The sequence below is a fragment of the Mycobacterium tilburgii genome (assembly GCF_902168065.1).
GTDB classification, from domain to species: Bacteria; Actinomycetota; Actinomycetes; order Mycobacteriales; family Mycobacteriaceae; genus Mycobacterium; species Mycobacterium tilburgii.
The window spans coordinates 1-56,408 of the sequence record NZ_LR655700.1 but is presented as its reverse complement, the minus strand read 5'-3'; the positions used below and the strand labels follow the sequence as shown (position 1 = coordinate 56,408).

Here is a 56,408-nt window from a genome sequence, read left to right as displayed (position 1 = left end):
GCACTTGTCGCAAATCGGCTTCACGCTGGGGTTGACCTTCACGGCGTTTCGATCCTGTTCTTGTCTGTTGATTAGTTACTTGTACCGGTACACAATGCGGCCCCGGGACAGGTCGTAGGGAGAAAGCTCCACGACCACCCGGTCCTCGGGCAGGATGCGGATGTAGTGCTGCCGCATCTTGCCGCTGATGTGGGCAAGCACCTTGTGACCGTTCTCCAGCTCAATGCGGAACATCGCATTGGGCAGGGGCTCAACCACCCGGCCCTCGACCTCGATGGCGCCGTCCTTCTTGGCCATAACTACGCGTCAAATCCTCGTCATTTTGGTTTCGTTCGTCTGCGCCAACAACGGCGCAGCATTCACACCGACTTTCCGAACGTGAGCCGGTGACAGGAAATTCCTCGGGAACGGTCACACAAAAGCCAGCGCGGATGGCACACCGTGGGTCCATGGTACCCGTTTTGACGGCATCACCAAAATCCGCGATCACGGCCCTGAACAGCGGCCATCTCAACTCTCCACACTACGCCTGACAAGCGCATACTGAAGCGCGATGACAAGTCCCCTGGATGCTGCCGCGCTTTCACGCAAACCCGTGATATTGACCTCGACGACGATCCGGCGGTTTCTCGAGCGGTCGCCCGCGATTTGCGCCGCAAATACGGCGAGGAGCATCGCATCGTCCGCGCGGAATCGGGTCCCGAAGCCCTGGACGTCCTCAAGCAGCTCAAGCTGCGCGGCGAGACGGTTGCAACGCTGATCGCCTGCTACCGGATGCCACAGATGACCGGCATCGAGTTCGAGTCGTAGAAGAGCCGTACCGCATGACCACCACCCCATGCCGGACCGAGGAACTGCGCACACTGTTTCTGTTCGAGGCCCTCACCGACGACAAGCTCGCGGTGCTGTGCGCCAACGGGCACATCCAAGACTATCAGCCCGGCCCGATCTGCGTCGAAAGCGAAACGGCGACCTGATTCTACGTGTTGCTGGAGGGCGAGCTAATGGTGTCCAAGCTCTCCGGCGGCCAAGGACATCGAAACCAACCGCACCTCGCAGCGTGGCGTGTACTGCGGCGCCTGGCGGGCGTTCATCGGCGGAACCAGAAGACCTACGACGCGTCGGTTTACGTGGCCAAGCCGTCGCGGTTCTTCGTCATGGACGCGCCCGTTTTCGCGCAGTTCATGAAGGACCAGTTCCCGATGGCGGTGCACCTGCTCGACGGGATCGCGGTCGGCACCGACCGGCCCCGGCGTAACATTAGTAATTAGGAAAAGCTGCTGGCGCTGGGCCGGCTGTTGGCCGGGTTGACCCACCAACTCAACAACCCCTCCGTGGCGATCTCGCGGGCCGCGTCGGACCTGTGCGAACGCGTCGCCAACATGCGGCACAAACTGGGGATGCTGACGGAACGGTCAGCCCGGAGGCGCTGAGCGTGTTGGTGCGGTTGCAGGAACGGGTGGCCTAGCAGGTCGCCAAGACCGCGGGACAGCATTTGAGCGCGCTCGAGACCTCGGACCGTGAGACGCCGTCGCCGACTGGCTGGAGGACCGCGGCATCCAGGGCGGATGGGACATCGCGCCGACCTTCGTCGAGGGTGGCATCGATACCGATGCGCTGGAACGAATTTCGGCGGTCACCGAGGAGCTCGCGTCGACCTCGCTGGAGCAGGCCATTCGATGGATCAACTCCACCATCGAAAGCGAACTGCCTACGGCAGGCTTGAGCAGATCGTCAAACGCCTCACTGAGCACCTGGACGCCGGCGCCGATCACGTGGCGATCCAGGTGCTGGGCGGCACCGACGACGAGACGTTATTGCCGGCCCTGCGCGAGCTGGCCGGACCGCCAGGGCTGACCCCCGCCGGTTGGAGCCAAGCCCTCGGTTAGGGTTTGACCATGCGGCTGCTGGTCACCGGTGGCGCCGGTTTCATCGGCGCGAATTTCGTGCACAGCACCGTGCGGGAACGTCCCGACGTTTCCGTGACGGTGCTAGACGCGTTGACCTACGCGGGGCGGCGCGAGTCGCTGGCCGACGTCGACCACGCCATCACGCTGGTCGAGGGCGACATCACCGACGCCGAGCTGGTGTCCCGGCTGGTCGCCGAGACCGACGCCGTGATGCACTTCGCCGCCGAGAGCCACGTCGACAACGCGCTGGACAATCCCGAGCCGTTCCTGCACACCAATGTGGTCGGGACCTACACCATCCTGGAGGCGGTGCGCCGCCAACAGGTGCGTCTGCACCACATCTCGACCGACGAGGTCTACGGCGACCTGGAGCTCGACGACCCGCAACGGTTCACCGAGTCGACGCCGTACAACCCGTCCAGCCCGTACTCGGCGACCAAGGCCGCTGCCGACATGCTGGTCCGGGCCTGGGTGCGGTCGTACGGCGTGCGCGCGACCCTGTCCAGTTGCTCGAACAACTACGGACCGTATCAGCACATCGAGAAGTTCATCCCGCGGCAGATCACCAATGTGCTCACCGGACGCCGGTGCAAGCTGTACGGCACCGGTGCCAACGTCCGCGACTGGATCCATGTCGACGACCACAACAGTGCGGTCTGGCAAATCCTGGACAAGGGCCAGATCGGCCAGACCTACCTCATCTCGGCCGAGAGTGAACGCGACAACATGACCGTACTGCGCACGCTGCTCGGGCTCATGGGTCACGATCCCGACGACTTCGACCACGTCACCGACCGCGTCGGCCACGACCTGCGCTACGCGATCGACCCCTCCCTGTTGTATGACGAATTGCACTGGGCGCCAAAGCACACCAATTTAGAGGAGGGGTTGAGCGAAACCATCGACTGGTATCGCGCCAACGAAGCCTGGTGGCGCCCGCTGAAAGACGCGGCCGAAGCTCGCTACGAACAACGGGGGCAATGAGATGGACGTCCGCGAACTCAAAGTTCCCGGCGCCTGGGAACTGACGCCGAAGATTCACGGCGATTCCCGCGGCATGTTTTTCGAATGGCTCACCGACCACGGGTTCCGCGATTTTGCCGGGCACCCGCTGAACGTGCAACAGGCCAATTGCTCGGTGTCGGCGGCCGGGGTGGTACGGGGTCTGCACTTCGCCCAGCTGCCGCCGAGCCAGGCCAAATACGTGACCTGCGTTCGGGGCGCGGTGTTCGACGTCGTGGTCGACATCCGGGTCGGGTCGCGGACGTTCGGGCAATGGGACTGCGTCCTGCTCGACGAGAAGGACCGCCGCACGATCTACCTCTCCGAGGGCCTGGGGCACGGTTTTCTTGCGCTGCAGGACGACTCGACGGTCATGTACTTGTGCTCGGCCGAATACAACCCGCGACGCGAGCACACCATCTGTGCCACGGATCCTGCGCTGGACATCGACTGGCCGCTGGTCGACGGCGCCGCCCCGAGTTTGTCCGACCGCGACGCCGCCGCTCCCAGCCTCGACGAGGTGCGCGCGGCCGGGCTGCTACCGACCTGGGAAGAGACACTGAAGTTCGTCGCGCAGCTACGCGAACAAGGTTGACCACGCACCGTCGTTTCAAAATTCCGCCTCTGACCGGCGTTTGGCTGACGTTACGATTGCCGACAACGCGGGGGACGACGACGGGTGGACCCATGAAAGCGCAGAATCTCGCGCGGGCATTCGATCCCCCGATGTAATGCGCAGAACGTCTGGCGCCTGATTCTGGCAACGGGCGTGATTCTGGCGCACTCGTGGCCTCTCACCGGCCGCAAGCTTGTTCCTCCGTTCGACCAGCTGATCACCCAGGTCTGGGTGGACGGGTTCTTCGTGATTTCCGGATTCCTGATCACCGGCAGCTGGGTCCACAACCCGCGGCTGCGCGAATACGCCGCCGCGCGGGCCCTGCGCATCTTTCCGGGGTTATGGGTCTGCCTGCTCGTCGTGGCGTTCGTGATCGCTCCGATCGGGGTGGCGATCCAGGGCGACCCGGTCGCGGCGATCTGGCTGTCCCTGGCGCCGGTCAAATACGTGCTGAACAACGGCTTGCTGAACTTCTGCCATGTCGGAATCGCGGGCACACCGACCGGAGTTCCGTGGCCGGGTGTGTGGGACGGCCAGTTGTGGACCCTGGCCTTCGAAGTGATCTGCTATGTCGCCGTCGCGGTTGCCGGTCTGGCCGGGCTCAAACGCCGCTGGCCCGCCCCACTGGTGTTCGTCGTCGCGGTCGCGGCGTCGGCCCTGCTCTCCTATCCGGTATTCGCGGTCGAGACCATCCCACAGCTGGTAGCCCGCTTCGCTGTCGTGTTCGCTCGTCATTTGCGGTCTCGGCTTCCTGCCCCCAGTTCCGTTCACCATCGTCGCGGCCCTGTGCACGGTGCCGCTGGCCGCCCCTGAGCTGGTTTGTGGTCGAGAAGCGTGCGCTGTCGCTCAAATCACGCTTCAAGCACAAGTCGCCCGCCAACGCCGATGGCAAGCTGAAAACGCAATGTCATTGATCCCGCCGCCGAACATCGGACGGAGGGATCGCGGGAACCACGTAGTACGTTTGCCGCGGACCTCATTCGGCGCGGGCTGCCTTCGGTTGCGCGCCAATCACCATGGTCAGCGGTGCGGGCGGACTCAACAGACACAGATATGGGCTCATGAAGCTAGGGCAGGTGTTCGACCCCCGAAACAATGCACTGAATCTGTTTCGGCAGGGGCTGGCAGCCGAGGTCATGGTGTTTCATTCCTGGCCGGTCACCGGCCGCACCCCACCCGATCTGCTGCTGCAGCTTCTCTTCTCAGTCGGCGTGGACGGATTTTTCGCGATCTCGGGATTCCTGATCACCGCCAGCTGGGTCAATGATCCTAAACTCCGCGATTTTCTGACCGCGCGGGCGCTGCGCATTCTGCCCGGCTTCTACATTTGCCTGATCGTCACCGCGTTCGTGTTCGCGCCGGTCAATCTGGCGCTCAACGGAGGTTCGGCGGTCAAACTATTGACGTCATTCGCGCCGATCGAGTACGTCCTGAAAAACAGTGCTGTGGCCTATCTCCACCACAATGTAGGCGAAACACCGGTCGGGGTCCCATTCGCCGACGGCGGCTGGAACGCGTCGCTGTGGTCACTGATCTGGGAATTGCTATGCTACCTCGCCGTCGCGGGCATCGGCGTGGCCGGGCTGGCCAATCGGCGTTGGGTATCACCGATGATCTTGGCGGCCGCCGTGATTGGGGCGCTGTTCGTGCCGCCGCTGACCTTTCCCGGTGTGTGGACCATCCCGCAACTCGCGGTGCGGTCGGCCATGATGTTCGCGGCCGGCGCCGTGATGTATCAGTGGCGGGACGCCATTCCGGCTCGTTGGTCACTCGTCGCAGTGAGTGTGGTCATCGTCGTCGTCGCGGCCGCGCTGCTGCCGGATTACCGGGTGGTGGCCGCGCTGCCCCTGGCCTACACCGTCATCGTTGCCGCGGCGATGATTCACGACCAGCGGTTGCGATTGCGCACCGACTTGTCGTATGGCGTCTACATTTACGCGTTCCCGATGCAGCAGTTGCTGGCAAGTTGCGGGCTCGCGACGTTGCCGCTGTTCGCGTTTGCCGGTCTTTCGGCGGCGGCCGTGGTGCCGCTCGCCGCGTTCAGCTGGTTCCTGATAGAGAAGCCCGCTCAGTCGCTGAAGTCTCGGCTCAAACGAAAGTGGGGCGCCGCCGAGCTCTCCAAATCCCAGCGCGCCCGGTGATCGTCGGCGCTGTTGCGCGCGGAGATAGCCGCGGTGCGCTCCGCGATACGCGCCGGGGCCCAACCACGCCTACAATCGAAATTCGTGGGGGTGCTGAAGCGTCGGCTGATGGCGCAGAGCCAGGGTCTGCCCCGCACGTCCCAGCAGTTCTTGCGTCGCGGATCAACGCCCGGGTCAGTGTTGACGCCGGACGCGGTCTTTGCTGTGTAGCCCCGGAACCACGCTAAACGCGTGGCGGCTGTTATTGGCGGCCGAAGTGATCCTGTGGCATTCGTTTCCCATCACGGATCACACGGCGTGTCGGCCAAACCCGTTTTAGTTTCTCTTTTCGACCGGGGTCGACGGGTTCTTCGCGCTATCCGGGTTTCTGATCACCTCGAGTTGGCTCGGCAATCCCAACCTGCGTGACTATCTTGTCGTTCGGGCGTCGCGGATCCTGCCCGGGCTGTGGGTGTGTCTGGTGGTGACCGCGTTCGTCCTCGCCCCGCTCGGCGTGGCGATACAGGGTGGCGCTGCGTCGAGGCTGCTGTTGTCCAGCGCACCATTCGAATACGTGGTGAAGAACAGCACGCTGCTGTCGGCGCTGGCACTGGATATCGATGGAACACCCCGCGGGGTTCTGGAGCACGGGGTGTGGAATGGACCGGATGGACCCTGGTGTGGGAAGTGCTGTGCTACCTGGCGGCTGCCGGGCTGGGCCTGGCCGAACTGGCGAATCGCCGCTGGCTTCCGGTCGGGGTCCTGGCCCTCGGCATCATCGCGGCGATTCTGCTGCCGCCGCTGAGCTACCCCGGGCCGTGGACCAACACGCAGCTCGCGATTCGCTTCGCGATCATTTTTTCGGCCGGCGCGGCGATGTATCTGTGGCGCGACGTCATTCCCGCCCGGTGGTCGCTGGTGGCGCTGAGCGTGCTCGCCGTTGCGGCGTCGAGCCTGCTGTCCGACTATCGGTTGGTCGGCGCCCTGCCGCTGGCCTACGCCATCATCGTTTCGAGCTTGCTGCTCCAGCACGAACGATTGCGGTTGCGCACCGATTTGTCTTACGGCACCTAATATTTACGCATTCCCGGTCCAGCAGTTGCTGGTCATCTGCAGGCTGGCCGCGCTGAACCCCATGTTGTTCTTCGTCCTCTCGACCTTCGCCACCCTGCCGCTGGCCGCGCTGAGCTGGTTCCTGAGCGAAAAGCCCGTGCGACCACTGAGATTCCGGCTCAAACGGAAGGTCGAGCGGAAGCCTGTCGGCGCCGAACTCGCTACACCGGCAGGAACTGAAGCAGCACTGCGGGCCTGATCACCGATTATAAGACGCGCGCGCAAAAAGTCCATGAATGCGATTAACTAAAACGGCATTACGCGGGGAATGCGGACGGCGGGGTGACGGCGCATGAAGCTCAGGCAGGTATTCGATCCGCGTAGCAACGCGCTGAATGCGTTGCGGCTGGCGATGGCTGCCGAGGTGATCCTGTGGCACTCGTTCGCCCTCACCGGCGTCCTGCCGCCATCGGGTCCGGTGCGGCAATTGCTGTTCGGGCTGGGTGTCGACGGCTTCTTCAGCGATCTCGGGTTTCCTCATCACCGCGAGTTGGCTCAACAACCCGCTGGTGCCTGACTATGTAGTCGTAGTCGCGCGCGCTGCGCATCCTGCCCGGCCTCTACGTCTGCCTGGTGGTAAACCGCTTTTGTCATCGCGCCGATCGACGTGACGATGCAGGGCGGATCGGGCGCGAAGCTACTGCTGTCCAGCGCGACCTTCGAATACGTCCTGGGCAACAGTGCCGTGGCGCTGCTGAAGTTCGATGTCGGTGGAACACCGGCCGGGATCCCCTACCCGGGTGTCTGGAACGGCTCACTGTGGACGCTGATCTATCGCTGATCTACGAGGTGCTGTGCTATGCCGCTGTTGTCGTGCTCGGTCTGGTGGGGTTGGGTCGGCGCCGGTGGACGTCGGTGGTGATGTTGGCACTGGCGGTGTGTCTCGCTGCATCTCTACCGCCCATAACGTTTCCCGGGACGTGGAGCAACGCGCAGTGCATCGCGCGTTTCACCATCATGTTCGCCACGGGTGCCGTCATGGATCAGTGGAAGGACGCGATTCCCGCGCGATGGTCGTTCGTCGCGGCGAGCGTCGTGATCGTCGCCGCGTCGAGCCTGCTGCCAGACTACCGCCTGATCGGCGCGCTGCCGTTGGCGTACGCCCTCATCGTCTCCGGTGCCCTCATTAACAACGAGTACCTGAGGCTGCCTACCGATTTGTATTATGGCACATACATTTACGCGTTACCGATCCAGCAACTGCTGATCATCAGCGGTCTCGGACATCTGAATCCGCTCGTGTTCGCGATCATTGCGACGGCGGCGAGGTTGCCGCTGGCCGCGCTGAGCTGGTTCCTGATCGAAAGGCCCGCGCAGTCGCTGAAGGTTCGGCTCGAGCAGCGCTGGGGCGGCTCCGAGCTCGCCGCGAGCCCCGCCTGATGCCGGCGCAGACGCCGTACAACCCCAGAGCAATACCGTCTCAGAGCTTCGGCGCCCACGCTGATCGCCGCGTACGGTGCAGGATCCCAACCACTCTCAGCGAAGCCGAACAAGCTGCCGTCCGCGACAGCACGAAGGCGATCAGCGATCCGCCGGCCGTGGCCCCCGCCGCCAAGCGCAACCACCAAGGACCGCCCAGCAGGATTAGCAGCGCCAGCGCGAACGAGACACTGGCCTGAAGCAGGAAGGCTATACCGATCACCGGAATATGGTGGTACCCGTGGACGTAGAGGTAGGCATGGCTGGCGGAGCTGCCCAGCAGCGACACGGCATATCCGACTCTGATTTTCATTGCAGCCGCAGCTCTTTGAGAGCCAACACGGTGTCACCCCTGGTGTAGCTGACCTCGCGGATGCCCAGCACGTCGCGCAACTTGCCGGCCGGCAACGTGAGGGGTTTGGGCGCCAGGCCGTCGCCGGGACGCGGCAGCGGTTAGGCGGTCGTGGTTACGCTGTGGAACGACACGTTGCCTTCCGTTTTGGAAAACAGTTGGTGCACAGCCCGGCCAACCCGTACGCCTTGGAGAACGTCCGGACCACCACGTTCGGGAAACGCGGTATCAGCGTCGCAATATCGATCCAATGATCGGGCGCGGCGAACTCGATGTAGGCCTCGTCGAGCAGCACCACGGTATCACGCGGCACCCGCCGCAGAAACCGCAAGAGGTGCGACACCGGTTCCAGGGTCCCGGTGGGGTTGTGCGGTCGGCACACCACCACACAAGCGGTCGCGGCCGCATCGGCGAGCCGGTTGAAGTCGTTGTGGCCCCCTTGTCGATCAGCACGGCCACCGCCTTCAGCCGGCCATCCGCTCGATGATGGGATAACCGTCGAAGGTCGGTGTCGACCATGACCATCGTGTCACCCGGAGCGGTCAGCGCCTGCAGAACTTGCAGCACCACTCCCGTGGCACTCGCGCCGAGCACCACCTGGCCGGCGGGCACCCCGATGCGGCTCGCGATCACGCCGCGCAGCCGTTCCGGCAGGAACTCCGGATAACGGTTAACCGCGTCGTCGACGCGTACCAGCACCGATCGCACCGCGGGCAGCGGCGGGAAAGGATTCTCGTTCAGCGACAGCGCAAGTGGATCGGTCGCATGGGGAAACACGCCGTCCGCCTCGGTGGCAACCGCACTCAGCATGGGCCGCATCACCCGCGGCCGTCCCACCCCACCGCCGCGACGCCGGCGAAATCACCGGCATGGGCGCACCCGGGCCATCAGCACCACGTCACCGGCGTTGAGTTGGCCGCCAGAGATCGCGCGGTCGAGGTTGATTGGGATGCCGGCGCCGAACAGGTTCTCGCATTCGTCGAACATGTCGCGGTGACGCTCGGCGGGCACCTCGAGTGCATCACGCCAGTGCCGCAGGAACGCCCGGTTCGGCTGGTTGGTGACCAACAGGTCGATGTCCTTGGCGGGCAAACCGATCCGGTCACAAACCGCGTACGCCATCTCGGGAACTTGCCGGTTGCCCCGGGCCAGCACCTTGGTGATCTTGCTTTCGGTGAAGCCGATGCTTCCCTCACCAGGGCCGGTCTGCCACCACTTCCGGAGCGGGTCGAAGGACAGCGTCATCTCTCCGGCGTGTTCGCCGTAGGTGCGGCACTCGACGTCGAGGATCGGCGATTGATCACTCACCGTGACCAGCCCGACCGCGGCGCCGTCGCCGGGCACCGCCGACTGCGCCTTGCCGCGAATCGTCGGCTGATCGAAGAATTGGCCGGCCGCGTTCTTCGCGATCGCGATCAGCGCGGTGTGTCTCTCCCCCGATGCCAGTAGCTTCCGAGCGACGTTGAGCGCCAACACAAACGCGGCGCAACCGCCGTTGTTGAGATTGGGCACCCACGACGGCCATAAGCCGCGAGCCGGTGCGCGATGCCACCACCCTGCCCGTAAAACGCCATGTCCGGCACCTGGGTGTGGGTGATCAGCACATCGGCGCCCTCGACGACGTCGTGCCCGTGCCGTTCGATCAGGCCTTGCACCGCCTGCTCGATCATGTCGATGGAGCTTTCCTCCGGTCCGACGTGATGGCGGAACTTCGTCGCCCGGAACACGACGTTGTCCCGGAGGTCGTCGGTTTCGGCGAATTGGGCATAGTAGTCCGCGGGGAATCGGCGGCCCGGGCAGATAGGTGGAGACGTCGATCAGGCCGACGCTTGATGTGCCCATGGTGTGCTCATTTTCATCCAGTCGGGGGTGACCGAGAGGCCATTGCGGTGGAGGTACTCGGCGATTGCCTTGAGGTTCTTCATCTCCAACAGATGTCCGGCTCAAAACATGTCCCAGAAGTCTCCGACCGCTGCGGCGGCGCGGTTTCCGGGTACGGGTTCTCGTCGTAGAACGGGTGGTGACAATTCGTCCACAGCACAACCGAACCCGGCTTGTTCAGCACCACCTGCGCGTCAATGACACGCATCAGATAGATCATCCACGGGTGCTTGCCCTGATCCCATGCGCAGTGATAGTCGACGGTGCGGGCCACCGGATTGGCGACGGTGCGGGTGTAGATCCGGTCTCCGAGTCGAGTCGGTCGTACGCCAGCCACAAACCCGGCTCGTCGGTCGGGGTGAACCCTCTCAGGCTGTAGGTCCACTCCTCGAGGCTGCGGGTGTCGGACAGATACTCGTAAAGCTCATCCGGGGGCAGTCGATGTAATAGTTGACGGTGCAGTACTCCCCGAAAACCTGATCGTGCGGGTACACCAAACGCATCATGTCCATGACCAGCGGTGTGGTCTTCTTCCGCGGTGAGGTTTCGATTCGGGTGACCCCGTCGATGACGCCGGGTATATCTTCAAGCGCTGGCAGGACATTGTGGCATCTCTCCTTAATGGTCGAAAGCTGTTACGTGGCACTGGATTCTGTCTTCTTGGTGAGAAAGGGCGCGAACGGTGGGGAGCTCGTCGGCGGCACACTCGACACTGATCACCGCCGGTCCGTCGATCTCGAGGGCCGTGCGCACGGCGGTGGCGAGCCCGGCGCGGCGTTGTTGTTGAACAGCACGAACGTCACCCGGCAGCCGGTACTGCACTGCGGTGTGCACCTCCATGCCGTGCATGAAAAATGCGCCGTCGCGGGCGATCACGACGGTGCGCCCGTCCGATCGGCTGGTGTTGGCCCGACCGAAGGTCATCCCGATGCCGGCACCGAAGCTGTAGCCCATGCCACCCATTCCCAACGCGACGGTAAACCTACCGTCGCGCCGCGGTGACAAGCAGTGCACGGCGGACGCACCGGTGTTGCACGCGTCGACACGATGTCGGCGCCGTCGGGCAGTCCATCGTGTCGAGCACCGCCATCGCGTCGGTAGCGCACGCCGGTGCCGACATATGACGGTGGTGTCAGCTCGGAGCGTCGTACGACATCGGGGAACCATTACGCCCGTTAGCCGTCCGCTCCCGGACAGCGGCTGGGTCAGCATCCGCAACGTGGCACGTAAGTCCTCGGTGTGCACATGCGGGCAGGGAATGTACGGGCGGGCCGAACCGATGGAGACGGTGTGCACGGCCGCCAGCGCCTCGTCCAGACCGGCCTGGGCGGTGACCGGCAGCCGGGTGCCGATCACCAGGCATACGGCGCTGGCGGCGACCGCCTCAGCGACACCCGGATGGCCCATGACACCGGTCACCCCGAACGCGGACAAACGGACGAATCCCAGTGTGCCCGAATCATCTTTGGCGTCGGGCACGGTTGCGACCCGGGCAAGCAGCACCGCGCGCAGCTGCTCGAGCTCTCTACGGGCGTCGTCGCGGGCCACCTGTTCGCCCGCGATGATCGTGATCGGACCGTCGGCCTCGCGCAGCACAGGCACGACCGGATGCGGGTTTCCGATCGGTCGCGGTCGGTGGCCGGCACCGCCGGCATGGCCTCCATGATGACGGGTTCCTGCTGAATATCCTTGGTTAACGACAACAACACTGCCGGTACTCCACTGTGCGCCGCCGCGACGGCCGGGACAACGCCGCGCCGATATCAGCCGGCCGCAGCACTCGCTCGGGATACACCGATACCGCCGCGAACACCGCCTCGGCATCCAACGAGCCGTTGTGACCGCTGGTGTCTCGAAAGCTGCCGCGACCGTCCAGCGTGGTCGGTGTCTGGCCGACCAGCGCCAGCACCGGGACTCGGCTGGTCAGCGACTCCCCAAGGGCCGCTACAAGATTCAGTGCACCGCCGCCCAACGTCGCGGCAACCACACCCAGACCGGCCCCGCTGCGGCTGTACCCGTCGGCCATGGTGGCGGCCGAGAATTCGTGCTTGCCAGTACCGCAGTCACACCGTTGTGAGAATGTGCAGAGTCGTAAAGATCTTCGATATTGGCGCCGTCCACTCCCAAGATGTGGTCTGCGCCGATCGACGCGAGACACTCGACGATGTGGTCGACAGCCCGGTACTTCCAAGGTATCTGCTCACCTAGAGTTCGATTGAGACGATACCTTTGACACGAGTCAGGTGACCGGGTGGTTCACCTGCCGGGCTTACAGCGAGCGTTCCAGCAGAACCTGACCTCTGTCGGCGGCCACCACCTGCACGGCAGCGATCTGCTCGATCGGCGTCGAAATGCTCGCGGCGGGCGTCGCGGTATGGCCGGGCTCGGCCACCCAGGTCGCCAACCGCGTCTTGCTGCCGTCGCGACCCACCAACAACCATCGTCAGTGTGTCGTGGTGCGCGTACGGCGAAGCCAGGCAGACGCACTTCAAATTGATCGCGGTCCCCCAGTGCTGGCTGGACAACTGCACCGTCGACGCCAGCATGGTGGTCCCCCACCTGCACCATCTCCGATGATGCGGCCACGGGCTGGGTGGCCGTCGGGGACGAGGAATGTGGCTAGACGCCCTGAACGCCCAAGAACACACCGGCCGCCAGCACGGCGGCCGCGGCCGGACGAGGCCGCCCAGGTGACTCCTAGTTCCTGCAGAGTGAGCCGCAAAGCCCGCACGACGTAGTGTTAAGTTGGGACTTCACAGTTCCCTCGGCTATTTCGAGGTCTGCAGCAATCTGCGCGGTGGTCCATCCGCGGTAGCTAGGACCGCTCGATGACGGCCCGGTGTTCCGCGGACAATTGCGTCATCGCTTCCGCGATCAGCAGACGGTCCAGCGCCGCGTTGACCTCGTCGGGCGTCGCTTGTTCCGGGGCTACCTCTTCGTCAAGCGAGCCGACGACATTACGATAGCGCGCGCTGCGCCGGTCGTCGGTGATCATGTTCCGGGCCACGGTGAACAACCAGGCACGTACCGACCGCTCGGTGTCGCCAACGACTTCCGGGTGCTGCCATGCCCGCAGCAACGTTTCCTGGACGACGTCCTCGGCATGACTTCGATCGCCGGTCAACCGCAGCGCGTAGCGCCACAAGACGGCTGCGTGCGCGTCGTAGAGCGCCTTCATCAATACAGCCTCCTCCGACGCTCGCGAAGTGCTCACACCCCGAGCCACTCGATCACCTCCTGCCCATAGGACACGAGTTGAGTAGGCGTTTTTAGTTCGAAGCCTAACGCATCGTGAGGATGCGGGGGCCGTCCTCGGTGACCGCAACGGTGTGCTCCCAGTGCGCAGCGCGGGATCCGTCGGTGGTGGTGACGGTCCAGTCGTCGTCGAGCACCTTCGTTTTGCCTGTTCCCAGGGTCAGCATCGGCTCGATGGCAAGCACCGATCCGACGGCCAGCAGCGGTCCGCGGCCCGGTGATCCCTCGTTGGGCAGGAACGGGTCCATGTGCATCTGCCGGCCGATGCCGTGCCCGCCGTAGCCTTCGACGATCCCGAAACTGCGACCGTGCCGAGCCTCGGCCACCCGGGTACCCGTCTCGATGGCGTGCGAGACATCGGTCAACCGGTTGCCGGGGATCATCGCCGCGATCCCGGCCTGCAGCGACTCCCGGGTCGCCGCGGACAGCGCCTCATCGACCGGGTCAAGGGCGCCGACGCCGAAGGTGATGGCCGCATCACCGTGCCAGCCGTCCAGGATCGCACCGCAGTCGATGGACACCAGGTCACCGGGGCCCAGGATTTCGGCCGCGGAGGGTATGCCGTGCACCACCCGGTCGTTCACGGACGCGCAGATAGACGCCGGGTAGCCGTGATAGCCCAGGAACGACGGCGTCGCGCCGGCCTCCCGGATGACCGACTCGGCGATTTGGTCCAGTCCCAGGGTGGAGCTGCCGGTCACGGCGGCGGCCTGCACCGCCTGCAGGGCCGCGGCGACCACGGCGCCCGCCGCGGCCATCGCGGCGAGTTCGCCGGCGCTGCGCTGCGGCACCACCTTGCGGCTCCGCAACCGCGCCAGCGGGTTCATCGCTACTTGCCCAGCGCCCGCAGCGCGCGGGCGAATACCTCGTCCACCGCACCGATGGAGTCGACGGTCTTCAGCTCGTCGCGGTAGTACTCGAGCAGCGGGGCGGTCTCGTCGCGGTAGACCTTCATCCGGTTGAGGATCACTTCGTCAGTGTCGTCGGCGCGGCCGCGGCCCTTGAGCCGTTGCAGCAGCTCGTCTTCGGAGACCCGGAACTCCAGCACCGCGTCGATGTCGGTGCCGCGGCGGCCCAGCATGTCATGTAGCGCCTTGGCCTGCTCGATCGAGCGCGGATACCCGTCCAGGATGAAACCGTTTGCGACGTCCGGCTCGTCCAGCCGGTCGTCGACGAGCTGATTGGTCAGCTCGGACGGCACCAGGTTGCCGGCGTCCAGGTACCGCTTGGCCTCCAGGCCCAGTTTGGTGCCCTGCCAGATGTTCTTGCGAAACAGGTCCCCCGTGGAGATCTGCGGGATCCCGAGCTTCTCGCTGAGCTTTTCGGACTGCGTGCCCTTGCCGGCCCCCGGCGGCCCCAGCAAAACGACTCTCACTTAAGGAACCCTTCGTAGTTGCGCTGCATGAGCTGACTCTCGATCTGTTTGACCGTATCCAACCCGACACCGATCATGATCAGGACTGCCGTGCCGCCGAATGGCAGGTTCTGTACCGCCCCGGCATTGCCGATTTGCATGAACAGGTTTGGCAGCACCGCGATCGCCCCAAGGTAGATCGAGCCCGGCAGCGTAATCCTGCTCAGCACATAACGCAGGTAGTCGGCGGTGGTCTTACCGGGCCGGATGCCCGGGATGAAACCCCCGAACTTCTTCATTTCGTCAGCGCGCTCATCGGGATTGAAGGTAATCGATACGTAGAAATACGTGAAGAAGATGATCAGGCCGAAGTAGATGCCGATGTAGACCGGGTCACTCGGGTCGGACAGGTAGGTGCCGACGAACTTGTCCCACCAGCTGTTGCCCACACCACCGCTGCCACTGCGGATCAACTGCGTGATCAGGTGCGGAATATAGATCAGGGACGAGGCGAAGATGACCGGGATGACGCCGGCCTGGTTGACCTTGAGCGGCAGATAGGTGGAGGTGCCGCCGTACATGCGCCGGCCCACCATGCGCTTGGCGTACTGCACCGGGATCCGGCGCTGGCCCTGCTCGACGAACACCACGCCGACGATGATGATCAGCGCGGCCGCACAGATGGCGGCGAAGATCATGCCGCCGCGGCTGTCCAGGATGGTCTTGCCTTCCGCCGGGATGCGCGCGGCGATACCCACGAAGATCAGCAGAGACATGCCGTTGCCGATGCCGCGCTCGGTGATCAGCTCACCCATCCACATCACCAGCGCCGCCCCGCTGGTCATCACCAGCACGATGAGGACCAGGGTGAAGATGCTCTGATCGGCGATGATGTCCAGCGAGCAGCCCTGCAGCAGGCCGCCGTTGGCCGCCAGCGCGACGATGCTGGTGGCCTGCAAGATGGCCAGCGCGATCGCCAGGTACCGCGTGTACTGCGTCATCTTGGCTTGGCCGGATTGGCCTTCCTTGCGCAACTCCTCGAATCGAGGGATGACCACGGTGAGCAACTGCACGATGATGCTGGCGGTAATGTAGGGCATCACGCCCACCGCGAACACCGTGAGCTTGAGCAGCGCGCCGCCGGAAAACAGGTTGATCAGCGAATAGATCTGCCCGGCTTCGCCGCCGCTGGCTTCTTTGATGCACTGCTGGACGTTTGGAAAGTTCACCCCGGGCGACGGAAGTGCGGCGCCCACGCGATACAGCACGACGATGCCGAGCGTGAAAAGGATCTTCCGTCTCAAGTCGACTGTTCGCAGCGACGAGATGAAAGCCGAAAGCACTCTAATCCTCCTGCGCGGCCGGGTGTCATCCTGCAGTACACGCGCTCAACACCCGCAGGCCAAGACGTACGGCGTCACGCGTCAAATCATGTACGAGACTAACAGCTGGTGGGACCAGATCCTTAAATGGGCAGCCCGGGAGGACCCCCTAAAGGGTCGTAAAAATTCAGAAAGCCAACGGGCTCGATTTCTTCCGCCGCGTGGTCGACGGCGAGCTCACCGCGGACACGCTCGAGGGCGGCGACGGAGACCTACAGCTCGAGTCGGACTCGATCGCGGTCCGCACCCGCTTTTTCGACTTTATCGACGACTTCTTCGTCAACACCGCCCGCGACGGGATCCGCCAGGCCGTGATCGTGGCGGCCGGCCTCGACGCGCGCGCCTACCGGCTGTACTCGCCGACCGGCAGCGTGGTGTACGAGGTAGACCAACCGCAGGTCATCGCGTTCAAGACCGCCACCATGGCGAGCCTGGGCGCCGCGCCGGCCGCCGAACGGCGCACCGTCAGCGTCGACCTGCGCGACGACTGGGCCGGTGGCACTGCGCAGCAGCGGATTAGACGTGAGCCAACCGACGTCGTGGAGTGCCGAGGGGCTGCTCATGTACCTGCCGCCCGAGGCGCAGGATCGGCTGTTCGACAACATCACCGCGTTGTCCGCCTCCGGCAGCCGGATCGGCACAGGATACGTCCCCGACATTCGCGACCGGGTGCGCAAGCGGGGCCGCGAGCTCAGTGAACGCTGGCGCCGCATGGGGCTGGACCTGAACTGGTCGGAACTCGTCTACGCCGGCGAACGCAATGACGTGGTGGCCTACCTCAACGAGCGGGGCTGGCAAACCACGGTACGCACGACGCCGGAGATGTACGGGGAATTCGACCGGGTGCTGTCGTCGATGATGCTGCATCACATCAGCGACGACGCGAAGCCGGCGAGCGGCGTCCGAGATATTTCGGGTCCTGCGTCCGGGTGGCCGTCTGCACCTGGTCGTCATCGGCGGCGAACCCGACACCGGCGGCTTGCTGGCACGGCTCATCCGGCACAACCACCACGTGGCCAGCAATCTGGGTGACGGAATCCTTCGATTGCTACGCTCGACAGGGTTCGACTGCACCGAACTCGCCACTACACGGCAACCAATCGTCGGCCCACTCGCCTACTATCAGGCCACCCGAACGGCCTGACGCTGGTCGATCGTGACCTTGATGGCGCCGCTGTCCGCCTGGCTGGCGATCGCGAGGAAGGCCTCACCGCCACCCATCCAGCTTGAAGGTATGTCAGCATGGTACGCAAGTCAATTCGGCCGTCGACGGCGAGATCCAGGTAATGGGCGATGGCGTGCTTGCGTAGCGCGTCGACCTCTTCGACGCCGAAAGCGTTGGATCCGACCCAGCTGATCTCCTTGAAGTAGAGCGGGCTGGACTCCCAACGTCCGGGCGCGTGCACGTCGGCCTTCACCAGCGTTCCCCGCACGCAACAGCCGCACCCCGAACTCGAACGTCTCGGGCTTGCCGATGGTGTCGTACACGACGTCGACCGCCCCGGGTGGGCCATCGGCAGGCCCTACAACGGTTGATGCACCGGCCGCCGCCCCAGGCACTCAGCTCCTCGATCACGGCCAGGCGTGGTTCGTGCGCAAGGACTTCGGCGGCGCCGAACCGGCGAGCCAGCTCGGCCTGAGCGTCGAACCGCGCCACCACGGCCACACCGGGGTACAGCGCGCGCAGGATCGCGAGCGCACGCAATCCCAGCGAGCCGACCCCGTAGACCAGGACCCGGCCGCCGGGTGATGGTGGGTGCCAGGTGGTGGCGTGCAGTGACACCGAGAACGGATCGGCGAAGACGGCCATCTCGTCGGGATCGAGTCGGGCACCACGAACAACCCGACAAAATGGCCGTACGCACCAAGTTCCTCGACGAGTTCTTCCTCGACGCGACCCGGGCCGGCATCCGTCAGGTCGTGATTCTGGCGTCCGGCCTGGATTCCCGCGCCTACCGGCTGCCCTGGCTCCGACGGCACGGTCGTCTACGAGGGGCGACCCAGCCACAGGTCATCGAGTTCAAGACCCGGGCACTGAGCGATCTGGGCGCCGCGCCGACCGCAGGGTGGTGACCATCGACCTGCGCGACGACTGGCCCACCGCGTTGCGGACGGCCGGCTTCGACCCGTCCCGGCCGGCGGCATGAAGCGTCGAGGGCCTGCTCGGCTACCTGCGCCGTAGACCCAGGACCGGTTGTTTGGACACCATCACCGCGCGCCCGACAGCCAGGTGGCCACCGAGAGCGCGCCAACCCCGAGCCGGGAGAAGAGGACAAGCTGCGCGAACGTGTGCAGGCGATCGCCGAATGCTGGCGCGCCCACGGCTTCGACCTCGACCATGGCGGGGCTGGTGTACCTCGGTGACCGCAACGAGGTGGTTACCTACCTGACCGAGCGCGGCGGGTCACTGCACAGCAGCAGCGTCCAGGAGTTGTTCGCGGAAGACGGGTTTGCCCCGCTCGAGGACGACGACATGCGCATGGGCGAGATGCTTTACACCAGCGGTACTTTGGAGAATTAAGGCGAAATGAGCGTTCAGGCCGGACGATGCGAAGGCGACAGCTGTGGCCTTCCGGGAGGACCGGACCCGTTCTTGAACGATCCCCTGGCGGCTCCGCTGGTTTGGGACGTGGGGTTGGAACCGTTCATCCGAATCATCGATGGCGCCATCGATCTCGAGGACGATGCGCTGCTCAACCGCAAGACGCGCAGCGAACAGATCACGCCGCGCACCAGGTTCTTCGATGTTTTTCGCCGATGCTACGAGTGCCTGTATCCGGCAAGCGGTGATCCTGGCCTCCGGCCTGGACACCAGGGCCTACCGGTTGGCCTGGCCCGCGGGCACGGAGGTCTACGAGGTCGATCAGCCGCAGGTCATCACGTTCAAGACCGACACCCTGGTCGGCCTCAGCGTCGCTCCCACCGCCGAACGTTGCGCGATCGGCATCGACCTGTGCGACGACTGGCCGGCGGCGTTGCGGGAGGCCGGTTTTCGACGTCACCCGACCCGCAGCCTGGATCGCCAAAGGGCTGCTGCCGTATCTGCCGCCCGAGGCGCAGGACCGGTTGTTCGACAACATCACTGCGCTGTCGGCGCCCGGTAGTCGGCTGGCCACCAAACACGTGCCGGACCCCAACACGTTGTCCGACGAGCGGATGCAGCGCATCAGCGAGCGGTGGCAAGCTATGGGTTCAACCTCAACGCGTCAGACCTGTTCTACCGGGGCGAGCGCAACGTCGTCGACTACCGGAACACCCACAACTAGGAGGTCACCGCGCACTCCGCGACAGAGCTGTACGCGCGCAACGGGTTCGGGTTCCCCGACGACGAACTGGCCGCGGCCTTCGGCGACATGAGCTACGCCTCCGCCACCCTGAGATAGCGCCCCGAAATGGCACTTGGTTAAGGTCGTCTCGTGGCACGCGCACACGACGACAATTGGGATCTCGCGTCCAGCGTGGGCGCGACCGCAACCATGGTCGCGTCCTGCCGCGCCATGGCGACCAACGACCCGCGCGGCCTGATCAACGATCCGCTTGCCGCGCCGTTGGTTCGTGCGGTGGGGCTGGATTTCTTCAGCAAGATGATGGACGGTGAGGTCGATTTCTCAGCGATCGAGAACGTCACACCGGTCCGCATGCAGGCGGTGGTCAACGTAATGGCGGTGCCACCGAATTCGTGCCCGGCATCATCGATTTCGACGTGGACAAGGTACGGGAGATGTCCAGCTCGTTCCGGGATCACGGGGTGGACATCGACATGGCGTCGCTGGTGTACGCTGGTGCGCGCAGCCATGTGGTGGATTACCTGACGCCAAGGGCTGGACCGTCGAGGGCATCACCCGCACGGAGCTGTTCGAGCAGCACGGCATCGGCATTCCGCCGCCGGAGAACGACGACCCGCTCGGCGAGATCATCTTCATCAGCGGCCGGCTGGGCTAGGAGCGCGACTCCCCGAGCCACAGCACGCTGGCGCCACTGACCGCCTGCTCGAGATTTTGCACGATCGCGGCCACCGTGCGGCCCAGCAGCACGCCCAGCGCGTCCGGCAGGGATGCGGCCGCCGGCTGCGAGGACGCCCGCGGCCGCACCAGGTTCAGCAACGACGATCCGGGATAGCTGACGATGCGTACGTCGGCGTCCTCGTCCAGGCCGGCCAGGATCTTGGCGCGGCGCACCGCCGTCCGCAGCCCGCCGAGTTCGTCGACCAGGCCGCGCTCGAGCGCGTCGGCCCCGGTCCACACCCGTCCGCGGGCGACGGCGTCGACGGCCTCGGTGCTGAGCTTTCGGTCCAGCGCGACGCGTTCGACAAAATCGGCGTAGATCAGGTCCGCTTCGGCTTCCCGGTCGGCCCGCTGCTGCGCGGTGAACGGCACATCGATCGACCACGTGTCGGCATTCGCGTTGGTGCGCACGGCATCTGACACAATGCCCAGCCGCTCCTTGAGATCCCGGAACACCAGCTTGCCGGTGATCACCCCGATTGAGCCGGTGATGGTGGCCGGATTGGCCACGATCGCGTCGGCGGCCATCGCCGCGTAATAGCCTCCGGACGCCGCCACCGAACCCATCGACGCGACCACCGGCTTGCCGTGTTCGCGGACCCGCGTCACCTCGCGCCAGATGGATTCCGACGCCGTGACCGATCCGCCGGGGCTGTCGATCCGCAGCACGATCGCGGACACCGAGTCGTCGGCCGCCGCCTCCCGCAGCGCGGCGGCAATCGTGTCGCCGCCGACGGCCGAGTGGCCGAACGGCAACAGCTGTGGCCCGCCGCGCCCGTTGACGATCGGCCCTCGCAGCGTGATGACCGCCAGGGTCGGCTTGGACCGGCGGCCGGGCAGCGCAAGGGCCGGCGGCACCAGCCGCGACTTCGCCGCGGAGGCGTACCGGGCCAGGTTCAGCCGCGGCGCAAGCTTTTCCGGGTCATCCGCGCTATCAGCCGACGAAACGCCTTTCACGCCAACCAGTTCCGCGATCCTGACGTGGGCCTGGTCACGGAAGCCGATCCTATCGACCAGGCCCGAGGCCACGGCGTCATCGCGCAACAGCGGGGCCCGGTTGGCCAGTGCATCCAACGCGGCAACGTCAAGACTGCGGGATTCGGCGATCGCGCGCCACACCTGATCTTGCAGGCTATCCAGCATCCGGGTCACCGCTTCGCGGTGGGCCTCGGTGAATCCGTGCTCGGTGAAAACGTTTGCCGCGGACTTGTATTCACCCTTGGCGACAAACTCGGCGTCAATACCCGCCTTGTCCAGCGCGGCGCGCAGAAAGTTGGTGTTGCTGGCGAAACCGATCAGCCCGACACTGCCCGACGGCTGCATCCACACCTCGCCGAACGCCGAGGCCAGGTAGTAGGACAGCGTGCCCGGATAGGTCTCGGCCCACGCCAGCGACGGCTTGGCGGCACCGAAGGCCGCGATCGCCTCCCGCAGTTCCTGGACCGCCGCGGGCGGGGCGGTGGAGAGTTGCACGCGGGCGATCAGCCCGGCGACCCGTGAGTCCTCGGCGGCGCGGTGGATGGCGGCGACGGCCTCGCGCAGCGCGATGGGCCGCTGCGCCCCGGTGACCAGTGCTAGTGGATCGAATCCCGACGTCTCGGGCGGTACCGAGCGCAGGTTGAGTTCGAGCACACAGCCGTTCGGCACGCCGTGGTGGCGGACAGTGTCGACGCGCCCGGCCAGGGCCTGCACGTCGTCAACTCCGGGCAGAGAAGGCGGAAAGGCGACCATGTCTGCAGCGTACCGATGAACGACCGTAGGGTGAGCTGGTGAGATTTTCGATCGCCATCCCCAGTTCGACTACCACGAAATTCGACCGGGCGGGCTTGCGCTCCTTCGTGGAGAGGGCCTAGGAACTGGGGCTTCGAGGGCATCTGGACCCTCGAGCAGACCATCGGCCAGGCACCACTGCTCGCGCCGCGAGCGTGTTCGTCGTCGCGTGGCATCTGCTGGTGGTGACCAACATCGACAACTTCCTGCGCCCGATCCTGGTGCCGCGCGACGCCCGGCTGAATTCCGCGCTGATGCTGCTGTCGGTGTTCGCCGGCATCGCCATGTTCGGGCCGTGGGGCATCGTCATCGGGCCGGTGCTGATGATCCTGATCGTGACAACCATCGACATCTACCTCGCGGTCTACCAGGGGTTCGAGCTGGTCAGCCCCGACGCCGAGGCACCCACCCGCCGCAGCTGGTTGCCACGTCGGAAGTCGAAGCCCGGTCCGGCACCGACTGTGACGTTAAGTCAGCCGCGCAGTGAGGAATTCGACGACCCGCTTGCGGGCCTCATATGCGGGATGACCGTCGACCTCGCGAACCTCGTCGGTGAGCACCGAGTGCGCAATCTTGGCGAAACCATGTTCGTTGCCGGGGCGCGAATCGATCTCGATCACCTCGAACGCGTCGCCGAGCCGCTCGTTGAGCGCGGTGAAACGCTCCCGCGGGGACATCCAGTCCTCGCTGAAGCGCAGACCCATGGCGCACAGCCCCTCGTTGGTGGTCCGATCGACGATCGTCGTCATCTCCGCGTCACTCAATCCGGTGTCGCTGCGCCGAGTCCGGCCCAGCGGCAACGGAACCGACGGATGGCTGAGCACCGGAGCCAGCACGCTGTCGTCGACCACGGCGGCCAGCGCGAAGCCGCCGGTGAAACACTGGCCGATCACGCCTACACCCTTGCCTGGTGTTAACGCGTTGAGGTCCCGGGCCAACGCCCGCAGGAACAACGACACCAGCCGCGCCTTGTTCGTCGCGAATGCGGCGAACTCCCTTGCCACACAAGCCCGCGCGATCGTCGCCGCCGTATAATCGACCGTCACCTCCTTACCGGGCACCCCGAACAGTGACGGCATGGCGACGGTGAAGCCGTTGTCCACCAGGTGGTTACCCAGACCCAGGACGCCGGGATGGATGCCCGGTATCTCGGGAATCAGCACCACGCCGGGGTCGGTTCCCTTGCGGTAAACGTCGTGGGTGTAGCCGCCGCCGGTGAACGGTACCGCGGTCCAGCCGGTGAGGTCCGCTTCGGGTGCTGTCACGATTCGCTCCTATCGGCCCTACGGCGCGCTGAAGTGCTGAACTAGTGGCTCGCCAGGGGTGGCTGCGACTGGGTGGCCGCCGCCAGCGTACGAAACTGGTCGACGGTTCCGGCGCCGGTGATCGCGAGCTGGGTGGCGCCGCCGGGACTTGTCAGCCGGGTCGTCCAAACCGGTTCGGCGTCGGCGCCACGGTCGCCGGTTCCGCGATAGGTGACCCAGATCGTCCCCGCCACGTCGACGGTTCCGGTGGGGTACGCCGACGGATGAATCGATCCGACGAGCTTGTCCTCGCCGGCGTTGCTCTGGGTCAGGCTCAGGTACACGCCGGTGGGGCTGATGTATCCCACCGTCGAGGTGGCCGCGTGGCCGCGCTGCCCGCCCGAGGTGCGGCCCTCCTCGATGCCGCCGCGGCCGCCCGAGTTGGGCTGCCAGCCCGCGGGCAGCGCGGGCACTCGGATCGGGAATCCGAGCGTTTGGGCGTCCGCCCGCAGGGCCGCCGCCGCGTCGTACGACGGAATCGCCCCCTTGTTCGCCCCGGTGGGCTGGAATGAGCACATCCCGACCATGCCCGCCAGCAGGATGCACCCGATGACCAGCGGGGTCAGTGACCAGAACATGTCGCGACCTTCCTGCAACAGCCGCGCTTTCGCCGGCCGGGCGGCGGGCGCGGGCTCCCCGGCCAGGTCGGCTGGGATACTGCAGGGCTGTTCGTCGGGCACCCCACGAGTATCCCAGCCCGCCGCAACCAGCCACAGCCCAGCTCCAGCCGACCGATCTGCTTCTGGGAGAATCAGCAACCATGACAGCATTGGGCGGATCTGGCTCGTCGTCGGGCGCGACCGCGGGCCCGGACGCGCAGGGACGTGCGCGCCGCGAGGCCCCGGACCGCAACCTAGCCCTGGAGCTGGTACGGGTCACCGAGGCGGGCGCCATGGCGGCCGGCCGTTGGGTCGGCCGGGGCGATAAGGAAGGCGGCGACGGCGCGGCGGTCGACGCGATACGTGAACTGGTCAACTCCGTGTCCATGCGTGGGGTCGTCGTCATCGGCGAGGGCGAAAAAGATGAGGCACCCATGCTCTACAACGGGGAGGCGGTCGGCAACGGCGACGGTCCGGACTGCGACTTCGCCGTCGACCCCGTCGACGGCACCACTTTGATGAGCAAGGGCATGCCCAACGCCATCTCGGTGCTGGCGGTCGCCGACCGTGGTGCCATGTTCGACCCGTCGGCGGTGTTCTACATGAACAAGATCGCCGTGGGGCCGGAGGCCGCGCACGTGCTGGACATCACCGCGCCCATCGCCGACAACATCCGCGCGGTCGCCAAGGTCAAGGGCCTCTCCGTGCGGGACATGACCGTATGCATCCTGGACCGGCCGCGGCACGCGCAGCTGATCGAAGAGACCCGCGCCACCGGGGCCCGCATCCGGCTGATCACCGACGGCGATGTCGCCGGCGCGATCTCCGCCTGCCGCCCCGACTCGGGCACCGACATGCTCGCCGGTATCGGCGGCACCCCGGAGGGCATCATCGCCGCGGCGGCGATCCGCTGCATGGGCGGGGCAATTCAGGCCCAGCTGGCGCCCAAAGACGAGGCCGAGCGCCGCAAGGCGCTCGATGCGGGCTACGACCTGGACCAGATCCTCACCACCGAGGACCTGGTGTCCGGGGACAACGTTTTCTTCTGCGCGACCGGGGTCACCAACGGGGACCTGCTCAAGGGCGTGCAGTACTACCCCGGCGGCTGCACCACGCAGTCGATCGTGATGCGTTCCAAGTCGGGCACCGTCCGTATGATCGACGCCTATCACAGGCTGTCGAAACTCAACGAATATTCCGCGATCGACTTCACCGGCGACAGCAGTGCCGCCTATCCCCTGCCGTAACCGCGACAGCAGCCCCGACGAAGAGGAATGATTCATGGCCGACAGCGCCGAATACCGCATCGAACACGACACCATGGGCAAAGTCCGAGTACCCGCAAAAGCGTTGTGGCGAGCGCAAACTCAGCGCGCCGTGGAGAACTTCCCGATCTCGGGCCGGGTCCTGGAGCGCACCCAGATCCGCGCGCTGGGATTGCTGAAAGGCGCCTGCGCGCAAGTGAACAAGGACCTCGGGCTGCTGGCGCCGGAGAAAGCCGAGGCCATCATCGCCGCGGCCGCCGAGATCACCGACGGTCAGCACGATGACCAATTCCCGATCGACGTGTTCCAGACCGGGTCGGGCACCAGTTCCAACATGAACACCAACGAGGTGATCGCCTCCATCGCGGCCCACAGCGGCGTCACGGTGCACCCGAACGACGACGTCAACATGTCGCAGTCGTCCAACGACACCTTCCCCACCGCCACCCACATCGCGGCCACCGAAGCCGCCGTCCGCCACCTCATTCCGACGCTCGAGGTGCTGCACGACGCGCTGGCCGCCAAGACCGCCGAGTGGCGCACCGTGGTCAAGTCCGGTCGCACCCACCTGATGGATGCCGTTCCGGTCACTCTCGGCCAGGAGTTCAGTGGGTATGCCCGCCAGATCGAGGCCGGCATCGAGCGGGTGCGCGCCACGCTGCCGCGGCTGGGCGAGCTGGCGATCGGCGGGACCGCGGTGGGCACTGGGCTCAATGCCCCGGACGGCTTCGGTGCCAAGGTGGTCGAGGCGCTGGTCGTGTCGACCGGCCTGGCTGAACTACGCACGGCGACAAACTCTTTCGAGGCGCAGGCGGCACGCGATGGACTGGTGGAGGCATCCGGCGCGCTGCGCACCATCGCGGTGTCGCTGACCAAGATCGCCAACGACATCCGCTGGATGGGTTCCGGCCCGCTGACCGGTCTGGCCGAGATCGCGCTGCCGGACCTGCAGCCGGGCAGCTCGATCATGCCGGGCAAGGTCAATCCCGTTCTGCCGGAAGCTGTTACGCAGGTCGCCGCGCAGGTCATCGGCAACGACGCCGCGGTGGCGTGGGGCGGGGCCAGCGGTGCTTTCGAACTCAACGTCTACATCCCGATGATGGCCCGCAACATCCTGGAGTCGTTCAAGCTGCTGACCAATGTGTCCAGGCTGTTCGCCGAGCGCTGCATCACAGGCCTGTCGGCCAACGTCGAGCACCTGCGTGAGATCGCCGAGTCGTCACCGTCGATCGTGACCCCGCTGAACTCGGCGATCGGCTACGAGGAGGCCGCCGCCGTGGCCAATCAGGCGCTCAAGGAAAAGAAGACGATTCGCCAGACCGTCATCGGTCGCGGTCTCATCGGTGACAAACTGTCGATCGAGGAGCTGGATCGCCGGCTCGACGTGCTGGCCATGGCCAAGGTCAAACCGGCCAACTAGGCGGGTGTGGTTCGGCGATGACGATTCCTCCCAGGCGGGCCGTACGGTCAGGATCCGTACGGAGCGAATCCGTATGGACAGAACCCCTATTGGGGACCTCCGCCGCAGAGCGGAGGTCCGCCCCCGTACCCGCCGGGCGGCTCCTACCCGGGGTCGCCGAGCGGTGGGTACCCGTATCCGCCGACCGGTCCGTTCACTAACCCCGCCGGTGGGATGGATCCGGCCGTGCCCGGCTACCCGGGACAACAGTTTCCACCCGGCTGGCCGCCGGGGTCCTGCCCGCCAAGGCCGCCGCCGAGCGGGCGCGCTCGAACATGCCGTGGTTGATCGTCGCCGGCATCGCGGTGCTGGGCGTCATCGCGCTGGTGGTGATTCTGGTGATCACCCTCAACAGCGGGCCCTCGTCCCCAGCGCGAATCCGACCGGCCCGTCGTCCTCGACGCTAGCGCCGACGTCGGACCGAACGGGTCCGGGCAGACCGCCACCGATTGCACGCCCAACGTGCCCGGCGGCGGGCAAGCCGTCGTTCCCAGCCAACGCGGCGCCGGGGTGGACGCCGTTCTCGGACGACCAGACTCCGAATCTCATTGGCGCGGTGGGGCTTGCGCAGGAGGTACCCGACGCCAACCAGTGGGTGATGCAGGCCGAGGTCGCCGTCACGAATTTCGTCCCGAGCATGGACGTCGCCGCGCAGGCGGCTAAGTTGATGAATTGCGTGGCGGTGGGTCCCGGTTACTCCAACGCCTCGCCGACGCTGGGCCCGCTCAAGAAGTCGATGACCGTGGACGGCGTCAAGGCCGCCCGGGTGGACGCCGACGTCACCATCGCCGACCCGGCCCGACGAAATGTGAAGGGCGACTCGGTGGTCATCATCGCGGTCGACACCAAGCCGGTTACCCTCTTCCTGGGCGCCACGCCTATCGGCGACGCCGCCTCGGCGGTGTGCTAAATCAGGTGGTAGGATCGCTGAAGGTGTCGAAATAGCGGGCTGATTCGCGGCTAACCGAGATCCGCGGGCGTCGAGACATGCGTGGTTTCGACGCCCGCGCAGCACGGTTGAATAGCACTCGGCCCAGTGCGCGGCCTCGGCGGCGTCGGCGCGCTCGATGGCCGCGCGAAGACCCCCGGCACCGCCAGCCGGGGGTCCTGGCCGCGCGTCGCGGCACCCATGATCAGCCGCAGGGTGCGCTGGGCGAGCAGCATTCCGTGGCTTCCCGCTGCGCGGCGGTGGGTCGATCGCGTACTCGATCAACAGCCTGCGGGCCGACTTGCGCTGCGGCCCGTCCACCTTGGTCACCTTCTCAAGGTAGCGGCGCCCGCACTAAGCGCCATTGCTCGGCCCGCCCGAGTTCTGGCCCGGGATGTCGGTGATGGGGAAGTTAGGCATCGGCTTGGGCGAGGGGGTGTTGGGCAGCGTCGGGATGTCGCCGGGCGGAATGTCGTGCAAGTCGTTGGCGGGCGGGCCGTTTTCTCGGCTGCCATAGCTGCTGCCGGGGACCCGTGGGCCGAGCAGCTCGCTGACGGTCACCAGCCGGTAGCCGTTGGCCTTAAGCACCGGGATGAACTGGTACACCAGATCAACGGTGCTCGAGTAGGTGTTGTGGAACAACACCACCGACCCGGGCTTGATGTAGGTCATTAGCATGTACCGGGTGGCCGCGGTGTTCGAGTCGTTCGCCCAGTCGAAAGGGATTACGTCCCAGAGGATTTCGGAGAGACCGTAGCGAGCGGCGGTCTGCCGCACCTCGGGGGTGGACAGGCCGCCGGCCGGTCGGTACAGCGTCGGGGTCCGCCCGGTGGCGGCGGTGATCGCGTCGTTGGCCTTGGTGAACTGTGCGGCGATGTCCTCGGGGGGAATGGTCGCCATGTTGGGGTGCTCCCATGTGTGGCTGCCGATCTCCATGCCGGCGTCGGCGATGCGTTTGGCGCCGGCCGGGTTGGCGGCCACCTTGTTGCCGATCAGGAAGAAGGTAGCCTTGGCATCGTTGTCTTTGAGGATCTGCAGCAGCCGCTCGTCGAAGGGGCCCGGCCCGTCGTCAAACGTCAGCGCGACACGCTTGACGACCGAGCAACTCAGGTTGTCGGCGCTGATGACGTGTCCGGTCAGGCCGCCGATGACCAGCACCGCACCGGCCGCCACCACACCGAATAAGGTCCGCCAGTAGCGCCAGGCTTGGTTGTCGGGTCGTTTCGACACGGTAAAAGCCTACCCACCGCGAAACTATAACCAGCGACGCATTTCGCGAGTATAGCCGTCGTGGAATACAGTTTCGCTGCCGGGCAAACGGTCAGTGCGGGCCCGCGATCTCCTCGAGCATCTCGGTGACCAGTGCCGCAATCGGCGACCGCTCGCTGCGCAACAGCGTGATGTGCGCGAACAGCGGGTGGCCCTTCAACTTCTCGATCACCGCGGCGACGCCATCATGCCGGCCGACCCGCAGGTTGTCGCGCTGGGCGATGTCGTGGGTGAGCACCACCCGCGAGCCGGTGCCCAACCGGGACAGCACGGTCAGCAAGACGTTGCGCTCCAGCGACTGCGCCTCGTCGACGATCACAAACGAGTCGTGCAGCGAACGTCCTCGGATGTGGGTCAGCGGCAGCACCTCGAGCATTCCGCGGGACAGCACCTCTTCCAGCACCGCGGGGCTGGCCAGGCCCTCCAGCGTGTCGAAGACCGCCTGCGCCCAGGGGCCCATCTTTTCGCTCTCGCTGCCGGGCAGGTAGCCCAGCTCCTGGCCGCCGACGGCGTACAGCGGACGGAAGACCACGACCTTGCGTTGCGTGCGACGTTCCAGCACCGCCTCGAGGCCCGCGCACAGAGCCAGCGCCGACTTACCGGTACCGGCCTTGCCGCCCAGCGACACGATGCCCACCGACTCGTCGAGCAGCAGGTCGAGTGCCACCCGTTGCTCGGCCGACCGGCCGCGCAGCCCGAACACCTCGCGGTCACCGCGAACCAGCTGGACGCGCTTGGCCGCGGTCACCCGGCCCAGGGCATGCGAGCTGCCGCCCAGCAGCCGAACTCCGGTGTGGCAGGGCAGGTCTCGTGCCTCAACCAGATCGATCTCGCCGTCGGCGAACAGCGCGTCGATGTCCTCCGCGGCCGTCTCGATCTCCTGCATCCCAGACCAGCCAGAGGCCACGATGTCCTGCCCGTGATACTCGTCGGCGGCCAGGCCCACCGCGGCGGCCTTGACCCGCAACGGAATGTCCTTGCTCACCAACGTAACTCGCTTGCCCTCGGCGGCCAGGTTGGCCGCGCAGCTTAGAATCCGGGAGTCGTTGCTGTCGGTGCGAAATCCAGCCGGCAACACGGCGGGGTCGGTGTGGTTGAGCTCTACGTGCAGCGAACCACCTTGTTTTCCAACGGGAATCGGTTGATCTAAACGCCCGTGCTCCAGCCGGAGATCATCGAACAAACGCAGCGCCTGACGCGCGAACCAGCCCAGCTCATGATGATGGCGTTTGGCCTCCAGTTCGCTGATCACCACCAACGGGACCACCACCTCGTGCTCGGCGAACCTGTTGCAAGCCCAGGGGTCGGACAGCAGCACGGAGGTGTCGATCACGTAGGTCCGGATTTCGGTCACGAAGCGCTCCTCGAGCGGGATGAGCCCGCGCGGACTCGCACAGGCATGTCGGCGGGAACTGCGACACGAAGACCCGGGACCGGCCCTTCCGTTGGATGATGGGAAGTGCCGCCCTGGCAGCTGAACATGACGCTGGCCATCGAAAATCACGTTACTCCCGAGAGCGCTGCACCGCCGCGCAGACGCGCCGACACCGGGGTGCCGACGAGCGCCGAAGCCGGCGAGCCGTTGCGGGCTCACCGGTCGTCAGGCGGGCTCAGTCGATGACGAACTGCCGCAGCTGGGGGTCACCGGCGACGCCCCAGGCCTTGATGCGGTCGGAGATCGCCCGGCGCAGGTCATCGAGACCGAAAATTCCAGCGGCGGCGACGTTTTGCACCTTGCCCTGGTACGCCTCGATATCGCCGCCGACCACCGGCAGTTCGGACGCACGGGCGGCGATCGCAGCGAGCGTCTCCTCGCGCGTGTACTGCAGGCAATGCGCGACCAGGTTGGAGAAGAACTCCTCGTGGCGCTCCTCGTCACGCGAGATCCGGTCGACCAGCCCGGACAGGATGGGCTCCTCGAGCTGGTCGGCGAGATTGCGGGTGAAGACCGCGTGGGTGCGCTCGGTGAGCGCCATGTACGCCAGGGTCTCAACCTGCGAGTAGTGATCGGCGCGATAACCCTGCATCACGTACTGTAAGCGGGCCTGCTCGTTGGCGGTGGGGTCGACCTCACGGGTCACCACCAGGTATTCGCGCAGCGCAATGGCGTGCAGATGCTCCTCGGCGGTCCAGCGGCCGATCCAGCGGCCCCACCAGTCCTCGAGAATGAAGTGCTCGACGAGCTCGCGGTGGTGAGCAGCCAGGTCGTCCTTGAGCAGCAGCAGAATTTCGCAGGCGTCGGTGACGGCCCGGGGCAGCGTCATGCTGGACGGATCCCAGTCGCGTCCGCCGAGGAACGCGAAGTTCTTACCGCGGTCGAACGGCACGTAGTCGTGCGCGAACCAGATGTCCTCGGTGTTGAGGTGGCGGTCCATGTTGACCTCGACCACCGGTTCGAGTTCCAGGGTTAATGCGTTAGCTACAGGTTTCTGTGCCATGCAGTAACTGTAACCCGTAGACACAGGTGAAATAAACCGGGGCCGCATAGTGTCGCGGCCCGGGCGGTGTCAGCGCCCAACCAGAGCCCAGTCCTCGAGGCCGTCGTAGAGCGGGAAATCCTGCGCGAGCCGCGTGACACGTTGCCGCAGTCCCGCCACGTCAGCGGAGGTACCGGCCGCCAGCGTGGTGGCGATGACATCGGCGACCTCGGCAAACTCGGCGTCGCCGAAACCGCGGGTGGCCAGGGCGGGCGTCCCGATCCGCAGACCCGAGGTGACCATCGGGGGGCGCGGGTCGTTGGGCACGGCGTTGCGGTTGACCGTGATGCCGACCTCGTGCAGTAAGTCCTCGGCAGCCTGCCCGTCCAGCGGGGAGTTGCGCAGATCGACCAGCACCAGGTGCACGTCGGTGCCGCCGCTGACCACCAACACGCCGGCCTTGACCACGTCGGCCGCCAACAGCCGGTCGGCCAGAATGCGGGCCCCGGACAACGTGCGCTGCTGGCGCTCGACGAACTCCGGGGTGCTGGCGATCTTCAGCGCGACCGCCTTACCCGCGATCATGTGCATCAACGGGCCGCCCTGGTGGCCGGGAAAAACCGCCGAATTGACCGCCTTGGCGTACTCCTGCTTGCCCAGGATCATTCCCGAGCGCCCGCCGCCCAGCGTCTTATGGACGGTGGTGGACACCACGTCGGCGTGCGGCACCGGCGAGGGGTGCAGCCCGGCGGCGACCAGTCCCGCGAAGTGCGCCATATCCACCCAGAGCTTGGCGTCGACCTCGTCGGCGACCGACCGGAACGCCGCGAAGTCGAGGATCCTCGGGTACGCCGACCAGCCGGCAATGATCACCTTTGGGCGGAACTCGAGCGCCTGGGCGCGCACGACGTCCATGTCGACCAGATGCGACGTTGGATCGACGCCGTAGAAGCCGTTCTCGTAGAGCTTGCCGGAGAAGTTGAGCTTCATCCCGTGGGTCAGATGCCCGCCGTTGGCCAGGTCCAGGCCCAGCAGCCGCTCCCCGGGCGACATCAGCGCGTGCAGCACCGCGACGTTGGCCTGCGCGCCGGAGTGTGGCTGCACGTTAGCGAAGTCGGCGCCGAACAGCGCCTTGGCCCGGTCGCGGGCGATGTTTTCCACGACGTCGACGTGCTCGCAACCGCCGTAGTAGCGCCGGCCGGGCAGGCCCTCGGCGTACTTGTTGGTCAGCACGCTGCCCTGCGCCTGCAGCACCGAGCGGGGCACGAAGTTCTCCGACGCGATCATCTCGAGGGTGTCACGCTGGCGGCCGAGCTCTTTGCCAAGCAGCCCGGCGATATCCGGGTCTACCTCGGCGAGTGGCGCGGACATCACGGACGCGGATACACGGGCATCAGGTGCAGCAGTCACGGCCGCCAGTCTATCGAGCGGTGGTTTTAGCCAGCCCAGCCGTGTGGCCTGCGGTCCTCCCTGCCACACTGGGCACTATGCCCCGGCTGAGCGAGCCGAGCCCTTATGTGGAGTTCGACCGAAAGCAGTGGCGCGCGTTGCGCATGTCGACGCCACTGGCCGTCACGGAAGAGGAGCTTGTCGGCCTGCGCGGTCTCGGCGAACAGATCGATCTGCTCGAGGTCGAAGAGGTCTACCTGCCGCTCGCCCGACTCATCCACCTCCAGGTGGCGGCCCGGCAACGCTTGTTCGCCGCCACCGCGGAGTTCCTCGGTGAGCCCCAGCAGAATCCCGACCGGCCGGTCCCGTTCGTCATCGGGGTGGCCGGCAGCGTTGCGGTCGGGAAGTCGACCACCGCGCGTGTGCTGCAGGCGTTGCTGGCACGCTGGGATCACCACCCGCGCGTTGACCTAGTCACCACCGACGGTTTCCTCTACCCGAACGCGGAGCTGGACCGGCGAAACTTGATGCACCGCAAAGGCTTTCCGGAGAGTTACAACCGCCGGGCGCTGATGCGATTCGTCACGTCGGTCAAATCGGGTTCCGACTATGCGTGCGCGCCGGTGTATTCACATCTGCGCTACGACATCATCGCCGGGGCCAAACACGTCGTCCGGCACCCGGACATCCTGATCCTGGAAGGTCTCAACGTATTACAGACAGGTCCGAACCTGATGGTATCGGACCTGTTCGACTTTTCGTTGTATGTCGACGCCCGAATCGAAGACATCGAACAGTGGTACATCTCGCGGTTCCTGGCGATGCGCAGCACGACCTTCGCCGACCCGCAATCGCACTTCCACCACTACTCCGCGCTCAACGACGCCAAGGCCGTCGCCGCCGCCCGCGAGATCTGGCGGTCGATCAACCGGCCAAACCTGGTCGAGAACATCCTGCCCACCCGGCCACGCGCGACGCTGGTGTTGCGCAAGGACGCCGACCACTCCATCAACCGGCTGCGACTGCGCAAGCTGTAAGGCCTCAAAAAGGCCTAGAGCGGGGCACCGCCGCGGCCCCGTGACAGGCCCGGTGGACGCCCCGCTCCGGCGGGAATGGGATTACGCGGGCAACCTGCGCACTCCCAGGTACTGCAGCCAGGACAGGGCAGCGGTCAACAGGCCGATAGCCACGCGGCCATGCCCATCCCGATCGCTGTCATCGGCAGAGCCTACCGCCCCGAACGCCAGCAGCGTCAACACGATGTTGGCCACGACGACACCGACGCCGACGCTGCGGAGGTCCTCCAGCCCGGTCAGGCCGTAGAACACTGAAGAAGGCGCCGAGGGCGAATTGCACGTTGGGAACTCAGCCCGGTCAGCGACGAGAGCGGATCGGCGAACAAGGCGGTAGCCAGACACCACACAGACCCGTCAACGTGGCGTCTACGCGCATGACGAAACGCAGCAACGAATCGGTCGCGTCGAAGAGGCGCATGTTCGGTATGCCAGTTACAGCACATGTGATTACTCCTTGCGATGGCGGATGGATGGTATTGAAATGGGTCTCAGCGTGCCGCCAGTGCACTGCCACCGCGAACATCAGCAGTTGGCCCGGTCGCAGCGGCCTTTCGACGCTGCCGGCGATCGCGGCGGCGACCAGGGTGAGCGCGGCGACGCCGGCGATCAGTAGCAGCTCCCGGGTGCGGACCCGCCAGCGCTCGGCGGGTCGAGAGAGCTCGACCAGCACCGCGAACTAGGCCACGCTGGGAATGGCGACCAGATAGATCTCTATGCGGCTGAGCAGCCCGGCGTGGGTCCGCACAAAGGGGTCGCAGTGCGCACCGCGTCCAGCGCCACCATCAGGGCGAAACCACACAGACCGATCGCCGCCAGGACCAGCACCGGTTTTCGCGGGTCACGGGACAGCAGATACAACCCGACCAACCGCTCAACGCGAACACCACAGCCGACAACGCAGCTATCTCCTCAGTGTGGCACGCCCGAGGAGGCGCTTAAGACCGTTCGGCGGCGGCCAGGCTACTTACCGTGCCGGCGATCCCGTCGGCTGTAATCACGCAGCGCACGCAGAAAATCGACCCGGCGGAACGCGGGCCAGTGCGTCTCGCAGAACCACATCTCCGAGTAAGCGCTCTGCCACAACAAAAACCCGGACAGGCGCTGTTCGCCCGAAGTACGGATGACCAGGTCGGGGTCGGGTTGCCCGGAGGTGTACAGGTTTTCGGAGATGGCCTCGACCGTCACCGACTCGACGAGCTCTTCACAGTTCACGCCGTTGGCGAGTTCCTTGCTCAACAATGCGCGCACCGCCCCGACGATCTCCTGCCGGCCGCCGTAGCCGACCGCCACGTTGACGTGGAAGGGCGCGGCGCTGGGAGTGGACTTGACCGCCTCGCGCAACCGCCGGGCCGGCTCGTCGCCGAGCAGCTCCAAATTGCCCACCGTGCGCACGCTCCAGCGGTTGGCCGGCGCGCAGATCTCCTCGACGACGTCGGTGATGATTTCGATCAGGCCGTCCAGCTCGTCGGGGTCGCGCTGCAAGTTTTCGGTGGACAGCAAATACACGGTGGTCATCTCGACGCCGGCTTCCTGGCACCAGCGCAGCATCTCGGCGATCTTATGCGCGCCCATCCGGTAGCCGTAGCTGACGTCGTCGTAGCCCGCGTCGCGCGCCCACCGCCGGTTCCCGTCGCACAGCACCGCGATGTGGCGCGGTAGCTGGGACTTCGAGGCGGCCAAGCCCTGCCGCAGCCGCAGCTCGTAGACGCGATACAACGGCTCTTTGAGCCGCGGCGGAATGATCTCCACGAACGTCCACCCTACTGTGAGCCGCGACCAATTCTCGGACGAAGTGGCAGCATGTCACGGCGCGCGACACCGGGGTCGGCCGGCCGGCGCGAGCTAACGTTTAGCGAGAGAAGCAAGCGGCAAATTCGACCGTCATCGGACAAAGGCATCAGGAGACATTGAGTCAGACCACAACGGAGCAGTCCGAACCTCAGGGACTCGCCGCCAACGCGACACAACAACTGGTCGAGGGTGTCACCCGGGTATTGACCAAGCCGCGGTTCCGCGGCTGGATCCACGTCTATTCCGCGAGCACCGCGGTTTTCGCGGGCGCCTCGCTGGTTGCGGTGTCGTGGGCGGTGGGATCGACCCGCGCCGGCCTGGCGACCCTGCTGTACACCGCAGCCACGATCGTGATGTTTTCGGTCAGCGCCACCTATCACCAGGTGCATTGGAAATCTGCGGCCGCCCAGAAATGGATGAAGCGGGCCGATCACTCGATGATCTTCGTGTTCATCGCGGGCAGCTACACGCCGTTCGCGCAGCTGGCCCTCACCCCGCGGGACGGACACGTGGTGTTGTGGATCGTGTGGGGCGGGGCGGCGGCCGGCATCCTGCTGAAGATGCTGTGGCCGACGGCGCCGCGGTGGGTCGGGGTGCCACTGTACATCCTGTTGGGTTGGGTCGCGGTCTGGTACACCGGCGAGATCCTGCACAACGCCGGGGTGGCGGCCATGGTGCTGCTGTTCGTCGGCGGCGCGCTGTACAGCATCGGCGGCATCCTGTATGCGCTGCGTTGGCCCGACCCGTGGCCCACGACGTTCGGCTACCACGAGTTCTTCCATGCCTGCACCGCCGCCGCGGCGATCTGCCACTACATCGCGATGTGGTTTGTCGTCTTCTGACTCCCACCCGCGAGACTGCAACCAGCGACGGCTCTATTCGCGAAACGCATCGCGGAATACCGTTTCGCGGCGGTGATATTACTGCACGCCCAACGCGGCTGCCAGGTCGGCCGGCCGGGTCACCGGTAGGTTGCACAGCCGTCCCCGGCACACATAGGCCGCATCGGCGCCGTTCACCCGGTCCCGACCGACCAGCAGCGCCGACGAGTCCATCTTCCCACCCACCACAATCGCCCCGCCGGGAGCCAACCGGCGCGCCTCGGCCAACAGCGCCGAGCGCGCGGAGTCGCAGGCTACCGCGATCTGCAGAGGCCCGCGCACGGCCGCCTCGGCCACGGCCAGCCAGTGCCCGGCCGACGCCGGAGCCCGCGCCAGGAGCAGGGCGTGCGCGTCGAGGGTCTGCAGCGCCGCCTGCAGATATCGTGGCGCCGTGGCGCTGTCGACCAGGTGCGCGGCGGTCAGCAGCGCCTCGGTGATCGTCGACGCGCCCGACGGCGTGGCCCCGTCCAACGCGTCGGCCGGGCGCAGGATCAGCTGCTCGGCGTCGTCGGCGGTGTCGTACCAGCGGCCGGGCTGCTGCGGGTCGGCGAAATGCTCGCAGGCGGTGTCGAGAAGTTCACGCGCCGCGACCAGCCACTCGTCTTCGACGGTCAGCTGGTAGAGCGCGAGCAATCCGGTGGCCAGCATCGCGTAGTCCTCCAGGATGGCGGCGCTGTCGCCGACCACCCCGCCGAGGCTGGCCCGCCGCAGCCGGCCGTCGACCCGGTGCAGTTCGAGCAGTGCCGTCGCGCAGCGCCGCGCCGCGCGGGCGAGTTCGGGTTCGTCGAGCGCCACGCTGGCCTCGGCCAGCGCGGTGATCGTCAGGCCGTTCCACGATGTGACGACCTTGTCGTCGCGGCCCGGCTGCCTCCGGGTCAGGCGCGCGGCCAGCAGCGCGGTCCGGACGCGATCGAGCCGGTCCTGGTCAGCGGGATCGTTGGGCAGTTGCAGCACCGACGTCCCGTGTTCGAAGGTTCCGGATGCAGTTACAGCGAAAACCTGTGCGGCCCAAGGGCCGTCGTCCGGACCGAGCACCTCGGTCAACTGCTCGGGCGTCCAGACGTAGTTGGCGCCTTCGCGACCGCCGGCGTCCGCGTCCAGCGACGAGACGAACATCGCGCCGTCGGTCAGCTCGTCGAGCAGAAACCGCGCGGTCTGCGCGGTGACCCGGCGGGCCAGCGAGTCTGCGGTGCGCCGGGCCCAGTGCGCGTAGGCGCGCAACAGCAACGCGTTGTTGTACAGCATCTTCTCGAAATGCGGTACCACCCAGGCGTTGTCGACGCTGTAGCGGGCGAAGCCGCCGGCAAGTTGGTCGTAGATGCCGCCCCGGGCCATGGCACTTCCGGTGTGCGCGACGGCCTGCAGCGCGGACACTGATCCGATGCGCTCGTAATGACGCAGCAGCGCTTCGAGCATCGCCGACGGGGGGAATTTCGGCGCCCCGCCGAACCCGCCGTGCGCCGTGTCCAGGCCAGCGAGCACCGCGACAACCGCATGATCACACAGTCCCGTATCGATGTCGGGACCCGCGCCGGCCGCACCCGCAACCGCCCCGGCCATCTTGCGCAACTCGCCGGCGATCTGGTCGGAGGCCTCCTCGACTTCGCCGCGGCGTTGCCGCCAGGTTTCGGTGACCGCCGAAAGCAATTGCAGGAAGCCGTCTTTCGGATAGTAGGTGCCGCAGAAGAAGGGCCGCCCGTCCGGCGTCAGGAAGCATGTCATCGGCCAGCCCCCGTGCCCGGTGAGGGCGATGGTGGCGTTCATGTAGACCGCGTCGATGTCCGGGCGTTCTTCCCGGTCGACCTTGACGCAGACGAGGTTCGCGTTCATCGCGGTGGCCACCTCGTCGTCCTCGAACGATTCGTGGGCCATCACGTGACACCAATGGCAGGCGGCGTAGCCGATCGAAAGCAGGATCGGCACGTCGCGCGCGGCCGCCTCGGCCATCGCATGGGGCGTCCACTGTTGCCAGTGCACCGGATTGTCGGCATGCTGACGCAAATAGGGACTGGTGGCCAGCCCCAGGGTGTTCGTCCCGGCGGACTCAGCCGGGCTCATCACCGGGTACCGGCGGCCGCGTCAATCCTTGGGCCGTGCCCGGGGTGCCGTCCGGCGGCACGACCTGGTCGGTGCCCTCGTCGGCGGCCTGATCGGGCTCGGGGTGCGTGGGGTCGAAGGAATCGGGCACCTTTTTCAGCTGCCGGTTCATCGAGCGCAGCAGAAACAGGGTGGCGATCAACAGCAGCACGACGATCAAAAGCCCGATGGGACTGGCCTTGCCGAAATCGGGCCCGGTGTTGTGCGGCGGGCCGTCGGCGAGCACCGTCAGCAGCAGGTGACTCACTTGAGGTTCTCGATTCCGGCGAACAGGTCGTCCTCGGGCAGCCGGACCCGGACCCGCGAGCGGGCCAACTCGAATTCCTCGGTCGGCCAGAGCCGCTGCTGCCAGGCGATCGGCGCGGCGAAGAACTCGGCGTTGGGATCGATCTGGGTGGCATGCGCGCGCAGCGCGTCGTCGCGCTGGCTGAAATATTCCGCACACTGGACGCGGGTGGTCACCCGAGAGTCGAACGGATCGTGCTCGGGCTTCCAGTACTCCAGCCACCGGCCGAACGGGCCCTCCTCGCCGCGCTTGGCGAATTCGTCCTGGAGCAATTGGATGCGCTGGCGCAGAAACCCGTGCACGTAGTACAGCTTGGATACCGCCCAGGGCTCGCCGGCATCCGGGAAGCGGGCGAAGTCGGCGGCGGCTTCGTACGCCCCGACCGAAACCTGGTGGCAGCGGATGTGATCCGGATGCGGGTAGCCGCCGTTCTCGTCGTACGTGGTGATCACGTGCGGCCGGAACTCGCGGATCACCCGGACCAGCGCCTCGACGGGCCTTTCGAGGGGCACCAGCGCGAAACAACCTTCCGGCAGCGATGGCGGCGGATCCCCCTTGGGCAGGCCGGAGTCGACGAAGCCGAGCCAGGTGTGCTCAACGCCGAGGATTTCGGTGGCCTTCGCCATCTCGTCACGCCGAATTTCGGCGATGTGCTCTTTGACGTCGAGCAGGTCCATGGCCGGATTGAGAATGTCGCCGCGCTCACCCCCGGTCAGCGTCACCACCAGCACGCGATGCCCTTCGTCGGCATAGCGGGCCAGGGTGGCCGCGCCCTTACTAGACTCGTCGTCGGGGTGGGCGTGCACCGCCATCAACCGCAGTTCGCTCACGTGTCCCCTTGTCGGATTCCTGGTCTCCCCCGAGCCTATAAGGACCATATAATTCCAATTTTTCTATGTTGCAGCTGCCAGCCGCCGGCTTGGCAGCGGACCAGCCCCCGGTAAAGCGCCATGACCACGCCCCCCACCCCGCGTCCCGAATCGCGCTACGGACGCACGCGGCTGTCGCGCGTGTCCCGCCGCTGGCTGGCCGCCGGGCTCGGTGTGCTGGTGCTCGCGGGCGGCCTCGGCATCGCCATCGTCGGATACCAACGGCTGGGCACCAATGCCGTCTCGGGGTCGCTGACCGGCTACGCGGTTCTCGACGAGCAAACAGCGTCAATAACGATCAGCGTGACGCGATCTGACCCGGCGCGGCCGGTGGACTGCATTGTGCGGGTCCGTGCGAAAGACGGCCGCGAAATCGGCCGCCGCGAAGTGCTCGTCCCGCCGTCCGAAGACAAGACCGTGCAAGTCACGACCACTGTGAAGTCGTCGGCACCGCCGGTGATGGCCGACATTTACGGGTGCGGCACCGACGTCCCCGACTACCTTCGTCCCGCCTGATCGGTCGCAAAGCTAAACCCCAAATGACGTCATCGGACGTTTCCACGGTGGTAGCATGAGTAAATGCACGGTTCCACTTGGGGCCGTGTATTGCTGCATTAGCGGCCGTGAGCAAAGCGGAGCGGCAGCACGGGGCGAACCCAGACACTCCCATCGGCGGAGTTCAGAGACTCACGCAGATACGTGGAGCAACAGGACGAGGAGCACGACGAGATGACGGACACCCAGGTGACCTGGCTTACCCAGGAGTCACATGACCGGCTCAAGGCCGAGCTCGACCAGCTCATTGCGAACCGCCCGGTGATCGCGGCGGAAATCAACGATCGTCGCGAGGAGGGTGACCTGCGGGAGAACGGCGGCTATCACGCCGCCCGCGAGGAGCAGGGCCAGCAGGAGGCCCGCATCCGACAGCTGCAAGACCTGCTGAACAACGCGAAGGTCGGCGAGGCGCCCAAGCAGTCCGGCGTGGCGCTGCCGGGTTCGGTGGTGAAGGTCTACTACAACGGGGACAAGTCCGACACCGAGACGTTCCTGATCGCGACCCGCCAGGAGAGTGTCAAGGACGGCAAGCTCGAGGTGTACTCACCGAACTCACCGCTGGGCGCCGCGCTGATTGACGCCAAAGAGGGTGAGACGCGCACCTACACGGTGCCCAACGGCAACACCGTCGAGGTCACGCTGGTGAGTGCGGAGCCGTATCACGAGTAGTTCCACCGCGAACTAGTCCCGATTAGTGCAGGGCCTGCTCAAGGTCGGCTAGCAGGTCGGCGATGTCCTCGATGCCGACCGACAGCCGCACCAGATCGTCGGGTACCTCCAATTGCGAACCCGCCGTCGACGCATGCGTCATGGCGCTGGGACATTCGATCAGTGACTCGACTCCGCCGAGCGACTCGGCAAGGATGAACACCTTGGTGGCGGCGCAAAACTTTCCGGCGGCGGCGCGCCCGCCGCGCATCCGCACCGACACCATGCCGCCGAAACCGGTCATCTGCCGGGCGGCCACCTGGTGGCCGGGGTGGCTGGGTAGGCCCGGATAGAGCACCGTACTGACCGCGGCATGCCCGGTCAGAAATTCAGCTACGGCCAAAGCGTTTTCGCTGTGCCTCTGCATGCGCAGCACTAGCGTCTTCAGGCCACGCATGGTCAGATAAGCGTCGAACGGGCCCGGCACCCCACCAGCCCCGTTCTGCAGGAAAGCAAAGGCGTCGTCGAGCGCCTTGTCGTTGGTGACCAACGCACCGCCCACCACATCGGAGTGCCCGCCGATGTACTTGGTGGTAGAGTGCAGCACGACGTCGGCACCCAGCGTCAACGCCTGCTGCAGCGCCGGGGAGGCAAAAGTGCTGTCCACCAATATTTTTGCGCCAGTCTGCTTACCAATGTCGGCGATGGCCGCGATGTCGGCGACGGACAACAGCGGATTCGTCGGTGTCTCCACCCAGATCAGCCGGGTCCGCGGCGTGATCGCGGCCCGCACCGCCTCGAGGTCGGACAGCGCGGCCGGTGTGTAGCTGAGATTCCACTGGGTGAAGACCTTGTCGATCAACCGGAATGTGCCGCCATAGGCATCATTTGAGATGACCAGGTGGTCGCCTGGCCGCAACATCGCGCGCAGGGCACAGTCGGTCGCGGCCATGCCGGAGCTGAACGCGCGGGCGAACGCGCCACCTTCGACCGCCGCCAGCGAGGCCTCTAGCGCGGCCCGAGTCGGGTTGCCGGTGCGCGCGTACTCGAATCCGCCGCGCAGACCCCCCACGCCGTCCTGGGCGAACGTGCTGCTGGCGTAGATCGGCGCGTTGACGGCCCCGGTGGCCGGATCCGGGTGGTAGCCCGCGTGGATGGCCTTGGTGGTCAGTCCCTTGATTCCGTCGCGTCCGTCAGGGTTTTCGGTCATCAACGACCAGCCTAGACAGCGGCGACCGAATCAGATCGGCAGGACCACCGTCGTCAGCATCTTGTCGGCCAGAGTCTGCCGCTTGGCATGCCCAGGGGAGTGTAGGACTCCGTCGGCAACGCGCGGATCGCCGGTCCGGGCGGCGACGGCACGTAGCCCCCGGGCGGCGGAGGAGGCGGGTAGGAACCCACCCGGCGGCGGGTAAGCGGCACCCGGCGCCGAGGGAGCGGGTTCGTATCCGCCCGCGGGCGGCTCCTGACCACCGGACGGTTCGGGCGGCGGTTGATCGGTCATCATGCAACCTCCACTGCGGTTGAGCCGAGCGAGCCGCATTACAGTACCTGAGCGCGGTTGCCCGCGGCGGCCTCAACGACGCGCTCAGCGCCGCCCGGATTGCGTGCGAGGCCCGTCCGACAGGAAGCCCAGCAGGTCGTATCGGGTGATGACTCCGACGGGTTTGCCCTCCTCGACCACCATCAGCGCGTCCTTGTCGCGCAACGCCTTTCCGGCGACACCGACCAGCTCGCCGGCGCCGATCATCGGCAGTGACGGGCTCATGTGCTCGGAAACAGCATCGGCCAGCTTCGCGCGGCCCTCGAATACGGCCGAGAGCAGTTCGCGCTCGGACACGCTGCCGGCGACCTCGCCGGCCATCACCGGCGGCTCGGCTCCCACCACCGGCATTTGGGACACGCCATACTCGCGCAGGATGCCGATGGCGTCGCGCACCGTCTCCGATGGATGGGTGTGAACCAGGTCAGGCAGGGTCTCCGATTTACCACGGAGCACGTCCCCAACGGTGGGTTGCTCGATCGAGCCGTCCAACCGGGTTCGCAGGAAGCCGTACGACGACATCCAGGCGTCGTTGAAGATCTTAGACATGTAGCCACGGCCCCCGTCCGGCAGCAGCACCGCGACCAGGGCGTCAGGTCCGGCTTCCTCGGCCACCTTCGCCGCGGCGACCACGGCCATCCCGCATGAGCCGCCGACCAGCATCGCTTCCTCGCGGGCGAGTCTGCGGGTCATGTCGAACGAGTCGGAATCGGACACTGCGATGATCTGATCCGGCACCGTCGGGTCGTAGGCCGCGGGCCAGAAGTCCTCGCCGACCCCCTCGACCAGGTACGGCCGGCCGATGCCCCCGGAGTATACTGACCCCTCCGGGTCGGCGCCGATGATGCGTACCGGTCCTTCCGGCCGTCCGGCCGACACCTCCTTGAGGTAGCGGCCCACGCCGGTGATTGTCCCGCCGGTGCCGATGCCTGCGACGAAGTGGGTGATCTTGCCGTCGGTGTCGGCCCAGATCTCGGGACCCGTCGTAGCGTAGTGGCTGGCCGGGCCCTCCGGGTTGGCGTACTGGTCGGGCTTCCAGGCGCCGTCGATCTCTATGACCAGCCGGTCGGAGACGCTGTAGTAGCTGTTCGGGTGTTCCGGCGGTACCGCCGTCGGGCAGACCACCACCTCGGCCCCGTAGGCGATCAGGACGTTGCGCTTGTCCTCGCTGACCTTGTCCGGGCAGACGAAGACGCACTTGTAGCCGCGATGCTGGGCCACCAGCGCCAGACCGACGCCGGTGTTGCCCGAGGTGGGTTCGACGATGGTGCCACCCGGCTTGAGCAAACCGCTGGCCTCGGCCGCGTCGATCATCTTGACCGCGATGCGGTCCTTGGAGCTGCCGCCCGGGTTGAGGTACTCGATCTTTGCCGCAACAGTGCCGGCACCGGCGGGGATGACGGAGTTCAGGCGAACCAGGGGGGTGCCGCCGATGAGCTCACTGATGTGTTGCGCAATTCGCATGTGTTCATCGTGTCAGGCGTTTTCGGGCGGCGCACACCGCCTTGCGGTGCCGGCACGCGGCGCGAGCTAGCCGGTGGCTTCGCGGATGTACTCACCGATCTGGCGCAGCGACCGCACGGCCTCGGGCACCAGCGGCGCCGTCAACTGAAAGTCGTGCACCTGGGCCGGGCCACACTCGCACCTCCGCCCGCACCCTGACGGCCGCCAGCCTGCTCGCCGCCAACTGCGCGTCGTGCAGCAGCGCCTCGGAGCCGGAAACGTGAATCAGCGTGCGCGGAAGGCCGGGCTTGATGTACTCCACAGCGGTTCGTAGATTTCCTCGGCCCGGCCGTCGACAATGTTCTTGCGCGCGGCGCTGGCGACCAGTTCGCCCAGCGCGTCAAAAGACTTGGCAGTAAACATCACATCGGTCTTGATGTTGGGATGCGACTGCTTGTACTCCTTCGCCAGCTGCAGCAGCGGGGAGATCGCCACCAGCGCCGCCGGCTCGTCGTCTTCCTCCTGCAGCCGCTGCGCGATGGACAGCGCGAGATACCCGCCCGCGGAATCACCGTTGAGCACGATCTGGTCCGGCTCGTAGCCGCGCCGCCGCAACCAGTGGTAGCCGTCGTGGCAGTCCTGCAGCGCCATGCCGATCGAGTGCTTGGGCAGCAGCCGGTAGTTGACCTTGCTCGGTGCGGTCATGCCCGACACTCCTACACCCTTGTAGTGCGATTCAGCATGTGTACGAGCAAGCCGAGCGCTCAGTTAATTTCGATGCGCCGAGTCGTTCAGCCAACCCGCCGAAAATCAACTTCGCAGGCATTACATACATAAACGTTTAAAGAGTCTGATTTGATACCACATCTGGTTCACACCGCGACCACACTGTTTGCCGGCCGCCCGCGCAAACATGACAGTCGATCTAAACTGATGACGTGAGCATCAGGGTGCCACGTCGTTCGGCGATCGCCCTGGCCCCGGCGGGGGCACTCGCGTCGACGGGGAGCTGATGTCTCCGCCGACGGGTTTCACCCCCCCCGACCTCCTACGCATTGGCAGCGGCGCAGTTGCTGGTGGCGCTGTGCGACGCGCTCGGCGTCGAGGTCGAAAGCCCCGTGCTCAACCTGGCAGCGCGTGCCGAGACCCCCATGGTCAGCGGGGGCCACACCCCGCTCAGCGCCAGGTCGCGGCTGTGGCGGCGCCCGGCGCCCAGTTCGGTCGCCCCGTCGTCCAACTGACCGGTTGGCAGACTAGATTTGCGGTAGCCGCTGGGGTCGTTGAGCCATCCGCCGGTCGCGTGTGCCCCATATCGCATTGAAGGGAATCGTCATGCCCGAAGCAGTTATCGTCTCCGCCACCCGTTCGCCGATCGGGCGTGCCATGAAGGGCTCGCTGGTCAACATGCACCCGGACGATCTGACCGTTCAGATCGTGCGTGCCGCGTTGGACAAGGTGCCCACCCTGAACCCGCATCAGATCGACGACCTGATCCTGGGCTACGGCCAGCCGGGCGGCGAGTCCGGATTCAACCTGGCGCGGGTGATCGCCGTCGAGCTCGGCTATGACTTCCTGCCCGACACCACCGTCAACCGGTACTGTTCGTCGTCGCTGCAGACCTCGCGGATGGCTTTCCACGCGATCAAGGCCGGCGAGAGCGACGTGTTCATCTCCGCCGGGGTGGAAACCGTGTCCAGCGTCGTCAAGGGCAGCGCCGACTCGTGGCCGGACACCAAAAACCCGCTGTTCGACGCGGCGCAGGAGCGGTCCACGGCCGCGGCCGGCGACGCAACGAGTGGCACGACCCCCGCGCGGACGGCAACCTGCCCGACGTCTACATCTACATCGCGATGGGTCAGACCGCCGAGAACGTCGCCTTGCTGACCGGGATCAGCCGCGAAGACCAAGACCGCTGGGGCGTGCGCAGCCAGAACCGCGCCGAGGGGGCGATCAAGAGCGGATTCTTCGAGTGCGAGATCACGGCACCACGGTCAGCACTGATGACGGGCCGCGTCCGGGCACCACGTACGAGAAAATCAGCGAGCTCAAGCCGGTGTTCCGGCAGAAAGGCACGGTGACCGCGGGCAACGCTTGCCCGCTCAACGACGGCGCGACAGCGCTGGTGATCATGAGCGACACCAAGGCCAAGGAGCGGGGGCTGACGCCGCTGGCCCGCATTGTGTCCACCGGTGTCAGCGGCCTGTCACCGGAGATCATGGGGCTTGGCCCGATCGAGGCGTCCAAGCAGGCCCTGGCCCGGGCCGGCATGTTGATCAACGACATCGACCTGTTCGAGATCAAATCAACGAGGCGTTCGCGGTCCAGGTGCTGGGCTCGGCGCGCGAGCTGGGGCTGGACGAGGACAAGCCGAACGTCTCCGGTGGGGCGATCGCCCTGGGCCACCCGTTCGGCATGACCGGTGCCCGCATCGCCGCGACGCTGATCAACAACCTGCAGACCCACGACAAGACGTTCGGTCTGGAGACCATGTGCGTCGGCGGCGGCCAGGGCATGGCCATGATCTTCGAGCGGCTCAGCTAGCGCCGGTTGCGTGTGCGTTCTGAGCGTCCGGTGTGCGCCCGGGGCGCCGACACGCTAGGTAAGGCCGCCCTGGACCCACACTCGTCGCGGCACACTCGCCGCACACAGGTCGCGGCAACCGGGATTGCCGAGCGCACGAAAAAGCCGGCGCGCTCGTGGGCGCGCCGGCTTTTGGTGTCCCGCGGGTTAGCGCTCGCCCTGGAAATAGCTGAGCAGACGCAGGATCTCGAGGTACAGCCATACCAAGGTCACGGTCAGGCCCAACGCGATGCCCCAAGCCGCCTTCTCCGGCGCGCCCGCCCGGATCATCTGGTCGGCCGCGTCGAAATCGATCAGGAAGCTGAACGCCGCGATACCGATCATGACCAGCGAGAAGATGATCGCCACGGTGCCGCCGCTACGCAGGCCCAGGCCCTCGCCGCCGCCAACACCGAACATTGCCAGCACGAAGTTTCCGAGCATCAGGAACACCGCGCCGAATAGGGCGGCGACCACCATGCGGGTGAACTTCGGGGTCACCCGCATGGCGCCGGTCTTGTAAACCACGAGCATGCCGAAGAACACACCTAGCGTGCCGAGGATGGCCTCGCCGATCATCGCGCCGGCGTTGACCGAACGACCGCTGCCGACCGAAACCTGGAACGTGAGCAGCAAGGAAATGGCACCGAGCGCCAGGCCTTCAAGGACGGCGTAGCTCAGCACAATGCCCGGGTTGTCCTGCTTGCGGCCGAACGTGGCGATCAGCATCAACACCAGGCCGCCGATCGCGCCGATGAAGGTCAGCGGCGCGGCCAGCGCACGGTTGTTGGCCGCCAGAAAGAACGAGACCACCGCGGAGGTCATCAACACGGCAAGCGTGATGCCGGTCTTGGTGACAACGTCGTCGATGGTCAGCGGACGGGAGGCCTTGGCCTCCTGGTATGGAGCCTGGTAAGGCTGGTATGGAGCCTGGTAAGGGCTGGACTGGTAGTAGCCCTGCTGCAGCGGAGCCGCACCAGTGCCGAACTGCGCATATCCGCCGCTCTGCCTGGGCAGCGAACGAAATACCGGGTTGCTGGTCTCCCACACCGTCGGATCCTCTCCTAAAGACTGTGACTTCGAGCTGTGCGAACACTCACTCAACGATCAGCTGATTTCCAGAGTTCCCAGCGGAACTGGTGTTCTTCAGCGTATCTCCGGGTCCGGCCGATGTCGCCCGCTCAATACATAAATCCTTACCAGCGGGCGTCGCTCCCCTGGTCACGCTCTAGATTGCTGGGAAAGACCTGCACAGCGGCGAGCGGCCCGGCGGGCGGAAAATCCGGCAAAGGGAGGCTAGGCTGTGACAGCAGGCGTGACCGAGAGGTCCGGCGACGACACCTCAGAGGTTTTGGCCCGAGTCGACAACGGCATCGGCCTGATCACGCTCAACCGCCCCAAGGCGATCAACTCCCTCACCCAGGCGATGGTCGACACGCTGCGCGCCGTGCTCACCCGGTGGGAGGCCGACGACGCGGTGCGCGCGGTCGTGCTCTCCGGGGCCGGCGAGCGCGGGCTGTGCGCCGGCGGCGACGTGGTCGCCATCTACCACAGCGCACGCACGGACGGCGTCGAGGCCCGCAAATTCTGGCGGGACGAATATCTACTCAACGCTCAGGTCGGTCGGTTCCCAAAGCCGTATGTGGCGTTGATGGACGGGATCGTGATGGGCGGCGGCGTCGGTGTCAGCGCGCACGCCAGTGTGCGGGTGGTGACCGACACCTCGAAGATCGCGATGCCCGAGGTCGGCATCGGGCTCATCCCCGACGTCGGCGGGAGCTTCCTGCTGTCCCGGGCGCCCGGCGCGCTGGGCCTGTACGCCGCCCTGACCGGGGCGACGTTCTCCGGGGCCGACGCGATCGCGCTGGGTTTCGCCGACCACTTCGTGCCGCACGAGAAACTCGGCGCGTTCACCCAAACGATCATCGACGACGACATCGACGCCGCACTGGCCGCCCACGCTGTCGACCCGCCGCCCAGTGAGCTTGCTGCGCAACGGCATTGGATCGACAAATTCTTTGCTGGCGACACCGTCGAAGACATCATCGCCGCGCTACACGAAAACGGCGGCGACCCGGCACACGAGGCCGCCGACCTGATCGGCACCCGCTCCCCCATCGCCGTGTCGGTGACGCTGCAAGCGGTGCGCCGGGCCGCGAAACTGGAAACGCTGGAAGACGTTCTGGTGCAGGACTATCGGGTGTCCTCGGCCGCAGCACTCTCACACGATCTGGTAGAAGGAATCCGGGCCCAGATCATCGACAAAGATCGCAATCCGAAATGGTCGCCGCCGAACCTTGCCGCGATCACCGCGGCCGACATCGACGCGTATTTCGCGCCCGTCGACGACGACTTGAGTTTCTAGAAAGGCGGTTTGCTGAGCGTGACAACCAGCGAGACCAGCTACGAAACCATCCTGGTCGAGCGTGACCAGCGGGTCGGCATCATCACGCTGAACCGGCCGCAAGCGCTCAATGCACTTAACAGCCAGGTGATGAACGAAGTCACCACCGCATCCACCGAATTCGACCGAGACCCCGGAATCGGGGCCATCATCATCACCGGCTCGGCCAAGGCATTCGCCGCCGGGGCTGACATCAAGGAGATGGCGAGGCGCCGTTCAATAAGCCTCAACAACGTGCTGGCCCGCACCGACGGGGCGTTGTTCAGCGGACCGACATTCAACAACACGATCTGGAAAGACCTGACCTCCACCCGCGACGCGGGGTCATCGGAGTGGCTGCCGATCTACAACGACGGCCGCAACGTCCGATTTGCCGCTCGCCCAAGCAATTTGGATCGCCCCAACAGACCGTGGGACACGCCGCGTGTGATGTACCTGCAACACGCCTCCGACCCCATCGCGTGCTGGACGCCCGACCTGCTGTTCGCCAAGCCGGACTGGCTGCGCGAACGGCGGGGCTATGACGTGCTGCCGTAGACACGGTGGATTCCGGTGGTGACGTTCCTGCAAGTGTCCGCGGACATGGCCGTGGCCGTGGATGTGGCCGACGGCTGGGCCGCCGTATTGTCGCCCCGGGCTGGACGCCGGAGAAGACCGCGCGGCTGCGGCCGCTGCTCCATGCCAACGACTGACTGAGCTCGGCCCGCTCGGTGAGCACACCGGCGTCGGCCAGCGCCTGGTAACCGCCGGTGGCGCGGTACAGGCTGATGTCCAGCAACGCGGCCGCGGCCAGGCTCGAGGTGTAGCCCTGCGAGCACAGGATCACCCATTCGACGTCGTCGCCGACGGCTTGCGGCAGCCGGGCGTCGCTGGTCGCGTCGCACCGCCATTCCAGGACGTTGCGTTCGATGACCAGGGCACCCGGCACCTGGCCCTCACTGGCGCGCTGCGCTTGCGGGCGGATGTCGACGAGCACCGCGCCGCAGCGTGTCGGGGACCTCGACCGCCGGCAATCGACACAACCGACGCCCGCCGGACCTCAACACCACGTCGATACGGCTCATCGCGACCCCTCCGGTTGGCCGGTCAGTTCGGTGCGCCGGCGACGCAGCCGGTTGCGGTCGGTGACCTCGGGCCGACAACACTCCCAAATTCCGAAGAGCTCGATCACGGGAGCCAGTGTTGCATAAAGAGCCGTGCGGTGGTGCGGTGTTCGCCCCCTGCGGTGGGGCTCATTGGTGGTGGTGGCGGCCGGTTTTGCGGTCACCCGCGATCGCGGGGGTACTCGGACGGCGAGGCTCCCGGCGGCAAGACCACGTCATCGCCGACGCGGACGTCGGCGGGCGACCGGTTCGGCTCCGGCGCCGCCCGGGGCGATCGGTCTGTCCCCCGCCGGCGTCACCACCCGGGTCAGCATCCCCGCCGAATCGACCGAAGAGGAGTACTACCAGGCCTGTCACGCCGCGAAGGTGCGGATCGAGGCCCATCCCAGACCCGGCGAATCCCTGTTCGAGCCCTATCTGGCGATGCTGCAGACCATGCCCACACCAGCACCACGGGCACCTGGAACACGCCGTGGGCGGAGCTGACGCTGGCGCGGCAGGCGGCGGTCATCACCGCCGTGCACGCGGCCGCCAACAACGAGTGCGATTTAGCCTTCCGGACGGTCGCTGCGCTCCCCGGTAAAAATTGCGATCACGAGTGAAAAACTGCCACCCCGGCCAGGCGCGGGCCCTGTCGCCCCGCAAAATGGAGGGTGTCCGGCGAAACCGTCGCGCGTCGCTCCGCACAGACCAGGGTCGCGCTGGCACTCGGTAGCGGTGGCGCCCGGGGCTGCGCCCACGTCGGGGTGATCGAGGCGCTGCGCGACCGCGGCTTCGAGATCGTCGGGATCACCGGCTCCTCGATGGGGGCGATGATCGGGGGCCTGGAGGTGGCCGGGCGGCTCGACAAGTTCGCCGACTGGGCGAAGTCGTTGACGCAGCGCACCATCCTGCGGCTGCTCGACCCCTCGATCACCGGGCCGGGGTGATGCGCGCCGAGAAAATCCTGGAAGCGGTGCGGTTCATCCTCGGCGAGGTCACTATCGAGGAACTGCCGATCCCCTAACACCGCGGTGGCCACCGATGGCCGGCAAGTCGGTGTGGTTTCAGCAAGGCCCGCTCGACGAGGCGATCCGGGCGTCCATCGCGATTCCGGGGGTGATCGCACCGCACCAGGTCGGCGGCCGGCTGCTCGCCGACGGCGGCATCCTGGATCCGTTGCCGATGACCCCGCTCGCCGGGGTCCACGCCGACTTGACGATCGCCGTAGGCGTCAGCGGCAGCTAGGTCATCGGCAAGCGCGTGCCGGAGCCCGGCGCCACCACCGAGTTCCTCAACCGCATGGTGCGCAGCACGTCCGCGCTGCTGGACACCTCGGCCGTGCGTTTGCTGTTGGACCGGCCGACCACGCGGGCCGTGCTGAGCCGGTTCGGCGCGGACTCCTGGTCGGACGAGGAGTCGGCTGCCCGGCAAGACGACACCGCCAGCGAGGCGCTCGAGGTTCCGAAGCTGGGTAGCTTCGAAGTGGTGTATCGGGTATTTTGCATCGCCCAATCCGCCCTCACCCGGCACACGCTGTCGGCCTATCCGCCGGATTTGTTGATCGAAGTACTGCGCTCGATGTGCTGGCCGACCGGGCGCTGGCGGCACTCAACGCCACCGCCGAGGACCCGGTGCCAACCGCCGTCGAGGGCTGATCAGACACCCAGGAATCGGGCCACCGCCGGGGCCAAACGGCGGCCCTGCTGGCGTCCGGCTTCGGCCGAGCCGATCCGGCAGCACGGGTCCAACGGGTTGGACCCGAACGCCGTCAGCGAACCGGCGTTGGCGAACACGACGAATACCGGGCGGTCGAACGCCGCGATCTCGGCGGCGGGCCCAGCCCCAAACGGCGACGGCGCGTCGGCGGCCGAGGGCACCAGCACCACGGCCGCGTCGCAGTCCCGTGCGACATTCAGGTTGATCGAGCTGGTCACCCCGCCGTCCATATATCGCCGCCCGGGCGATCGTCACCGGCGGCCCCGGCACCGCGCAACTGGCCGCCACCGCGTCGACGAGCGATACCCCGGATGCAGCGTCGAAAACCACCAAATTCTCCGGTCGCCGTGATGATTGCGGTGATGCGTAACGCGCGCTGCGGCCAGTCGTGCGACGGCAAGCGGTCCTCGATCACCCGTCGGCGAACCGCCTCGGGAACGGTCTTGACGTCCAGCGCGACGGCACCGATGCGCTGCATCTGCTGGCGCTTCCGAGATTGCGCCTAATCGTCTAATCGTACGGTTCGGCCAGCGCGGTCAGAAACAGTTCGGTGATGGTTTCGACGTCGACGCCGGAATCGATTTCGGACGAGGTCTCGGCGACCTGCCGATCGAACAGCGCCGCCACCGTGCTGCCGCCGCCGAGCTGAGCGGCTACCACCGAACCCGCCGAAGTCCCGATGAGCACGTCGGCGTCGCACAGCAACCCCGCCGCTGCGGGTGACTCGTCCGCAATTACCCCCAAATTACTTTCTCCCAAGCGATTCCGTCTATCCCACCACCCGCCAGCACCAGCGCACGTCTCCTCGTCACGTCACAGCTTCCGGGTGTTCGGCGGCACGTGCTGCGCGTCTTCGACGGGCACGCTGAGATCCCGGCGCAGCAGATGCCGCGGCGGGTCCGGCAGGATCATGGTCCGGTTGATCTGCAGGTCGCCGTCGATGTGCACCAGCTCGCCGGGGTGCAGCAACCGCCAGCGCGGGTCGTCGTTCATGGGTTCGGTGGCCAACACCACCGACGGGCGGGCGCACAGCGCATCGGACTGTGCGTGTATTCGCTTGGTCCGCAAGTCGAATTGCGTGTCAGTCCCGTCGGTGCGCCGGTCCAGCAGGCAGAGCTGATGGGTGGCGGGATGGCGCAGCGCCCACATGTCGGTGGCGGTGCTCAGCAACACGTTGACCGCATAGATCGGCACGTTGGCCGCCAGCCAGGTCATCGCCTCAGTGCGGCCCGCCAAGAAGTCACCACCCGCGGCACGGAGCCGGTGATCAACGCTAACACCCGCTCGGAGTCCGTCTGCCCCAAAACCAAGTCATACGTGCCGATTTCGCGTAACCGCTCGTCGATGCCGTCGAGCCCCTCTAGCACGCCGTTGTGCGCGAAGATCCGGCCGTCCTGCAGAAACGGGTGGGTGTTGCGGATGTCGAGCGCGCCGGTCGTCACATACCGCACATGGGCGACGAAGGTCGTGCCGGTGGTGCGGTGCGCCTCGGTCGCGAAGTCGCCGTCCTGCCAGGCGGCTATCAGTTCCTTGTACAGCTGCGGTCGGCCGTCCGCGTCGAACACCCCCAGCCCGGTGCCGTCCGTGTTGCGCGGGGCCATTGCCGGTCACACCGGTGTGCGCTTGTTGCGACGCCATTGGCTAGGATGGCCGCATTTCAGCACCCGAAAAACGCAAATCTGCACAATTTACCGACCGAATTCCACTGAAAATGCATGAAATTAGGTCCTGTCGGCGAAATCATCGCGCGGTCTCAGGATCCGCTCAGGTGCCGATCCCCAAGTATATACACACCGGTCCGCTGGAAAACCTTGCCATACGTATTTAACACGCGTTTTACGGTTTACAGCTACTCGATAGCCCAGTGACGCGGACGCATCCGGTAAGAATTTATTAGCTTCCTGCACGGGCGCCAGCGCAGCTACACGGTTCCCGAATGCCTGGATCTGGTCGCCTCGGCCAGGCTCGCATTCCAGGGCTGGTTTCACAAGACGCCTTACTATCCGCACGAAATACTTTCTACCGCAAGTAAATTCGCGTCGTACATAGCGCACTTGCCGGACGCCGAACTCTGGTCGGTGATGGAGTGGCCGGCCTCCTTGGTGCCGTCGTGGTCCACGCCGGAATCCCGGCCGCCAAGGCCGACCCGGCGGACGACAACTACCTCCACACCACCCTGCAGCAGCGGGGTGAGCAACAACAGCACCGGCACTATCGTCGGTGCGGCGGTCACCGCGTATTGCCCCGAAAATCGCAGCAATTTGTGAGCCGCCGGCGGGCCGGTTTGCCACTGCCGCCGAATCGCTCATTACCGATTGATCACACCGACAAACGACCGTCGGTGAGCACTTTCTCGGGCGTGCCCCCAGTCGGACTCGAACCGACACTAGGCGGATTTTAAGTCCGCTGCCTCTGCCAATTGGGCTATGGGGGCCCGGCGGCGAATCTAGCGCGTGGGGCTGTCACCCTGGCGCTTTCGGTCGGGAAGTTGGTCAGTGGGGAGATTAGCCTTACGCAAACGTACAGGGGCCCGTACGCCAACCCCAAGGGTCGACCCAAACCGCTTGGGCCGACATGTTTCCGAACACAAGGGGAGCAATGGATGTCATTATCTGACAACGGTGACGGTGACTTATGACTTATAGAGTTGCTAGCTGCGCAGGGTCAGCTGGAGGCGATCAACGCCAACTTGGCGGCGCAAAACGCCGGCGCCGCGGCGGCGACGACGGTTGTCGCTCCGGCCGCCCTCGACGCACCACGATTGTCGACATCCTGCAATGGGCTCCTCGGCACCGGCAACAACACCAACCCGGCCATGCTCGGCGGCATCTTCGGTCCGTCGAATAACGGCGCCAACATCCTCAACATCGGTGGTGGCAACTGGACTTCGGCCGCTTCCGCCCTGTTCGGTATGGCCGGTGGTGGTCTGCTTCCCGCCGGCAGCGACACCATCGGCGATGCGGGTGCCGCAGCGGCGCTTGCCAGCGAAACAACGCCCATGGAGGCCGGCGTCAAGGGCATGGCCGGAATGGGCGGCGCCGGTGGCCGCGATGGGCCAGGGCACGCTGGTCGGCAGCTTGTCGGCCCCGCCGACTTGGGCGGGTGGCCAGGTCACCCCGGTGGCCGGCACCAGCACCACGCCGCTGCAGACCGTGGGCTACGCGGCGCCCCAACCGCACACCGGTTCCGTCGTGCCCAGGCATCATGCCCGGCATGACCGCGGGCACCGGATGCGCCTCCAGCGGCTGCAGGGCACCCCGCTACGGCGTCAAGCCGATCGTCATGCCGAAGGTCACCGCCGTCTAGGCACAGCCGGCGATCGCGACCATCCACAGCACAGCCAAATTCGAACAAGGAGGGGAAAGAAATGGTTTTTGAGTTCGCAGCACTACCTCCGGAGATCACCTCAACGCTGGTGTACACCGGCCCCGGGTCGGCACCCCTAATAGCCGCCGCGGACGCTTACGCCAAGGTGAGCACCACAGCGACCTCGTGGGAGTCAATCATCTCGGCGCTGACCACCGAGCAGTGGACGGGTGGCGGGTCGGCCGCCGCGGCAGCCGCGGCCCAGCCGATCGTGTCCTAAACCTGACCGAGACGGCGGCCGCACTCGAACAGGCGAGCGCCGCGGCGTCGGCATCGGTCGCCGCATTCGAGGCCGCGCACGCCGCAGTGGTGAATCCCGCAGTGGTTTACCAGAACCGTGTCGAGTGGGCAGCCGCACTCGGAACGATTCCGTTCAGTCTTCCGTTATCCAAGCGTTGGACATCGAGTACTACGAGATGTGGGTCCAGGACGCCACCGCCATGAGCACATACCAAGCGGCTTCGGAGGCGATCGCCGCGGGTCTGCAGCCGGCGCCGCCGCTCACCACGACCACAGACCCGGGCGTGCAGGCGCTGGCCGAGCCGTTCAGTGCGGCTGATTCGTTCAGCTCGACGCTCGCCGATGTGCTGGGCTCCTCGCCGCCGTCGAACCCGAACATCTTGGCCTCGATCGACGGCCCGCTCGGCACGCCGTCCGTCCTGAACGCCATCAACGGCGGAATGAACACCGCGGCATGGTTCGTCACGGCCATCCCCACCGCGGTGTCACTGGGCCACACGCTGGCCGGCGCCGCGGTGCCGGCGGCCGCGGTCAGCGACGTCGCCTCCGAAGCCGCGCCGCCGGCATCGTCGAGGGCACCGTGGTGCGGTCGGTCGCACCGCTGGGCGGCATGCCCCTAGGCGCGGGAGCAGCGGGCAGCCTGGAACAGGCCAGCACGGTCGGTAAGCTGTCGGCGCCGGGCACCTGGTCCTCGGGTCGCCCCGGCGGCCCAGGCCGAGCTCGTCGCGGCCACCTCGCCGCTGCAGGGCTCGGGCTGGAACGTCCCCGCCGAGGAAACGGCCGTCGGTGCGCCCGGTATGCCCGGCATGCTGGCCGGCGCCAAGGGCGCCGGGGGCCTACGGGTCCGGACCACGGTACGGCTTCAAACCGATCGTCATGCCCAAATCGGATGAGGCTCGCAAGATGTGGGCGACGTCGACGCGCACGGCGCGCTGATCCGCGCGCAGGCCGCTTCGTTGGAGGCCGAGCACCAGTCCATCGTTCGCGATGTGCTGGCCGCCGGCGACTTTTGGGGCGGCGCCGGTTCGGTGGCTTGCCAGG

Annotated in this window: 43 protein-coding genes, 1 tRNA gene and 31 pseudogenes (1 of these 75 running past the window's edge); 35 read left to right on the top strand and 40 right to left on the bottom strand. The window is 66.2% G+C overall.

Annotated elements, in window-relative coordinates; translation table 11 throughout:
* Together rpmJ and infA are read right to left on the bottom strand one after the other, a co-directional pair.
* Positions 1 to 42, bottom strand: partial view of a 50S ribosomal protein L36 gene (gene rpmJ, locus FQ389_RS07180; RefSeq protein ID WP_003879483.1) — the beginning only. The gene continues 72 nt to the left of window position 1, outside the view; the window shows 42 of its 114 coding nt (coding positions 1-42); its start codon is at positions 40 to 42; its stop codon lies off the left edge, out of view.
* Positions 43 to 75: 33 nt separating this feature from the next.
* Positions 76 to 297 carry a translation initiation factor IF-1 gene (gene infA / locus FQ389_RS07175; protein WP_003418601.1) on the bottom strand — a complete coding sequence of 74 codons (222 nt, stop codon included), beginning with the start codon at positions 295 to 297 and terminating at the stop codon, positions 76 to 78.
* 256 nt (positions 298 to 553) lie between these two features.
* Here infA and FQ389_RS07170 point away from each other — a divergent pair.
* The 9 genes and pseudogenes from FQ389_RS07170 to FQ389_RS07130 form a co-directional block, all read left to right on the top strand.
* Positions 554 to 801, top strand: a pseudogene (locus FQ389_RS07170) (fused response regulator/thioredoxin-disulfide reductase); the annotation flags it as partial.
* Positions 802 to 824: 23 nt separating this feature from the next.
* Positions 825 to 1,710 (top strand): annotated as a pseudogene (locus FQ389_RS07165) (cyclic nucleotide-binding domain-containing protein); the annotation flags it as partial.
* On the top strand, positions 1,680 to 1,889 hold the full coding sequence (locus FQ389_RS07160) for a hypothetical protein (protein WP_407662791.1): 210 nt from the start codon (positions 1,680 to 1,682) through the stop codon (positions 1,887 to 1,889). The pseudogene FQ389_RS07165 and the gene FQ389_RS07160, both read left to right, overlap by 31 nt.
* Before the next feature lie 9 nt (positions 1,890 to 1,898).
* Positions 1,899 to 2,894, top strand: coding sequence for a dTDP-glucose 4,6-dehydratase (gene rfbB / locus FQ389_RS07155; protein ID WP_144206484.1), 996 nt, complete (start codon positions 1,899 to 1,901; stop codon positions 2,892 to 2,894).
* Between the two features lies 1 nt (position 2,895).
* Positions 2,896 to 3,507 (top strand): dTDP-4-dehydrorhamnose 3,5-epimerase, encoded by a 612-nt coding sequence (gene rfbC / locus FQ389_RS07150; protein WP_144206483.1) that lies wholly within the window; start codon positions 2,896 to 2,898, stop codon positions 3,505 to 3,507.
* Positions 3,508 to 3,599: 92 nt separating this feature from the next.
* A pseudogene (locus FQ389_RS07145) lies at positions 3,600 to 4,257 on the top strand (acyltransferase family protein); the annotation flags it as partial.
* Positions 4,258 to 4,589: 332 nt separating this feature from the next.
* Positions 4,590 to 5,669 carry an acyltransferase family protein gene (locus FQ389_RS07140; RefSeq protein ID WP_144206482.1) on the top strand — a complete coding sequence of 360 codons (1,080 nt, stop codon included), beginning with the start codon at positions 4,590 to 4,592 and terminating at the stop codon, positions 5,667 to 5,669.
* Positions 5,670 to 5,868: 199 nt separating this feature from the next.
* Positions 5,869 to 6,960: pseudogene (locus FQ389_RS07135) on the top strand (acyltransferase family protein).
* Positions 6,961 to 7,053: 93 nt separating this feature from the next.
* Positions 7,054 to 8,141 (top strand): annotated as a pseudogene (locus FQ389_RS07130) (acyltransferase family protein).
* A gap of 40 nt (positions 8,142 to 8,181) precedes the next feature.
* On the opposite strand, the gene FQ389_RS07125 reads toward FQ389_RS07130, so the two are convergent.
* From FQ389_RS07125 to secY, 11 genes and pseudogenes are all read right to left on the bottom strand, one after another.
* The gene (locus FQ389_RS07125; protein ID WP_260860573.1) at positions 8,182 to 8,493 is read right to left on the bottom strand and encodes a hypothetical protein; all 312 of its coding nucleotides are present in this window, start codon (positions 8,491 to 8,493) and stop codon (positions 8,182 to 8,184) included.
* A pseudogene (locus tag FQ389_RS07120) lies at positions 8,490 to 8,699 on the bottom strand (metallophosphoesterase); the annotation flags it as partial. The pseudogene FQ389_RS07120 and the gene FQ389_RS07125, both read right to left, overlap by 4 nt.
* A pseudogene (locus FQ389_RS07115) lies at positions 8,699 to 9,342 on the bottom strand (pyridoxal phosphate-dependent aminotransferase); the annotation flags it as partial. The pseudogenes FQ389_RS07120 and FQ389_RS07115, both read right to left, overlap by 1 nt.
* Positions 9,343 to 9,350: 8 nt before the next feature.
* Positions 9,351 to 10,374, bottom strand: a pseudogene (locus FQ389_RS07110) (3-oxoacyl-ACP synthase III family protein).
* Positions 10,350 to 11,012 (bottom strand): annotated as a pseudogene (locus FQ389_RS07105) (SRPBCC family protein). The pseudogenes FQ389_RS07110 and FQ389_RS07105 overlap by 25 nt, the downstream one beginning before the upstream one ends.
* Positions 11,013 to 11,048: 36 nt before the next feature.
* Positions 11,049 to 12,609: pseudogene (locus FQ389_RS07100) on the bottom strand (thiamine pyrophosphate-binding protein).
* A gap of 73 nt (positions 12,610 to 12,682) precedes the next feature.
* A pseudogene (locus tag FQ389_RS07095) lies at positions 12,683 to 13,105 on the bottom strand (hypothetical protein); the annotation flags it as partial.
* Positions 13,103 to 13,591 (bottom strand): annotated as a pseudogene (locus FQ389_RS07090) (sigma-70 family RNA polymerase sigma factor); the annotation flags it as partial. The pseudogenes FQ389_RS07090 and FQ389_RS07095, both read right to left, overlap by 3 nt.
* 103 nt (positions 13,592 to 13,694) lie before the next feature.
* Positions 13,695 to 14,495, bottom strand: a complete 801-nt coding sequence (map, locus tag FQ389_RS07085; protein ID WP_144206481.1) for a type I methionyl aminopeptidase — start codon at positions 14,493 to 14,495, stop codon at positions 13,695 to 13,697.
* 2 nt (positions 14,496 to 14,497) lie between these two features.
* Complete coding sequence (locus tag FQ389_RS07080) at positions 14,498 to 15,043, bottom strand: adenylate kinase (protein ID WP_144206480.1); 546 nt, start codon at positions 15,041 to 15,043, stop codon at positions 14,498 to 14,500.
* Positions 15,040 to 16,365: a preprotein translocase subunit SecY gene (gene secY, locus FQ389_RS07075; protein WP_144206479.1), complete on the bottom strand. Its 1,326-nt coding sequence runs from the start codon at positions 16,363 to 16,365 to the stop codon at positions 15,040 to 15,042. Before secY ends, FQ389_RS07080 begins: the two co-directional genes overlap by 4 nt.
* A 170-nt stretch (positions 16,366 to 16,535) precedes the next feature.
* Between secY and FQ389_RS17805 the strand changes: the two are divergent.
* A pseudogene (locus FQ389_RS17805) lies at positions 16,536 to 17,241 on the top strand (SAM-dependent methyltransferase); the annotation flags it as partial.
* 285 nt (positions 17,242 to 17,526) lie between these two features.
* Here FQ389_RS17805 and FQ389_RS22260 read toward each other — a convergent pair.
* Positions 17,527 to 18,223 (bottom strand): annotated as a pseudogene (locus FQ389_RS22260) (zinc-binding dehydrogenase); the annotation flags it as partial.
* Here FQ389_RS22260 and FQ389_RS22255 point away from each other — a divergent pair.
* Positions 18,154 to 18,551, top strand: a pseudogene (locus FQ389_RS22255) (class I SAM-dependent methyltransferase). The pseudogenes FQ389_RS22260 and FQ389_RS22255 overlap by 70 nt on opposite strands.
* A gap of 61 nt (positions 18,552 to 18,612) precedes the next feature.
* On the opposite strand, the gene FQ389_RS22250 reads toward FQ389_RS22255, so the two are convergent.
* Complete coding sequence (locus FQ389_RS22250; protein WP_260860572.1) at positions 18,613 to 18,744, bottom strand: hypothetical protein; 132 nt, start codon at positions 18,742 to 18,744, stop codon at positions 18,613 to 18,615.
* On the opposite strand from FQ389_RS22250, the gene FQ389_RS22245 reads away from it, so the two are divergent.
* The 3 genes and pseudogenes from FQ389_RS22245 to FQ389_RS07050 all read left to right on the top strand — a co-directional run bounded on the left by FQ389_RS22245 (position 18,743) and on the right by FQ389_RS07050 (position 20,346).
* Positions 18,743 to 18,925, top strand: coding sequence for a hypothetical protein (locus FQ389_RS22245; RefSeq protein ID WP_260860571.1), 183 nt, complete (start codon positions 18,743 to 18,745; stop codon positions 18,923 to 18,925). The two genes, FQ389_RS22250 and FQ389_RS22245, sit on opposite strands and share 2 nt — an antisense overlap.
* Before the next feature lie 6 nt (positions 18,926 to 18,931).
* Positions 18,932 to 19,787: pseudogene (locus FQ389_RS22240) on the top strand (SAM-dependent methyltransferase).
* 33 nt (positions 19,788 to 19,820) lie between these two features.
* Positions 19,821 to 20,346, top strand: a pseudogene (locus FQ389_RS07050) (class I SAM-dependent methyltransferase).
* On the opposite strand, the gene sppA reads toward FQ389_RS07050, so the two are convergent.
* Positions 20,343 to 22,139, bottom strand: coding sequence for a signal peptide peptidase SppA (gene sppA, locus FQ389_RS07045; protein WP_144206478.1), 1,797 nt, complete (start codon positions 22,137 to 22,139; stop codon positions 20,343 to 20,345). The pseudogene FQ389_RS07050 and the gene sppA sit on opposite strands and share 4 nt — an antisense overlap.
* A gap of 185 nt (positions 22,140 to 22,324) precedes the next feature.
* On the opposite strand from sppA, the pseudogene FQ389_RS07040 reads away from it, so the two are divergent.
* Positions 22,325 to 22,669: pseudogene (locus tag FQ389_RS07040) on the top strand (AI-2E family transporter); the annotation flags it as partial.
* Here the strand turns inward: FQ389_RS07040 and FQ389_RS07035 are convergent.
* Together FQ389_RS07035 and FQ389_RS07030 are read right to left on the bottom strand one after the other, a co-directional pair.
* Entirely contained in the window at positions 22,646 to 23,443 is a 798-nt protein-coding gene (locus FQ389_RS07035; RefSeq protein WP_144206477.1) for a dienelactone hydrolase family protein, read from the bottom strand. The pseudogene FQ389_RS07040 and the gene FQ389_RS07035 sit on opposite strands and share 24 nt — an antisense overlap.
* A 41-nt stretch (positions 23,444 to 23,484) precedes the next feature.
* Complete coding sequence (locus tag FQ389_RS07030; protein ID WP_260860577.1) at positions 23,485 to 24,126, bottom strand: DUF4245 domain-containing protein; 642 nt, start codon at positions 24,124 to 24,126, stop codon at positions 23,485 to 23,487.
* 116 nt (positions 24,127 to 24,242) lie between these two features.
* Here FQ389_RS07030 and glpX point away from each other — a divergent pair, with 116 nt between their 5' ends.
* The 4 genes from glpX to FQ389_RS19370 all read left to right on the top strand — a co-directional run bounded on the left by glpX (position 24,243) and on the right by FQ389_RS19370 (position 27,715).
* A complete protein-coding gene (gene glpX / locus FQ389_RS07025) occupies positions 24,243 to 25,328 on the top strand; it encodes a class II fructose-bisphosphatase (RefSeq protein ID WP_144206475.1) in 1,086 nt (361 codons plus the stop codon).
* A 34-nt stretch (positions 25,329 to 25,362) separates the two neighbouring features.
* Entirely contained in the window at positions 25,363 to 26,766 is a 1,404-nt protein-coding gene (locus tag FQ389_RS07020; RefSeq protein WP_144206474.1) for a class II fumarate hydratase, read from the top strand.
* 314 nt (positions 26,767 to 27,080) lie between these two features.
* Positions 27,081 to 27,212, top strand: a complete 132-nt coding sequence (locus tag FQ389_RS19375; protein ID WP_260860569.1) for a hypothetical protein — start codon at positions 27,081 to 27,083, stop codon at positions 27,210 to 27,212.
* Positions 27,213 to 27,361: 149 nt separating this feature from the next.
* The gene (locus FQ389_RS19370; protein ID WP_260860568.1) at positions 27,362 to 27,715 is read left to right on the top strand and encodes a hypothetical protein; all 354 of its coding nucleotides are present in this window, start codon (positions 27,362 to 27,364) and stop codon (positions 27,713 to 27,715) included.
* Between the two features lie 372 nt (positions 27,716 to 28,087).
* Here the strand turns inward: FQ389_RS19370 and FQ389_RS07010 are convergent, their stop codons facing one another.
* The 4 genes from FQ389_RS07010 to glyA form a co-directional block, all read right to left on the bottom strand.
* Positions 28,088 to 28,963 carry a polysaccharide deacetylase family protein gene (locus FQ389_RS07010; protein WP_144206473.1) on the bottom strand — a complete coding sequence of 292 codons (876 nt, stop codon included), beginning with the start codon at positions 28,961 to 28,963 and terminating at the stop codon, positions 28,088 to 28,090.
* A 91-nt stretch (positions 28,964 to 29,054) separates the two neighbouring features.
* Positions 29,055 to 30,356: a PhoH family protein gene (locus FQ389_RS07005; RefSeq protein WP_144206472.1), complete on the bottom strand. Its 1,302-nt coding sequence runs from the start codon at positions 30,354 to 30,356 to the stop codon at positions 29,055 to 29,057.
* 256 nt (positions 30,357 to 30,612) lie between these two features.
* Entirely contained in the window at positions 30,613 to 31,440 is an 828-nt protein-coding gene (locus tag FQ389_RS07000; RefSeq protein WP_144206471.1) for an acyl-ACP desaturase, read from the bottom strand.
* A 69-nt stretch (positions 31,441 to 31,509) separates the two neighbouring features.
* A complete protein-coding gene (glyA, locus tag FQ389_RS06995; protein WP_144206470.1) occupies positions 31,510 to 32,790 on the bottom strand; it encodes a serine hydroxymethyltransferase in 1,281 nt (426 codons plus the stop codon).
* A 116-nt stretch (positions 32,791 to 32,906) separates the two neighbouring features.
* Between glyA and coaA the strand changes: the two genes are divergently transcribed.
* Complete coding sequence (coaA, locus tag FQ389_RS06990; RefSeq protein ID WP_144206469.1) at positions 32,907 to 33,845, top strand: type I pantothenate kinase; 939 nt, start codon at positions 32,907 to 32,909, stop codon at positions 33,843 to 33,845.
* A gap of 81 nt (positions 33,846 to 33,926) precedes the next feature.
* On the opposite strand, the gene FQ389_RS19365 is transcribed toward coaA, so the two are convergent.
* The 3 genes and pseudogenes from FQ389_RS19365 to FQ389_RS06975 all read right to left on the bottom strand — a co-directional run bounded on the left by FQ389_RS19365 (position 33,927) and on the right by FQ389_RS06975 (position 35,633).
* Positions 33,927 to 34,136 carry a hypothetical protein gene (locus FQ389_RS19365; protein WP_260860567.1) on the bottom strand — a complete coding sequence of 70 codons (210 nt, stop codon included), beginning with the start codon at positions 34,134 to 34,136 and terminating at the stop codon, positions 33,927 to 33,929.
* A 262-nt stretch (positions 34,137 to 34,398) separates the two neighbouring features.
* Positions 34,399 to 34,789, bottom strand: a pseudogene (locus FQ389_RS06980) (hypothetical protein); the annotation flags it as partial.
* Between the two features lie 55 nt (positions 34,790 to 34,844).
* The gene (locus tag FQ389_RS06975) at positions 34,845 to 35,633 is read right to left on the bottom strand and encodes a (2Z,6E)-farnesyl diphosphate synthase (RefSeq protein WP_144206468.1); all 789 of its coding nucleotides are present in this window, start codon (positions 35,631 to 35,633) and stop codon (positions 34,845 to 34,847) included.
* A gap of 158 nt (positions 35,634 to 35,791) precedes the next feature.
* Between FQ389_RS06975 and trhA the strand changes: the two genes are divergently transcribed.
* Positions 35,792 to 36,517, top strand: coding sequence for a PAQR family membrane homeostasis protein TrhA (trhA, locus tag FQ389_RS06970; protein WP_144206467.1), 726 nt, complete (start codon positions 35,792 to 35,794; stop codon positions 36,515 to 36,517).
* 78 nt (positions 36,518 to 36,595) lie between these two features.
* Here the strand turns inward: trhA and FQ389_RS06965 are convergent, their stop codons facing one another.
* From FQ389_RS06965 to mca, 3 genes are read right to left on the bottom strand one after another with little or no spacing between them, the layout of a single operon-like run.
* The gene (locus FQ389_RS06965; RefSeq protein ID WP_144206466.1) at positions 36,596 to 38,614 is read right to left on the bottom strand and encodes a thioredoxin domain-containing protein; all 2,019 of its coding nucleotides are present in this window, start codon (positions 38,612 to 38,614) and stop codon (positions 36,596 to 36,598) included.
* Positions 38,601 to 38,900 carry a hypothetical protein gene (locus FQ389_RS06960; protein WP_144206465.1) on the bottom strand — a complete coding sequence of 100 codons (300 nt, stop codon included), beginning with the start codon at positions 38,898 to 38,900 and terminating at the stop codon, positions 38,601 to 38,603. The genes FQ389_RS06965 and FQ389_RS06960 overlap by 14 nt, the downstream gene beginning before the upstream one ends.
* Positions 38,897 to 39,769 (bottom strand): mycothiol conjugate amidase Mca, encoded by an 873-nt coding sequence (mca, locus tag FQ389_RS06955; RefSeq protein ID WP_144206464.1) that lies wholly within the window; start codon positions 39,767 to 39,769, stop codon positions 38,897 to 38,899. The genes FQ389_RS06960 and mca overlap by 4 nt, the downstream gene beginning before the upstream one ends.
* A gap of 120 nt (positions 39,770 to 39,889) precedes the next feature.
* On the opposite strand from mca, the gene FQ389_RS06950 reads away from it, so the two are divergent.
* On the top strand, positions 39,890 to 40,324 hold the full coding sequence (locus tag FQ389_RS06950; protein WP_144206463.1) for a DUF4307 domain-containing protein: 435 nt from the start codon (positions 39,890 to 39,892) through the stop codon (positions 40,322 to 40,324).
* 213 nt (positions 40,325 to 40,537) lie between these two features.
* Positions 40,538 to 41,032: a transcription elongation factor GreA gene (greA, locus tag FQ389_RS06945; RefSeq protein ID WP_144206498.1), complete on the top strand. Its 495-nt coding sequence runs from the start codon at positions 40,538 to 40,540 to the stop codon at positions 41,030 to 41,032.
* Between the two features lie 22 nt (positions 41,033 to 41,054).
* On the opposite strand, the gene FQ389_RS06940 is transcribed toward greA, so the two are convergent.
* From FQ389_RS06940 to FQ389_RS06925, 4 genes and pseudogenes are all read right to left on the bottom strand, one after another.
* Complete coding sequence (locus tag FQ389_RS06940) at positions 41,055 to 42,221, bottom strand: cystathionine gamma-synthase (protein ID WP_144206462.1); 1,167 nt, start codon at positions 42,219 to 42,221, stop codon at positions 41,055 to 41,057.
* A 95-nt stretch (positions 42,222 to 42,316) separates the two neighbouring features.
* Positions 42,317 to 42,515, bottom strand: a pseudogene (locus FQ389_RS06935) (RDD family protein); the annotation flags it as partial.
* Between the two features lie 84 nt (positions 42,516 to 42,599).
* On the bottom strand, positions 42,600 to 44,018 hold the full coding sequence (locus FQ389_RS06930) for a cystathionine beta-synthase (RefSeq protein WP_144206461.1): 1,419 nt from the start codon (positions 44,016 to 44,018) through the stop codon (positions 42,600 to 42,602).
* A 66-nt stretch (positions 44,019 to 44,084) separates the two neighbouring features.
* A pseudogene (locus FQ389_RS06925) lies at positions 44,085 to 44,684 on the bottom strand (alpha/beta hydrolase fold domain-containing protein); the annotation flags it as partial.
* A 368-nt stretch (positions 44,685 to 45,052) separates the two neighbouring features.
* Here FQ389_RS06925 and FQ389_RS06920 point away from each other — a divergent pair.
* Both FQ389_RS06920 and FQ389_RS06915 read left to right on the top strand, forming a co-directional pair.
* Positions 45,053 to 45,238: a hypothetical protein gene (locus FQ389_RS06920; RefSeq protein WP_144206460.1), complete on the top strand. Its 186-nt coding sequence runs from the start codon at positions 45,053 to 45,055 to the stop codon at positions 45,236 to 45,238.
* Between the two features lie 91 nt (positions 45,239 to 45,329).
* A pseudogene (locus FQ389_RS06915) lies at positions 45,330 to 46,538 on the top strand (acetyl-CoA C-acetyltransferase).
* 186 nt (positions 46,539 to 46,724) lie between these two features.
* Here the strand turns inward: FQ389_RS06915 and FQ389_RS06910 are convergent.
* Positions 46,725 to 47,606 (bottom strand): Bax inhibitor-1/YccA family protein, encoded by an 882-nt coding sequence (locus FQ389_RS06910; protein WP_144206459.1) that lies wholly within the window; start codon positions 47,604 to 47,606, stop codon positions 46,725 to 46,727.
* 265 nt (positions 47,607 to 47,871) lie between these two features.
* On the opposite strand from FQ389_RS06910, the gene FQ389_RS06905 reads away from it, so the two are divergent.
* The 3 genes and pseudogenes from FQ389_RS06905 to FQ389_RS06895 form a co-directional block, all read left to right on the top strand.
* Positions 47,872 to 48,921, top strand: coding sequence for an enoyl-CoA hydratase/isomerase family protein (locus FQ389_RS06905; RefSeq protein ID WP_144206458.1), 1,050 nt, complete (start codon positions 47,872 to 47,874; stop codon positions 48,919 to 48,921).
* Between the two features lie 18 nt (positions 48,922 to 48,939).
* A pseudogene (locus tag FQ389_RS06900) lies at positions 48,940 to 49,167 on the top strand (enoyl-CoA hydratase-related protein); the annotation flags it as partial.
* A pseudogene (locus FQ389_RS06895) lies at positions 49,164 to 49,652 on the top strand (alpha/beta-hydrolase family protein); the annotation flags it as partial. The pseudogenes FQ389_RS06900 and FQ389_RS06895, both read left to right, overlap by 4 nt.
* Before the next feature lie 14 nt (positions 49,653 to 49,666).
* Here FQ389_RS06895 and FQ389_RS06890 read toward each other — a convergent pair.
* A pseudogene (locus FQ389_RS06890) lies at positions 49,667 to 50,024 on the bottom strand (rhodanese-like domain-containing protein); the annotation flags it as partial.
* 132 nt (positions 50,025 to 50,156) lie between these two features.
* On the opposite strand from FQ389_RS06890, the pseudogene FQ389_RS06885 reads away from it, so the two are divergent.
* Positions 50,157 to 50,665 (top strand): annotated as a pseudogene (locus tag FQ389_RS06885) (lipoprotein LpqV).
* A gap of 51 nt (positions 50,666 to 50,716) precedes the next feature.
* Positions 50,717 to 51,629: pseudogene (locus FQ389_RS06880) on the top strand (patatin-like phospholipase family protein); the annotation flags it as partial.
* Between the two features lie 71 nt (positions 51,630 to 51,700).
* Here the strand turns inward: FQ389_RS06880 and FQ389_RS22235 are convergent.
* The 6 genes and pseudogenes from FQ389_RS22235 to FQ389_RS06860 all read right to left on the bottom strand — a co-directional run bounded on the left by FQ389_RS22235 (position 51,701) and on the right by FQ389_RS06860 (position 54,195).
* Positions 51,701 to 51,979: a hypothetical protein gene (locus FQ389_RS22235; protein ID WP_407662790.1), complete on the bottom strand. Its 279-nt coding sequence runs from the start codon at positions 51,977 to 51,979 to the stop codon at positions 51,701 to 51,703.
* Positions 51,976 to 52,239 (bottom strand): hypothetical protein, encoded by a 264-nt coding sequence (locus FQ389_RS22230; protein WP_407662789.1) that lies wholly within the window; start codon positions 52,237 to 52,239, stop codon positions 51,976 to 51,978. Before FQ389_RS22230 ends, FQ389_RS22235 begins: the two co-directional genes overlap by 4 nt.
* Positions 52,240 to 52,271: 32 nt before the next feature.
* Positions 52,272 to 52,505: a hypothetical protein gene (locus FQ389_RS22225; RefSeq protein WP_407662788.1), complete on the bottom strand. Its 234-nt coding sequence runs from the start codon at positions 52,503 to 52,505 to the stop codon at positions 52,272 to 52,274.
* Positions 52,506 to 52,574: 69 nt separating this feature from the next.
* Positions 52,575 to 53,353, bottom strand: a pseudogene (locus FQ389_RS06870) (class II glutamine amidotransferase); the annotation flags it as partial.
* 407 nt (positions 53,354 to 53,760) lie between these two features.
* Complete coding sequence (locus FQ389_RS06865) at positions 53,761 to 53,967, bottom strand: hypothetical protein (RefSeq protein ID WP_144206457.1); 207 nt, start codon at positions 53,965 to 53,967, stop codon at positions 53,761 to 53,763.
* Between the two features lie 154 nt (positions 53,968 to 54,121).
* Positions 54,122 to 54,195 (bottom strand) — tRNA-Leu (locus tag FQ389_RS06860).
* 207 nt (positions 54,196 to 54,402) lie between these two features.
* On the opposite strand from FQ389_RS06860, the pseudogene FQ389_RS06855 reads away from it, so the two are divergent.
* The 5 genes and pseudogenes from FQ389_RS06855 to FQ389_RS06845 all read left to right on the top strand — a co-directional run.
* Positions 54,403 to 55,067, top strand: a pseudogene (locus FQ389_RS06855) (PE/PPE C-terminal domain-containing protein).
* Positions 55,068 to 55,128: 61 nt separating this feature from the next.
* Positions 55,129 to 55,347 (top strand): PPE family protein, encoded by a 219-nt coding sequence (locus FQ389_RS19355; protein ID WP_260860566.1) that lies wholly within the window; start codon positions 55,129 to 55,131, stop codon positions 55,345 to 55,347.
* Positions 55,290 to 55,427 (top strand): annotated as a pseudogene (locus FQ389_RS21560) (PPE family protein); the annotation flags it as partial. The gene FQ389_RS19355 and the pseudogene FQ389_RS21560, both read left to right, overlap by 58 nt.
* Positions 55,428 to 55,567: 140 nt before the next feature.
* The gene (locus FQ389_RS19350; RefSeq protein ID WP_260860565.1) at positions 55,568 to 55,987 is read left to right on the top strand and encodes a hypothetical protein; all 420 of its coding nucleotides are present in this window, start codon (positions 55,568 to 55,570) and stop codon (positions 55,985 to 55,987) included.
* 285 nt (positions 55,988 to 56,272) lie between these two features.
* Positions 56,273 to 56,408 (top strand): annotated as a pseudogene (locus FQ389_RS06845) (type VII secretion protein EsxI); the annotation flags it as partial.

Coding starts and splice junctions, on each gene's coding strand:
- infA (WP_003418601.1), bottom strand. CDS start 297: ATGGCCAAGAAGGACGGCGCCATCGAGGTCGAGGGCCGGGTGGTTGAG.
- FQ389_RS07160 (WP_407662791.1), top strand. CDS start 1,680: ATGGATCAACTCCACCATCGAAAGCGAACTGCCTACGGCAGGCTTGAG.
- rfbB (WP_144206484.1), top strand. CDS start 1,899: ATGCGGCTGCTGGTCACCGGTGGCGCCGGTTTCATCGGCGCGAATTTC.
- rfbC (WP_144206483.1), top strand. CDS start 2,896: ATGGACGTCCGCGAACTCAAAGTTCCCGGCGCCTGGGAACTGACGCCG.
- FQ389_RS07140 (WP_144206482.1), top strand. CDS start 4,590: ATGAAGCTAGGGCAGGTGTTCGACCCCCGAAACAATGCACTGAATCTG.
- FQ389_RS07125 (WP_260860573.1), bottom strand. CDS start 8,493: ATGAAAATCAGAGTCGGATATGCCGTGTCGCTGCTGGGCAGCTCCGCC.
- map (WP_144206481.1), bottom strand. CDS start 14,495: ATGAACCCGCTGGCGCGGTTGCGGAGCCGCAAGGTGGTGCCGCAGCGC.
- FQ389_RS22245 (WP_260860571.1), top strand. CDS start 18,743: ATGGCGGGGCTGGTGTACCTCGGTGACCGCAACGAGGTGGTTACCTAC.
- FQ389_RS22250 (WP_260860572.1), bottom strand. CDS start 18,744: ATGGTCGAGGTCGAAGCCGTGGGCGCGCCAGCATTCGGCGATCGCCTG.
- sppA (WP_144206478.1), bottom strand. CDS start 22,139: ATGGTCGCCTTTCCGCCTTCTCTGCCCGGAGTTGACGACGTGCAGGCC.
- glpX (WP_144206475.1), top strand. CDS start 24,243: ATGACAGCATTGGGCGGATCTGGCTCGTCGTCGGGCGCGACCGCGGGC.
- FQ389_RS07020 (WP_144206474.1), top strand. CDS start 25,363: ATGGCCGACAGCGCCGAATACCGCATCGAACACGACACCATGGGCAAA.
- FQ389_RS19375 (WP_260860569.1), top strand. CDS start 27,081: ATGCCGTGGTTGATCGTCGCCGGCATCGCGGTGCTGGGCGTCATCGCG.
- FQ389_RS07000 (WP_144206471.1), bottom strand. CDS start 31,440: ATGGCACAGAAACCTGTAGCTAACGCATTAACCCTGGAACTCGAACCG.
- glyA (WP_144206470.1), bottom strand. CDS start 32,790: ATGTCCGCGCCACTCGCCGAGGTAGACCCGGATATCGCCGGGCTGCTT.
- coaA (WP_144206469.1), top strand. CDS start 32,907: ATGCCCCGGCTGAGCGAGCCGAGCCCTTATGTGGAGTTCGACCGAAAG.
- FQ389_RS06965 (WP_144206466.1), bottom strand. CDS start 38,614: ATGAGCCCGGCTGAGTCCGCCGGGACGAACACCCTGGGGCTGGCCACC.
- FQ389_RS06950 (WP_144206463.1), top strand. CDS start 39,890: ATGACCACGCCCCCCACCCCGCGTCCCGAATCGCGCTACGGACGCACG.
- greA (WP_144206498.1), top strand. CDS start 40,538: ATGACGGACACCCAGGTGACCTGGCTTACCCAGGAGTCACATGACCGG.
- FQ389_RS06940 (WP_144206462.1), bottom strand. CDS start 42,221: ATGACCGAAAACCCTGACGGACGCGACGGAATCAAGGGACTGACCACC.
- FQ389_RS06930 (WP_144206461.1), bottom strand. CDS start 44,018: ATGCGAATTGCGCAACACATCAGTGAGCTCATCGGCGGCACCCCCCTG.
- FQ389_RS22230 (WP_407662789.1), bottom strand. CDS start 52,239: ATGCAGCGCATCGGTGCCGTCGCGCTGGACGTCAAGACCGTTCCCGAG.
- FQ389_RS19355 (WP_260860566.1), top strand. CDS start 55,129: ATGGTTTTTGAGTTCGCAGCACTACCTCCGGAGATCACCTCAACGCTG.
- FQ389_RS19350 (WP_260860565.1), top strand. CDS start 55,568: ATGAGCACATACCAAGCGGCTTCGGAGGCGATCGCCGCGGGTCTGCAG.